General features: G+C 69.0%; 44 protein-coding genes and 9 pseudogenes. 26 read left to right on the top strand and 27 right to left on the bottom strand.

Going from position 1 to position 50229, the window contains the following annotated elements:
- The first annotated feature begins 203 nt into the window (after positions 1-203).
- A complete protein-coding gene (locus IE263_RS46370) occupies positions 204-563 on the top strand; it encodes a UBP-type zinc finger domain-containing protein (protein ID WP_189944188.1) in 360 nt (119 codons plus the stop codon).
- Positions 564-609: 46 nt separating this feature from the next.
- Here the strand turns inward: IE263_RS46370 and IE263_RS46365 are convergent, their stop codons facing one another.
- Positions 610-1545, bottom strand: a complete 936-nt coding sequence (locus tag IE263_RS46365; RefSeq protein ID WP_189944184.1) for a DUF5996 family protein — start codon at positions 1543-1545, stop codon at positions 610-612.
- A 489-nt stretch (positions 1546-2034) separates the two neighbouring features.
- Between IE263_RS46365 and IE263_RS46360 the strand changes: the two genes are divergently transcribed.
- From IE263_RS46360 to IE263_RS46350, 3 genes are all read left to right on the top strand, one after another.
- Positions 2035-2673, top strand: a complete 639-nt coding sequence (locus tag IE263_RS46360) for an NADPH-dependent F420 reductase (RefSeq protein WP_189944183.1) — start codon at positions 2035-2037, stop codon at positions 2671-2673.
- A 572-nt stretch (positions 2674-3245) separates the two neighbouring features.
- Entirely contained in the window at positions 3246-4025 is a 780-nt protein-coding gene (locus tag IE263_RS46355; protein ID WP_189944182.1) for a hypothetical protein, read from the top strand.
- Positions 4026-4223: 198 nt separating this feature from the next.
- A complete protein-coding gene (locus IE263_RS46350) occupies positions 4224-4721 on the top strand; it encodes an NUDIX domain-containing protein (RefSeq protein WP_189944187.1) in 498 nt (165 codons plus the stop codon).
- A gap of 18 nt (positions 4722-4739) precedes the next feature.
- Here IE263_RS46350 and IE263_RS49295 read toward each other — a convergent pair whose 3' ends face one another.
- The 5 genes from IE263_RS49295 to IE263_RS46330 form a co-directional block, all read right to left on the bottom strand.
- Entirely contained in the window at positions 4740-5117 is a 378-nt protein-coding gene (locus IE263_RS49295; protein WP_229911543.1) for a hypothetical protein, read from the bottom strand.
- Positions 5118-5216: 99 nt separating this feature from the next.
- Positions 5217-5789, bottom strand: coding sequence for a site-specific integrase (locus tag IE263_RS49290; protein ID WP_229911542.1), 573 nt, complete (start codon positions 5787-5789; stop codon positions 5217-5219).
- 1183 nt (positions 5790-6972) lie between these two features.
- The gene (locus tag IE263_RS46340; RefSeq protein ID WP_189944181.1) at positions 6973-7713 is read right to left on the bottom strand and encodes a tyrosine-type recombinase/integrase; all 741 of its coding nucleotides are present in this window, start codon (positions 7711-7713) and stop codon (positions 6973-6975) included.
- Between the two features lie 69 nt (positions 7714-7782).
- A complete protein-coding gene (locus tag IE263_RS46335; RefSeq protein WP_189944180.1) occupies positions 7783-8016 on the bottom strand; it encodes a site-specific integrase in 234 nt (77 codons plus the stop codon).
- A 28-nt stretch (positions 8017-8044) separates the two neighbouring features.
- Complete coding sequence (locus IE263_RS46330) at positions 8045-8581, bottom strand: dihydrofolate reductase family protein (RefSeq protein WP_189944179.1); 537 nt, start codon at positions 8579-8581, stop codon at positions 8045-8047.
- Positions 8582-8627: 46 nt separating this feature from the next.
- On the opposite strand from IE263_RS46330, the gene IE263_RS46325 reads away from it, so the two are divergent.
- The 3 genes and pseudogenes from IE263_RS46325 to IE263_RS46315 all read left to right on the top strand — a co-directional run bounded on the left by IE263_RS46325 (position 8628) and on the right by IE263_RS46315 (position 10093).
- Entirely contained in the window at positions 8628-9125 is a 498-nt protein-coding gene (locus IE263_RS46325; protein ID WP_126395006.1) for a hypothetical protein, read from the top strand.
- A gap of 166 nt (positions 9126-9291) precedes the next feature.
- Positions 9292-9378, top strand: a pseudogene (locus IE263_RS50260) (IS5 family transposase); the annotation flags it as partial.
- A 517-nt stretch (positions 9379-9895) separates the two neighbouring features.
- The gene (locus tag IE263_RS46315; RefSeq protein WP_189944178.1) at positions 9896-10093 is read left to right on the top strand and encodes a hypothetical protein; all 198 of its coding nucleotides are present in this window, start codon (positions 9896-9898) and stop codon (positions 10091-10093) included.
- Positions 10094-10182: 89 nt separating this feature from the next.
- Here IE263_RS46315 and IE263_RS46310 read toward each other — a convergent pair whose 3' ends face one another.
- The 3 genes from IE263_RS46310 to IE263_RS46300 all read right to left on the bottom strand — a co-directional run bounded on the left by IE263_RS46310 (position 10183) and on the right by IE263_RS46300 (position 13027).
- On the bottom strand, positions 10183-10968 hold the full coding sequence (locus tag IE263_RS46310; protein WP_189944177.1) for a DUF5995 family protein: 786 nt from the start codon (positions 10966-10968) through the stop codon (positions 10183-10185).
- A gap of 593 nt (positions 10969-11561) precedes the next feature.
- The gene (locus tag IE263_RS46305; protein ID WP_189944176.1) at positions 11562-12404 is read right to left on the bottom strand and encodes an alpha/beta fold hydrolase; all 843 of its coding nucleotides are present in this window, start codon (positions 12402-12404) and stop codon (positions 11562-11564) included.
- Positions 12405-12409: 5 nt separating this feature from the next.
- Positions 12410-13027, bottom strand: coding sequence for a dihydrofolate reductase family protein (locus tag IE263_RS46300; protein ID WP_189944175.1), 618 nt, complete (start codon positions 13025-13027; stop codon positions 12410-12412).
- Between the two features lie 139 nt (positions 13028-13166).
- Here IE263_RS46300 and IE263_RS46295 point away from each other — a divergent pair, with 139 nt between their 5' ends.
- Positions 13167-14375, top strand: a complete 1209-nt coding sequence (locus IE263_RS46295; RefSeq protein ID WP_229911545.1) for an IS701 family transposase — start codon at positions 13167-13169, stop codon at positions 14373-14375.
- A 470-nt stretch (positions 14376-14845) separates the two neighbouring features.
- On the opposite strand, the pseudogene IE263_RS49285 reads toward IE263_RS46295, so the two are convergent.
- Positions 14846-15139: pseudogene (locus IE263_RS49285) on the bottom strand (NF041680 family putative transposase); the annotation flags it as partial.
- Between the two features lie 288 nt (positions 15140-15427).
- Here IE263_RS49285 and IE263_RS46290 point away from each other — a divergent pair.
- Both IE263_RS46290 and IE263_RS46285 read left to right on the top strand, forming a co-directional pair.
- A complete protein-coding gene (locus IE263_RS46290; RefSeq protein WP_189944174.1) occupies positions 15428-16129 on the top strand; it encodes a hypothetical protein in 702 nt (233 codons plus the stop codon).
- Positions 16130-16951: 822 nt separating this feature from the next.
- On the top strand, positions 16952-17155 hold the full coding sequence (locus IE263_RS46285) for a cold-shock protein (RefSeq protein ID WP_037751662.1): 204 nt from the start codon (positions 16952-16954) through the stop codon (positions 17153-17155).
- Positions 17156-17479: 324 nt separating this feature from the next.
- Here the strand turns inward: IE263_RS46285 and IE263_RS46280 are convergent, their stop codons facing one another.
- Positions 17480-18451 carry a tectonin domain-containing protein gene (locus IE263_RS46280; RefSeq protein ID WP_229911541.1) on the bottom strand — a complete coding sequence of 324 codons (972 nt, stop codon included), beginning with the start codon at positions 18449-18451 and terminating at the stop codon, positions 17480-17482.
- Between the two features lie 298 nt (positions 18452-18749).
- Here IE263_RS46280 and IE263_RS46275 point away from each other — a divergent pair.
- Positions 18750-19085: pseudogene (locus IE263_RS46275) on the top strand (transposase); the annotation flags it as partial.
- 33 nt (positions 19086-19118) lie between these two features.
- Here the strand turns inward: IE263_RS46275 and IE263_RS46270 are convergent.
- On the bottom strand, positions 19119-19952 hold the full coding sequence (locus IE263_RS46270) for a helix-turn-helix transcriptional regulator (RefSeq protein ID WP_189944172.1): 834 nt from the start codon (positions 19950-19952) through the stop codon (positions 19119-19121).
- A 141-nt stretch (positions 19953-20093) separates the two neighbouring features.
- Between IE263_RS46270 and IE263_RS46265 the strand changes: the two genes are divergently transcribed.
- Both IE263_RS46265 and IE263_RS46260 read left to right on the top strand, forming a co-directional pair.
- Positions 20094-20360 (top strand): Atu4866 domain-containing protein, encoded by a 267-nt coding sequence (locus IE263_RS46265; protein ID WP_189944171.1) that lies wholly within the window; start codon positions 20094-20096, stop codon positions 20358-20360.
- Entirely contained in the window at positions 20357-21091 is a 735-nt protein-coding gene (locus IE263_RS46260) for an SDR family oxidoreductase (protein WP_189944170.1), read from the top strand. The genes IE263_RS46265 and IE263_RS46260 overlap by 4 nt, the downstream gene beginning before the upstream one ends.
- Before the next feature lie 172 nt (positions 21092-21263).
- Here the strand turns inward: IE263_RS46260 and IE263_RS46255 are convergent, their stop codons facing one another.
- The 4 genes and pseudogenes from IE263_RS46255 to IE263_RS46240 form a co-directional block, all read right to left on the bottom strand.
- On the bottom strand, positions 21264-22253 hold the full coding sequence (locus IE263_RS46255; RefSeq protein WP_189944169.1) for an aldo/keto reductase: 990 nt from the start codon (positions 22251-22253) through the stop codon (positions 21264-21266).
- Positions 22254-22804: 551 nt separating this feature from the next.
- Positions 22805-23106 (bottom strand): annotated as a pseudogene (locus IE263_RS46250) (DUF6596 domain-containing protein); the annotation flags it as partial.
- A 351-nt stretch (positions 23107-23457) separates the two neighbouring features.
- Positions 23458-23919 carry a hypothetical protein gene (locus tag IE263_RS46245; RefSeq protein WP_189944168.1) on the bottom strand — a complete coding sequence of 154 codons (462 nt, stop codon included), beginning with the start codon at positions 23917-23919 and terminating at the stop codon, positions 23458-23460.
- 349 nt (positions 23920-24268) lie between these two features.
- Positions 24269-24856: an SMI1/KNR4 family protein gene (locus IE263_RS46240; RefSeq protein ID WP_189944167.1), complete on the bottom strand. Its 588-nt coding sequence runs from the start codon at positions 24854-24856 to the stop codon at positions 24269-24271.
- A gap of 850 nt (positions 24857-25706) precedes the next feature.
- On the opposite strand from IE263_RS46240, the gene IE263_RS46235 reads away from it, so the two are divergent.
- Complete coding sequence (locus IE263_RS46235) at positions 25707-27365, top strand: alpha/beta hydrolase (RefSeq protein ID WP_189944166.1); 1659 nt, start codon at positions 25707-25709, stop codon at positions 27363-27365.
- Between the two features lie 211 nt (positions 27366-27576).
- Here the strand turns inward: IE263_RS46235 and IE263_RS46230 are convergent.
- From IE263_RS46230 to IE263_RS50385, 3 pseudogenes are all read right to left on the bottom strand, one after another.
- A pseudogene (locus IE263_RS46230) lies at positions 27577-28103 on the bottom strand (transposase); the annotation flags it as partial.
- Between the two features lie 888 nt (positions 28104-28991).
- A pseudogene (locus tag IE263_RS46220) lies at positions 28992-29863 on the bottom strand (ATP-binding cassette domain-containing protein); the annotation flags it as partial.
- A gap of 21 nt (positions 29864-29884) precedes the next feature.
- Positions 29885-30187 (bottom strand): annotated as a pseudogene (locus tag IE263_RS50385) (helix-turn-helix domain-containing protein); the annotation flags it as partial.
- 135 nt (positions 30188-30322) lie between these two features.
- Between IE263_RS50385 and IE263_RS46215 the strand changes: the two are divergent.
- Both IE263_RS46215 and IE263_RS46210 read left to right on the top strand, forming a co-directional pair.
- Entirely contained in the window at positions 30323-30874 is a 552-nt protein-coding gene (locus tag IE263_RS46215) for a GNAT family N-acetyltransferase (RefSeq protein ID WP_189944164.1), read from the top strand.
- An 88-nt stretch (positions 30875-30962) separates the two neighbouring features.
- A pseudogene (locus IE263_RS46210) lies at positions 30963-32181 on the top strand (IS701 family transposase).
- Here IE263_RS46210 and IE263_RS46205 read toward each other — a convergent pair.
- Positions 32127-32909, bottom strand: a complete 783-nt coding sequence (locus tag IE263_RS46205) for a hypothetical protein (RefSeq protein ID WP_189944163.1) — start codon at positions 32907-32909, stop codon at positions 32127-32129. The pseudogene IE263_RS46210 and the gene IE263_RS46205 sit on opposite strands and share 55 nt — an antisense overlap.
- A complete protein-coding gene (locus tag IE263_RS46200) occupies positions 32906-34555 on the bottom strand; it encodes a serine/threonine-protein kinase (protein WP_189944162.1) in 1650 nt (549 codons plus the stop codon). Before IE263_RS46200 ends, IE263_RS46205 begins: the two co-directional genes overlap by 4 nt.
- On the opposite strand from IE263_RS46200, the gene IE263_RS46195 reads away from it, so the two are divergent.
- Both IE263_RS46195 and IE263_RS50410 read left to right on the top strand, forming a co-directional pair.
- Positions 34546-35847 (top strand): IS110 family transposase, encoded by a 1302-nt coding sequence (locus IE263_RS46195; RefSeq protein WP_506005115.1) that lies wholly within the window; start codon positions 34546-34548, stop codon positions 35845-35847. The two genes, IE263_RS46200 and IE263_RS46195, sit on opposite strands and share 10 nt — an antisense overlap.
- Positions 35745-36020 carry a transposase gene (locus IE263_RS50410; protein ID WP_506005114.1) on the top strand — a complete coding sequence of 92 codons (276 nt, stop codon included), beginning with the start codon at positions 35745-35747 and terminating at the stop codon, positions 36018-36020. The genes IE263_RS46195 and IE263_RS50410 overlap by 103 nt, the downstream gene beginning before the upstream one ends.
- On the opposite strand, the gene IE263_RS46190 is transcribed toward IE263_RS50410, so the two are convergent.
- On the bottom strand, positions 36017-36871 hold the full coding sequence (locus IE263_RS46190; RefSeq protein ID WP_189944161.1) for an alpha/beta hydrolase: 855 nt from the start codon (positions 36869-36871) through the stop codon (positions 36017-36019). The genes IE263_RS50410 and IE263_RS46190 overlap by 4 nt on opposite strands.
- A 222-nt stretch (positions 36872-37093) precedes the next feature.
- Here IE263_RS46190 and IE263_RS46185 point away from each other — a divergent pair, with 222 nt between their 5' ends.
- The 4 genes and pseudogenes from IE263_RS46185 (at position 37094) to IE263_RS46165 (ending at position 40418) form a co-directional block, all read left to right on the top strand.
- A complete protein-coding gene (locus IE263_RS46185) occupies positions 37094-38167 on the top strand; it encodes an MFS transporter (protein ID WP_189944160.1) in 1074 nt (357 codons plus the stop codon).
- A gap of 245 nt (positions 38168-38412) precedes the next feature.
- Positions 38413-38738: pseudogene (locus IE263_RS46180) on the top strand (transposase); the annotation flags it as partial.
- A 388-nt stretch (positions 38739-39126) separates the two neighbouring features.
- A complete protein-coding gene (locus tag IE263_RS49280) occupies positions 39127-39381 on the top strand; it encodes a hypothetical protein (RefSeq protein WP_229911540.1) in 255 nt (84 codons plus the stop codon).
- 194 nt (positions 39382-39575) lie between these two features.
- Positions 39576-40418, top strand: coding sequence for a phosphotransferase (locus IE263_RS46165; RefSeq protein WP_189944159.1), 843 nt, complete (start codon positions 39576-39578; stop codon positions 40416-40418).
- A 173-nt stretch (positions 40419-40591) separates the two neighbouring features.
- Here IE263_RS46165 and IE263_RS46160 read toward each other — a convergent pair whose 3' ends face one another.
- Complete coding sequence (locus IE263_RS46160; protein WP_189944158.1) at positions 40592-41140, bottom strand: GNAT family N-acetyltransferase; 549 nt, start codon at positions 41138-41140, stop codon at positions 40592-40594.
- A gap of 388 nt (positions 41141-41528) precedes the next feature.
- Here IE263_RS46160 and IE263_RS46155 point away from each other — a divergent pair, with 388 nt between their 5' ends.
- Positions 41529-42071 (top strand): site-specific integrase, encoded by a 543-nt coding sequence (locus IE263_RS46155; protein ID WP_189944157.1) that lies wholly within the window; start codon positions 41529-41531, stop codon positions 42069-42071.
- Positions 42072-42616: 545 nt separating this feature from the next.
- Here the strand turns inward: IE263_RS46155 and IE263_RS46150 are convergent.
- From IE263_RS46150 to IE263_RS46140, 3 genes are all read right to left on the bottom strand, one after another.
- Positions 42617-43000, bottom strand: coding sequence for a GntR family transcriptional regulator (locus IE263_RS46150; RefSeq protein WP_189944156.1), 384 nt, complete (start codon positions 42998-43000; stop codon positions 42617-42619).
- A complete protein-coding gene (locus IE263_RS46145) occupies positions 42993-43751 on the bottom strand; it encodes a hypothetical protein (RefSeq protein ID WP_189944155.1) in 759 nt (252 codons plus the stop codon). The genes IE263_RS46150 and IE263_RS46145 overlap by 8 nt, the downstream gene beginning before the upstream one ends.
- A gap of 724 nt (positions 43752-44475) precedes the next feature.
- Positions 44476-44928: an Lrp/AsnC family transcriptional regulator gene (locus tag IE263_RS46140; protein WP_189944154.1), complete on the bottom strand. Its 453-nt coding sequence runs from the start codon at positions 44926-44928 to the stop codon at positions 44476-44478.
- Positions 44929-45076: 148 nt separating this feature from the next.
- On the opposite strand from IE263_RS46140, the gene IE263_RS46135 reads away from it, so the two are divergent.
- Both IE263_RS46135 and IE263_RS49275 read left to right on the top strand, forming a co-directional pair.
- Complete coding sequence (locus tag IE263_RS46135) at positions 45077-46102, top strand: DMT family transporter (protein ID WP_268256147.1); 1026 nt, start codon at positions 45077-45079, stop codon at positions 46100-46102.
- Between the two features lie 248 nt (positions 46103-46350).
- On the top strand, positions 46351-46629 hold the full coding sequence (locus IE263_RS49275) for a hypothetical protein (protein WP_229911539.1): 279 nt from the start codon (positions 46351-46353) through the stop codon (positions 46627-46629).
- A 45-nt stretch (positions 46630-46674) separates the two neighbouring features.
- On the opposite strand, the gene IE263_RS46125 is transcribed toward IE263_RS49275, so the two are convergent.
- On the bottom strand, positions 46675-47025 hold the full coding sequence (locus tag IE263_RS46125; RefSeq protein WP_189944153.1) for a hypothetical protein: 351 nt from the start codon (positions 47023-47025) through the stop codon (positions 46675-46677).
- A gap of 73 nt (positions 47026-47098) precedes the next feature.
- Here IE263_RS46125 and IE263_RS46120 point away from each other — a divergent pair.
- On the top strand, positions 47099-50229 hold a 3131-nt coding region (locus IE263_RS46120; protein WP_189944152.1), incomplete at its 3' end, for an ATP-binding protein.

Below are 50229 nucleotides of genomic sequence, written 5' to 3'. Positions count from 1 at the left end.
CCGCGACGATCACACATCGTCAGCCCTCAACGACATCACGCCGCAAAGGTCAGTAGCGGATCAGCGGCTGGCTCTGCAGCAGATCTCTTGCGGGCGGGGTGGTGCAAGCTCCCCAGTCCGCTCCGCGGCCGTTCAGTCGCCGTCTCCTCCCTCCAGTAAAAGTTCACAAACGTGCCCAAACGGTATGGGCGGGTTCATGTCCGATAGCACGTCAGAGCGCATCCCCGGAATCGACCGACCCCACCGCGTGGCCGAGCGGGGACGGGTGTGTGGAGTGCTTGGCGGGCGACGGCCCCGGATGGTGGTTGCACTTGCGGCGCTGTGCCGCCTGCGGGCATATCGGGTGCTGCGATTCCTCACCCTCCCGGCACGGCACGAAGCACGCGCGTGTGGCCGGGCACTCCGTCTTGACCAGCTTCGAACCCGGAGAGAGCTGGTTCTGGGACGTCGAGACTGAGACGTTTTTCGAGGGGCCGCAACTGTCGCCACCCACCTCCCGCCCGGAATCGCAGCCTGGCCCCAAAGACAAAGTGCCTACTGACCGGCGACGGCACCTGCACTGAGAGCCCCATGGGCGAACGGGAACGGCAGGACTGGACCAGCCACGGGTTACGGCCGGGCCGAGTGCTGGTCCGTAATCCCTCCAGGGCAGGCCAGCCCGGCCACGTCCCAGTCGGCACGCCCCGCTCCGGCCTGGTAGGCGCTGTCGTAGAAGGCGAGCACGGCGCCGCGCGGGTCTGCTTCGGCACGGGCATCGTCGTAGCGGAGCACGGCCAGATGACTGCCGTTGCGCGCCACCCACCGGGCGGATTCTGGTGCGAGCGGCTCCTCCGCCAGCCCTGGTGGCTCTGGAGCGGTGTAGGAGTAGAAGGCGGGTTCGGGGAACGTGTCGTCCCCGAACCAGAAGCCGAAGCTGATCACCTCACGGGAGTACGCCTCACGGGTGACCGGGTCGGCCTCCGCCGGCTGCTCGGCCTGCCGTCCGGAGAACCTGCTGTAGGCGATGTCAAAGGTGTGCCAGAAGTGGTGCACGGGGCTGGCCTTCCCCGAGAATCCAGCCGCGGACTCCTCCAGCACCAGCGCCACTTGGCTGAGGACGCGCCAGTATCGGTTGACCTGAACGGGATCGTAGGCCGCGTGTTCGGTGTCCTCGGCGAAGGGCCGGGATGCGTCCGGCAAGTCGAACGGGTGGGGGGCTGGGATGTCCACTCGGACACCCAGCACGGCGAGAGCGTCCAGGGTCGCGCGGTGGAAGGACGCCACGGACCGGCCGTAGAGCGGGAAGGACACCTCTGTGCCGTCCAGCGAAGCGGCCACCAGCTGGTGCCCGACGAAGTCGAAGTCGATGGTGAACGGATTGCCTTCGGCCTGTCCCATCGGACGGGTGGTGATGCCGCGTCCCGTGAGGTGGAAGGGCACATTCCACCAGTGGTTGCGCCGAACGCTGGAGGCGAGCCGGATCTTGCCGACGACCTGCGCGAACCGGTGCAGCGTCTCCTTGCAGTCCCGCCATTCGGCGAGCGGAATCGGCGGGAAGAGCTCCATGAGCCTTCCTTCCTGTTCACAGCGGCCGGCTGAGCATGGATATCGGCGGACCCCACCCCTCCATGATGGCCGACCCCGCCGCGTGCGGCATGCCGCTCAAGTGCGGACCACGGCTTACGGCATGGCGCCGCGGACTGCACCGCGACCCCGCATCAGGTGGCTAGTTCGCTGCATCGATGGAGCTACAGGCAAGCTCTGGCGGGCTCGGGCTGTGGGCGCTCAACAAGACGGTGATGAAAGCACGGGGCAAGGCGTGAGGCGCGGTGTTCCATGGTCACCCACGATGTCAGCATCCCGACTCGCGCCCGGCATCCGGGTGACAGTGGCCGGCCTTCGCGCACAGCTGTCGGGCCTCGGGACAGGGATGCACCTGCGTCCCTCGGCTCCACACCATGACGCGGCCCTTCGCTCCGGGACAGCCCTGCCCATGGGCAGCGCCGATGGACCCGACGGCGTCGTACGGCTCCGTCCGACCGGAAGGCAGCAGCCGTGAAGATCAACATTGTGGGCCCCGGCAACATGGGCCGCGCCATCGCCACCCGTGCCCTTGCCGGCGGCCATGGCGTGTGCGTGGTCCACCCCGACGCTGCCCCTGCCCGGGCGCTGGCCGAGGAGCTCAAGCAGCGGTTCCCGGACGGCGAGAGTGACTGGGCCGCCTCGGCGGGCCCAGCCGACGTCACCGTGCTCGCACTGTGGTACGACGCGGCACTGCAGGTCGCGAGATCCTTCGGGGCTGCACTGGCCGGGCAGGTCCTCGTGGACATCTGCAACCCCATCGACGTCTCGACCATGGATGGGCGGGTGACACCCCCGGACAGCTCGGCTGCCGAGGAGATCCAGCAGATCGTCGGCACGGACGTGAAGGTCGTCAAAGCGTTCAACACCACCTTCGCCGGCCCGCTGACAACAGGCGAGGGCCATGACTTCCCGCTCGACGTCCTGATCGCCGGAGACGACTCCGCAGCCAAGGACAAGATCGCGGAGTTTGTCCGCTCCGGCGCGATGCGCCCGTTCGACGTAGGACCCCTGCGCAGAGCCCGGGAGCTGGAGGCGATGGGCTTCCTGCACATCTCCCTCCAGCAGCCACTCCAGCTGAACTGGCAGAGCTCGATCAAGATCTTTCCCTGACCGTCCTGGATGCGCGTGCCGTGATGCCGACGCCGTCCCCGGGTGGCAGGCCCTCCACCCGGTACCAGCGAGTTCAAGGGGCGGACCAGCGGAACACCGGCCCTGGCGTGATAGCTCTACGCGAAAAGAACCGCCTCGTGGCTCGCGCTCACCTGTAGCAGCCAAGGGGGCCCCTGGCACTCACCGGGCGGCCCGGCGGGGATGACGCGCGCTCCTGCGGCGGCGGACGATGACCGCCAGGTCCACCGCTGCGATCACAGCGAGTGCGGCGCACACTCCCGCCAACACCGCCAGTTGTGAAGAGGTCGGGCTGCTGCCCGGCCGGGAGTGCGTTGACCACACGGCGCACAGCACCGATGCGGCGATGAAGAGCGGCGTGTAGCCGGACGTGGGACGCAGGTGCCACGGTACGAGGGCGTGCGGGAGATGGCCAATCATCGGCCCGGCCGTCGAGATGTGCCCGTCAGGCCGTTGACCGGGTGCCGCTTCGACGGAGGATGGAGGAAGAGAGCGGGTCTGCGTGGTGAAGTGTGGGCCTCTGACAACTCCGACAGCAGGGAGCGTTTCTTCCGATGACCGCACAGCCCGCACGCCCTGAGCGCACCGGTACCCAGACCGCCTCGGTCATGGATGTCTCGCCGTTCAAACCTTCTCTCGTTAAAGCGGTGTTCAGGGACGTGACCCCGATGCACGTCTCTCGGTCGGCCGCGTGGGCCGCCGCGTCGGTGACGCGGACAGTGCTGACGGAGATCATCGACGGCGCGAGGAGAGCGGCGGCGGAGGAGGCCCGGAAGAAGTTGATCCCCGGGGACCTTCTCTCGGCGATCGACCGGAACGTCGAGCTCGAGGTGGGGGCCAAGTGGTACGACCACAGCCCGACGTTTCGAGGCTTGACCGGTGTCCTGTACGACGCCGAGGGTGTCATCGTGCCTTCTCGTAAGCGCAGCAGGTCGCGCAAACCGAGTGCTGTGGTCGGCGCCCACAGGTTCGAGGCTGGGGTCAAGAAGCTGCTGCGGAGCCAGGGGGTGACGGCCGTCCCGGCGATGGTCCGCGACCTGGACGGAATCGCGAGCGTGTTCCTGACGGACCTCGCCCGGGACGCGGCCATGGTCGTCCGCGAGGGCGGGGTCAAACGTTTCGGTACGGTCACCCTAGGGATGTCGGGCGAACCGGCCCCACCCCCGTTCCTCAAGGATCCCCTCCAGGCCCTGTCCACCCGCAGGGGGGACGGGCGGACCATCGGCAGGGATGACATCCTGGCCGCCACCACGATTCAGTTGTTCGGCGGCAACCTCAGGCAGCGAGCCCTCACCGAAGCACGCGAGGCGACACAGAACACTTCGGCCGGCTGAGCGGGTGCGACCAACATCGCCGCCTGCACCCTCATCTGCTACCGCAGACTCGCCAAATGAGATGGCCTCGAATTGAGAATCGAGACAGGGTCGTGACCTTTCGTCGCGTAAGTGGGGGTTGGAGCTGGAGACTTGGCAGTCCGGCATCGAGGGCTGCTGTCAGTGGGCTCTGCGATCGTGTGCGTCGTGGTTGAAGTCGTGGAACGTGTCGATGCACAGGACCGTGTGCTGGGGCCAGTGAGTCGGAGAGACGCCGTCCGGGAGGGCTGGCTGCACCGGATTGCCGTGGTCGTGTGTCACGACCGGCAGGGTCGGATCCTCGTCCATCGGCGTGCTGAGCAGGTGCCCCGATTCCCGGGGCATTACGAGGTCGGAGTCGGTGGAGCCCTGGGAGTCGGGGAGTCTTATGAGCAGGCAGCTTCCCGTGAGTTGGACGAGGAGTTGGGGGTGTCGGCGGCAGTGCGCTTTCGGTTCAAGTTCCTTAACCGAAGCGGGCTGAGCCCTCACTGGCTTGGGGTGTGCGATGCCGTCGTTCCGCGGGCTGGCATGCCGAACTCGAATGAGGTCGCCTGGCACGGCTGGCTGAGTGAGTCTGACCTGCCGCGGATCCTTCGGGAGTGGACTTTCACCCCCGATAGTCCGGAGATTCTGGATCGGTATTTCGCTCGTCGTGCTGATGGGACGTCTGCGCAGTGACTGTGCTCTTGAGCTGGGTCAGAGGGATGAGGTGTCGGTTGTTCCGAGTTCTCGCGGGGTCGGACCGGCTGGCGTTGGTGTGTCCGCGAGTCGTGCAGCGAGGGCGGTGACCGCCTCGGGGTCGCCCTCAAGGGCTTCTCGCTCGTCGTCGGTCAGGTTGAGCTGTTCGAGCATTGCGTCGATGCCGTCCCTAACGGCCAGGAGTTGGCCGCGACTTGAGGTCTTGGGGACGTAGAACGGGCAGCGTGCGCAGGCCAGCCGGTGGGGGCACTTGGCGAAGAAGTCGTAGGAGCAGTAGCCCTCGCCCAGGTCGTAGTACTTCCAGGGCTGCTCGCCGTCGGCGGCAGCGCCCGTGAGGATGGATTCACGGTCGATGAGGACCTGGATGGTGCGCACGTTCCGGGCGAAGTAGTCGGCGCGCTTGTAGGCCGCTGACAGAGTCCGTTGGAGGATCTTGGCGTAGTGGCGGGTGCTGGATGGGTGCTTGTGTCCTAGTCATTGCTGCAGGTCAGCCAGGGACAGAGGGTCCTTTGCGTTCAGTAGTTGGGTGGCGATCGTGGCGCGAGCCCGGTGGCTGGTGAGTGCGCCGCGGGAGTCGGACTCGGGGATGCCGGCCTTCGCGCAGAGAATCGGGATGAGCTTGTCGTTGAGGTAGGCGGAGCCGATGAGCTGAGCTCGGTAGCAGAACAGGTGCTGGCGTCGCTGTGCGGTCTTGCGGTCGGTGATGTCCGGCTGGGCAGGGCGAACGTCCTTCCAGGCATCGATGAGCTCACCGACGATGGGGTCGACCGGCTTGGAGAACGCCGCCGTCGTCTTGTTCGCCGGGATGTGCAGCAGGCAGACGCGGTAGGTCTCGCCGCTGTCGCGGTCGGTGGCCTGGTCCCAGCGGACGCATTCAAGTTCGAGACGGCGTATCTCGTCCATCCGGAGCCCGCCGAACAGCCACACCCCGACCAGGGCGCGGATCATTTCGATCGGGTAGTAGTTCGCGTGCCATCCAGCAGCCTTCGCCCGTGGTGTCCCGTAGGCGCGCAGGTCGTCGGCGGTCAGCGTCAGTCCGGCGGCCATGAGCTTGGCCCAGGCGGCATCGTCGATGATCCGGGGGTCCGGGTCGCGCCCGGCCCGGACCGACAGCGGCAGAGCCAGCCAGGACGCGGCGGGGAGCGAACCTGCGGGTGATCCATTCCCATTGGATCAGGTCGCAGAAGAAGCTGCGTATCGAGTCGACCCGTCCAGTCTTCCCGCCGACGTTCAAGGGCTCGCCCCAGCCGGTGCGGTTGCGGTTGTGGCCGGCCCATTGGCCGCGAACCGCGATCATGGTGTCCGCGATGTACTCAGCGGCGATGTCACGCGTCCAGGCTTGCGGGCTCGTCGCCTCCGGGTGCCGTTCGGCCGCCCATCGCCCGGCCACCAGCAGCAAGGGGAACTTGGTGCGGACGGTGCCGGGCTCGTTGGTGCTGAACTTCCGCCAGCGCAGGACCATCTCCAACCACTCCGGCGGGACCGAGGCCACGGTCTCCGGACGCGTTCCGCGCTGCTGGTGCCCGTTGACCAGCGGCTCGGGATTGAAGCCGTTGGCCGCCAGGACCCGGGACATCTTGAAGAACCCGCGGCGTCGCGCACTGGATGCGGGATGGTCGGCGACCAGGTCCTGCAGCAGTTCCAGAGTCACGTCCTTCAGGTGCGGGCTGCCGACGCTGAGCAGGGCATCGAGCACGGAGGAACGGACCAACTCCGGCTGCGATTTCGGCGAGGTCTCCCAGCGTTCCAGCAGCGTGCAGACCTGCTCCAGCGCGGGATCGACGGCCCCGTGGCCGAAGACGAAGTCGCCAGCGGGCGCAGTTTGGGCATCTGGACCCGGTGGTGGAGTCGTCGGTGTCCGCCGAAGAGGTAGCCCCAGGCCACCAGGTGGGCCCGGCGCCGGTGACGGATCTCGCCCGTGACGGAGGCGACAAATGCTGTCCAGGTCTGCTCGTCCCAGGCCCAGTAGGCCAGGGAGCGTCGGCCGACTTCCATCAGGAGCATGTTGCGGGCCGAGTCGGTCAGCGCGTTGCCCCACCGCGCCGAGACCGCCTCCAGCGGATCGATCAGCCAGGCCAGAGCGACACGGTTTCGCTCGTGGATCACCTGATGATCCAGCCCGGCCAGGCGGCCGAGGGCCGCCCGTTCTTCTGCAGTCAGAACTGGGCGATGAGCAGCGGTTTTGGCGCGTACTGCGCAAGCGAGGCAGGTGCTGGCCGTTCGGTCGCGCTCACCGGACTGCCGCCAGTGCTGCCAGCAGGTTCTCCCTGTCCTGCTGGATCGATGCGGACGCGCGGTGCAGCCGAGCGGCAGGCTCCCGGCCGGACAGATGGATGTAACGCATGGTGGTTGCCAAGTCTCGGTGGCCGGCGTACTGGGCGATCTGGTCGATGGTCCAGTCGGCGCGGGCCAGATCGGTCAGCCGTAAGTGCCGGAAGGTGTGAGTGGACAGCCGTGCGGCACCGGCCCTGCGGGCGATGCCTTCGACGGTCTTTGACCAGGTGGAAGGCCCCAGCGGCTTGCCGTAGTTGCGGCTGGAGGCGGATCGGAAGAGCGGTCCGTCGATACGGCCGAACATGCCGCGTCGTTCGTTGAGGTAGGCCAAGAACAGCCGAGACGAGGTGACGTCGAAGGCGACTTCCCTGGCCCGCTGGAACTTGGTCGTCTCTGCCCGCAGATGGATCAGGCGGTGCGCGTGCTCGAAGTCCCCGACATCGAGTTGGACCAACTCCTCTCGGCACAAGGCACCGTCATAGGCGAGCGTGACCATGAGCCGGTTGCGTAACGACTCCTCGGCGCACGCAAAGAGGATCCGCTGCCAGACGTCCTCGTTGGGGATCCAAGGCGCCTGCTCGAAGCGCCGCACGAGCCCCTGCCGAGGACGACGGCCACGGCGGCTCGACTGCCCCCGACGTACCAGGTTCCGTTCACGCAACCCGTCTTCCACCAGGTACTCGTAGAAGGACCGCACGGCCACCACACGTTGCTGGACGGTCGCGTTCGCCAGTCCCGTCTCCGGATGCAGCGGCGCCTTCGCTGATCACTGGCGGGGACGGTCGAGCATGTCCCCGATCCAGGCGGCAACCGTGTCCGCACCGGCCAGTACGGGATCTGTGCCTTCAACTGCACAGAACCGCAGGTGGTCCTCGACCGCCCGCCCGTACGCGTCGATCGTGTTGGAAGCTCGACCGATGTTCGCCATGAACTGCAGCCACCGTCGGGCCAGTTGATGTTCAGCGAGAGTGGGGAACTTGCCCCACGGGATGGGGGCCATGACAGCAGGCTAGTAGTTGCGACCGTGCCTACTTGCGCACGTGGAAGCGCAGCATGGTGACCCCGCCCGACTGGACGTTGCTGAACGGTTCCAGGTCGATCCGGTCGAGGCCCGGCGGCGCGAAGCGGACGCCGTCGCCGAGCAGCACCGGCAGCACGTACACAAGGATCTCGTCGACGAGGCCGCGCTGCAGGCACTGGGCGGCCACGTCGGCGCCGAGGATCTCCAGGTTCTTGTCACCGGCGGCGCGGCGTGCCGTGGCCACGGCTTCCTCGATGCCGCAGGTGAGGAAGGTGACGTTGGGGTCCGGCTCGTCGGGCGGGCGGTGGGTGAGGACGAACTGCGCCCCGCCGTCGTAGTCGGTCTTCTCGTCGGACATGCGCTTGCCGACCTCGTACGTGCCCCGGCCGATGAGCATGGCGCCCGTGGCCGCCATGACCTCCGGGAACGTCGCCGACGTCATGTGCTCGAAGATCCAGTCCATCGTGTGGCCGGGACCGGCGATGAACCCATCGAGGGACATCACCCTGTTCACGACCACTTTGCCGGTGCTCGCATCCGTCATGCGTCTTCTCCAAGCAGGTGGAGGGCCGGGATCGCATCATAGGTCAGTGAGCAACATCTTCTCCGGCGGTAGCCACGACCTGGACCTGTCCAATGGCGCCACCGCGGTGTTCATCGACGTGCTGATGCTGGCCGTGTCCGATCTCGCCTCCGAGGACTGGGACTTCCGCTTCGCGGCGCTGCTGACCCTGCAGGACCAGAACGTCATGGGGCGCGGTGCCGTCGGGTTCGACCTGGCGGAGTTCGACTGGGGTGCGACGGAGCGGGAACGCGCCCGCGCGAAGGACTTCGTGCTGCGTGCCACAGCACTCGCGGCGAGCGGACATCGCTGGAGCGAGCTGGGCTACCACCCGCCCCGCGTGCATGACTACCTGCACCGCTTCACGACCATGGTGGAGTCCTGCACGCCGCCCGCCGACAGCAGTGCCGCACGCGGCTTCCCCGGCCCGGACGAGGCCGCGATGGCCTCGTGCGTGCGCCACCGCGTCCTCAGCGCGCTCCCGCTCTGGGACGGCTGCTTCCTCTGCAATCGGCCGCACTACTAGCCCGGCTCGATTCCACATAAGGCGGGCCCTGCCCGCCGACTTCCCGCCCTGGCGCACGGTCTGGGGGTTCATGGCCCGCTGGGCGGTGGCCGGGATCATCGGACAGATCCGCGACCATCTGGCGGGCCAGATCCGCCGCGACCTGGGCAAAGGCCCCCGGGCCGTGGCCACCGTGATCGACTCCCAGAGCGTGAAAGCCGCGGAAACCGTCTCCAAGGCCACCCGCGGCTACGACGCGGGCAAGAAAATCAACTGTGAAACGCAGTCGTGACCGCCGGCGGCGACGTTGGACGGCTCGGTGCACAGCCGTGCGGGTTGCGCATCTGCGTGGGCAGCAGTGCCAAGTCCTTCGTAGGCGTGTTCGGGAAGCGACGTCGTACGGTCTTGTCGCGGGCGGCGGTCCGCCAGTCCCGACCGGTCCTGTCGCACCAGCGCAGATACAACGACACGCCCTCCGCGTACGCCTTCGTCGTCGCCGCCCGCCCCCGCGCCAGCCGCATCTCCCTCAGAAAGCGATCAGGAGCCTCAACCACCCGCACCGCGTCGTCCACCACAGTCCAATACCGGACACCTGACGGCATCCGGACAGGAAAAGCACGCACTTGCACCCCTGCTCCACGAGTCGACCGCACCGATCCACCGCAGAGCCACACCCCCTGAGAACCGCCGCCGCACCCCCACCGAGGGCACGATGTACGACGTCACACCACGATCAGAGAACCCCCAGAGAATGCCCGCTCCCGGACACGACCCCCGGGAACGCTGGCGCCATGTCCGTGCCGCGCCGTGAGCGCAGCACCACCCGTCCCGCGTCCACGGAGAACAAGGCCCGGAAACCGCCCCACCTGGGCTCGCCGGGCCACCACGGCAGCAGAACAGGATCACGCACGGGGATGGCCGGCATCGGCTCCGACAGCGTCCACGTCACGCACCATGCCTTCCAGCCCGACCATCCGCCGCCCGGGTGACCGCCACGGCCTCCCTCCGCCTGGTGAGCCGAGCCGAGTCCCTTTTGCACCGGCTCCAGCGGGATGCCGGACGGTCGATCCGCCGGACCTCACCCCGTCCCCTGCCGGGCGGAGGGTCGCTCCATGGCGTTGTCCAGATGAGTGATGACGGCCGGCACATCATCACTCTCGGTGCTCCGGATCAGCTGCAGGGCCGGCCGGACGAGGCCGCCCGGTCGCGCCAGCAACCGTGCGAGCACAGCGGCCCGGATGTCGAGCCGCTCGATGGTGGCCTCGCGCTCCTCTTCGTTCTGGCCGGCGAGCAGGACGGCGTTGTACCACGCCTCCTCGCGGGACTGACGGACGCTGAAGTCGAGGATCCGCTCGTCGGTGCGGGCTCCGACCTGGTCCAGCAGCGACATGAGTGGCGACAGGGCGCCGACCGAGTCCTGGACCTCCAGTACCACCCGCCCAAGGATGTCGTTGATCAGCAGAAAGTCGCGCCGTAACGCGTGGATGGCCTCACCTGGGCTGGTCCGCGCGGCGGCGATGGCCAGGTCGAGGTTGATGTGCGCGTTCACGCCGAGTAGCAGGTGCTGGACGATGACGGTGTCGGCGTCGTCGAGCAGCCCGAACGTTTCGCGCCAACAACGCGGCCCGCTCTGGTCACGACGCCAGGCGTCGTACGCGTCGAAGTAGCGGTTGCCGAAGAGCGTGTCGAAACGGTCCATTCGGGCGCCGTCGTCGAACAGCCCACCGTGAATGGCCGTGCGGACCTCAACGGTCACCTGCCGGTACAGCGCCGCGAAGTACCCGACCCGGTCACCGGCGCGGCCGGCCTCCCGCACGATCCCGGCAAGCCCGTCCACGACATCGTCGATGTTCTCTGCCGCCATGCCCAACTCCCCTCTCGCGGTCCCCTCGTTCGGCCCGCACTCTGGCTGCTGTCCGCAGTGCCGATCACAGCCCCGTCCTACCACCGCACACCGGGGAGGATCCCCGCCCTACAGGAACCGGGACGGGAGCCCCGCTCGTCTCCCCACCACGGCCACGGCCACGGCGCACACCGGGGAACGGGACTGTGCGTGGGGCCCTGAGTGCTGCCCGTGCCTGATCCAGGCATCCCAAGAAGGGGCAAGACAACCGATGTGACTACCGGCTCCGACGCAGATGATTCCGGCCAAGGAAGCCCAACTGCAAGTCAGTTGGCACAAACTCAGAAGATTCCTCCTGAGGCGTCATCGCAACCGTCACGGTGACGTCTCCGCGAACGCCGACCGCCGTCTACGCCATGCCCGCGTACGCCACCGCGGCGAGCAGTACACCGCGTCCGCACGGTGTCCCGTCCCGGCCGCCCAGGACACCCCGCACCCCGGGCACACCGTCTTCCCGCCCTCGCCATGAAGGGCGGCGACCCGAGCCCGCGTACGGCGGACCAACCGCCTCCACTGCTGCGTGGAGGCCAGACCCGCACGGCACCCGCCGTCCTCTATCCGAGCGTGAGCATCGCCTCGGTGACCTCGCCGACCGCCGCATCGGGGATCGCAGTGGCGGCCTCCTTGAGGACGAGCAGCCGTGCCCCGGGGATCTCGCGCGCGATCGCCTCGCCGTTGCCGACGGGGAAGAACCGGTTGCGGCGGCCGTGGACGACGAGCGTGGGGACCTCGATCTCGGGCAGGCGCTCGCGCCAGCGGGGTCTGCAGTCGAGCCTGGAAAACACCATGCCCATCTGGTTGGCCATCTGGATCGGGGGTGCGGTGCCGGGCGTGCGGTCCCAGATGCGCGCAGCGATTGCGCGCGCGGCGACGGGGTCGTCGCCGAGGATCTCCGCGCCGGCGGCGGCGAACTCCGCAACCGCCTCGCGGTCGGTCCAATCGGGCATCGGACGCGCGAACAGCCGGCTCATCGTCGCCTGGTCATGGTCGGGGAGGTCATCGTCGGGCGGGCCAGGGGCAACCGCGCGAGTGCCGACCAGGGTGAGCGCCGAGAACGCGCCCGGATGGTCGAGCACGGCCACCTGGGCGACCATCCCGCCGACGCCGATCCCCGCGAGGTACGCAGGCCCCCCGCCGAGCGCGTCAGCAAGGGCCGCCGCGTCGGCGGCGAGGCCGCGCAGGGTGTAGGCGGGCGCCTCCGGATCCGCAGTCGTCGACTCCCCGCTGTCGCGCAGGTCGTAGCGCACCACACGGCGCCCGCCGGCGGCGAGGCGCTCGCACAGCGCGTCGGGCCAGGAGAGCATCGTCGTACCGCCCGCGAGCAGGACGAGTGGCGCGTCGTCGTCACCGAACGACTCGATGCCCAGGGCGATCTCATTGGCGTTGACAGTGGTCATCGGGATCACCGAAAGACGTCGTAGGTCAGGTGCGTCGCGGTCGATGTCGAGATCACGCTCCGCTGCACCAGCGTGCGCGGCGCTTCGCCGGTGAACAGTGGTGTCCCGGCGCCCAGGACGATAGGCGCGAGGTGCAGCGTCAGCGCGTCGACCAGCCCGGCGTCGAGCGCCGAGCCGACCGTGGCGCCGCCGCCCATGAGGATGACGTCGAGGTCCTTGCCGCTGTCCGACGACGCCGCCTCGGCTCGCTCGCGCGCGGCGGTGACGGCGTCGGGCAGACCGGTGGTGACGAACGTCCAGTCGAGGTTGGCTGTCCGCACCGACTCCGGCGGCGAACTCGTCACGACGACGAACGCGGGCTTGCCGACCTCGCCGGCGCCGTAGCCGGTGGTGTCGTCCCAGCCTTTCGGCCCGTCGACAATGTCGAAGAGGTGGCGGCCGAGGACGACGGCGCCCGAGCGGGCGGTCCCCTCGCGCAGGACCCGGCGGTCGTCGGGGTCGTCGGAAAACGCCCACGTGTGCAGGGCCTCGCCGCCGGTGCCCAGACCGTTGTCCGGGCTGGGGTCGGGCCCGGTGACGAAGCCGTCGAGAGAGACCGAGATGTCAGCGATAATTCGAGTCATGCCAGGGCAGACCCGATCCGCCGCCCAAACTCATCGCTCACGCATGAAGCGTGTGGCGGATGCGAACTCGATGGCACGACGCGCGAGGCGGCACGTCTGACGTACAGCGGACGATCGCCCCCGAGTACCTCAGAGGCGCATATGCACAGGTCAAACGGTATGGCCTCTTTGGTGCTCGGAATGGCCAGACCTTCCGCGCAAGAACTGCTGGTCGATCGCCGAGTGGGCCGGGGAGACGAGTCCGGACGGCATGCAGCACCTGCTCGGCCGGGCCAGGTGGGATGCCGACCCCGTGCGTGATGACGTGCGCGCGTACGTGCTGGAGCATCTGCGCGACGAGGACGCGGTGCTGGTGGTCGACGAGACCGGCGACGTGAAGAAGGGCACGCACACCGTCGCCGTCCAGCGCCGGTACACCGGCACCGCTGGCAGGATCGAAAACGCGCAGGTCGCGGTCTACCTCGTCGACGCGGGAGGGGGCGGGCACGCGGCGGTGGACCGGGAGCTGTACATCCCGCGCTCGTGGACGTGCGACCCGGACCGCTGCCGGGCCGCGGGCCTGGGCGAGGACACCGTCTTCGCGCCCGAGCCGGAACTGGCCGCCCGCATGATCGGCCGGTTCCTCGACGCCGCGCACCGCGTGGACTGGGTCGCAGGCGACGAGGTCTACGGCGGCAACCCGAAACTGCGGTCCGCACGGGAAGAGCGCGGGGCCGACTACGTGCTCGCGGTCGCCTGTTCAGCCGAAGTCACCACCGGTGCGGGGAAGTTCCGCGCCGATGCCCTGGCCGCGAAGGTGCCCAGGCGGGCCTGGCCAAAGCTGCCGGCCGGGGCCGGCGCCAAGGGGCACCGCTTCTACGATCGGCCCGTCATCGACCCGGCCGAGCCCCGGCCAGGCAGTCACGGGCTGCTGGTCCGCCGCAACCGCACCACCGGTGAACTCGCCTACTACCGCTGCTTCTCGCCCGCCCCGGCGCCCCTGGCCACACTGGTCCGCGTCGCCGGGTCGAGATGGCGGGTGGAGGGGACCTTCCAGGGCGGAAAGGGCCTGGCCGGACTCGACGAGCACCAACTCCGCCGCTTCACCTCGTGGTCTCGCTGGGTCACCCTGGCCATGCTCGCCCACGCCTTCCTCGCCGTCGTCCGCGCCGATGAACACACCCGCCATCCCGCCCCGGACGCGCTGATCCCGCTCACCTGCAACGAGATCCAGCGCCTGTTCACGATGCTTGTCGTCCAGCCCGTGCACGACGTGGCCCACCGGCGATGCTGGTCCGCCTGGCGACGTCGCCACGAGGCCCGAGCCCAGGCCAGCCATTACCGGAGGCAAGCCGCGAGTCAGACATGAAGATCACGATCTACGGCTGGAGTATTAGCTTGTCGTTTAACCTCGTCTCCGTTGGGGGGTGAGGATGGAGCAGGCGGTTTTCGAATCCGTCAGGTACTCCGCTGCATGCCAGGACTGCGGTGCGGAGCTGGAGTGCTGGGGGGTTCAGGCCTTGGTGGACGGCCGGTTGCGGTGGGACGTTGAGTCAACGTGTTCTGCCTGTGGATTTGCGGTAGCCGTGTGCGGCGGCGCCGTGCCGGCCGAACAGCGGGATCAGATGCTCTCCGAGCATGGACCCGCGAGGCTGCAAGTGAGCGGTCCGTCGGCGGAGTGGGTCGCCATCATGCGGGTGCTGCGGGCTGAGCTTGGCATTGACCTGACGAGCGCCAAGACTGTGGTGCGCCGTGTACTGAGCGGTGATTACTCAGGAACGCTTCCCGAGATGGAACACCTGGCCCGCAAGTTGCGGGAGTCCGGCGTCGCTGCTGTAGCTACTCGCCCTTAGGTGTCTTGTCTGGCAGCTCCGTGACGGTCCGCCTGGGCTTGGTGGCCTTCTTGTGGTGGGCAGGGCGGCTGTAGGCCGCGCCGGTGGCAAGGACGCGTCCCACGTCATGCCGGGTGGCCGGGCGGCGGTTCTTCGAGCCAGGCGGTCGACCGGGGCCGGGCGTGGACGGTTTCGGTGAACCGGCCGGAGAACCGGTCTGCGTGCGCAGGTTCCGGAACCCCCTGCGGACGCGGGCAGGCGTGAGCTTGTTCGGCGGAGCCGGTCTCTCCCAGGGCCTCCGCGGCTGCCTCCGGGCGTCGCCGAAGACGAATTCGCCGCCGTGTTTGGGCGGTCGGCCGCCCTTGGGGTCGTAGACCCTCGGCGGTGTCGGCAAGAAGTTTGACGAACAGGAAGGGGGGCTGAGTTTTTCGCGTTGTGGCCGGTTTGATTACGTGATGCCGTGGCGGATGTTGTATTCGATACCCCACGGCCCGGTGGCACGCCCTGTGCCGGAGGGAACCGCCGTCCTGGGCAGGCTCGTCTCCTGGTGTGGGTGGAAGGGAAACCGGGCGAGGTTCGCGGGGGAATCATGCAGATCATCGAGGTGACCGGGTATGCCGTCCGATCTGCCGTGATCACCATGAGGCGGACAGGGAATCCACTTGAATTCGTGATCTTTCCGATGCTGCATGTGGCTTCGCCGACGTTCTACTCTCAGGTCCGCATCAGGCTCAAGGAATGCGACCTCATAGTCATGGAGGGAATCCGGGGGAAGGCGGTCGGAGTGAGTGCCCTCACGCTTGCTTACCGGTTCACCCCACGGCGTCGGCGCAACGGCCTGCAGGAGCAGCGCGACGAGCTGCTGCTTCCCGAGTCCGTGCCGGTCATCAACCCGGATGTGACCGCGGCGGAGGCGATCGCGGACCTCAAGACACTGCCGCGGTGGACGTACCTGCTGCTCATGGTCGCGGCTCCCGTGATGGGCCTGGTCTTCGCGCTGCGCGGTCCGCGCGCTTTCCTCGATGAGGACCTGGTGGTCGACGATCTGCCGTCGACGCTGCGGGCGGAGATGATGGCCGACGATCCTGTGGAGCATGCGTTGACCGGTCGGCGCGACAAACGGTTACTCGACGCGCTCGGCGAGATCCATGCGGAGCGCGCCGACGAGCAGATCCGGGTGGCCATCGTCTACGGAGCCGGCCACGTCCCGGCGATCGTGACGGGTCTGATGGGTCGTTACGGGTACCGGGCACGTGAAGCGGAATGGCTTACCGTCCTTGTCCCGGCCTAGATCGCCGGGCGAAACCGGATCAGGTGATACCGAGGGTGGTTGGCCGGATGGTGTCGCGGGAGTGTCTGCGCAGTCCGGCGGCGATGTTGTCGCAGCCGGACAGGCGAAGGGCGCTGATGGCCAGGTGGCGCAGGGATACCACGGCGCGTGGGGCGGTGCCGGTGCGTACCCGGGAGGTTTCTTCGGCGTACGTGTGTCCCTGACGTGTGGATCTTGTTCTCGTTGCCCCATGCCGTGCGCAGTGGCCCGGGTCTTGCCCAGGAGTGGCACCTCCCGCCATGGCAGGGCCTTCAACCACGATGCAGGGTGGGTTGTTGCCCTTGATCAGCGCGATGTAACGGGTGTGGCCCTCCTCGACGAGGAGGCGTGCGCGCCCGGTCTGCGAGGTCGAGCTGAGCGGCACATGGGCTGCTGGCGGCGGCTTTTCGACGTGCGGCTTTGCAGTGCAGGCACGAATGCCGCGTACGGTGGCAAGGTTGCGGAGCGGGTGAGGGCCGGGGCCGGTGCGGGCCGGGCGTCTGGCGGAGGTGCGCTGTACCAGGCCGGCGTCTCGTGGAGGCGCGCCGTACCAGCTTGGTTGCATGCCTTCCACGCCGTGGTGGGGCCAGGTCCATGCCGAGGTGGCTGAACACCGGTGCGTCTGACGGTCCTTACCCACTGGTGATGGGCGCATCCGCCCTGTAGCGTCGAGCCGTAGATGTCGTGGTTCGCAGTTCCTGCCCGCGCCGAGGTGCGGGCGTTTTGCTGTGCAGTGCCGAGGACCAGGACGACAACCTCCGGGTCCGCGTGGTGCGGACTCGTCATCAGATGAAAGGCATCAGCATGGCCAGCGGAACCGTCAAGTGGTTCAACGCCGAAAAGGGCTTCGGCTTCATCGCGCAGGACGGCGGCGGCCCCGACGTCTTCGCTCACTACTCCAACATCAACGCCAGTGGCTTCCGTGAGCTCCAGGAAGGCCAGGCCGTGACGTTCGACATCACCCAGGGCCAGAAGGGTCCGCAGGCGGAGAACATCACTCCGGCCTGACCTTGCACCAAGGCCGGCACGGTGCCCGGGGTCGGGGCTTGCTCCCGGGGGCGCCGTGCCGGCGCGGCGGACCGCGACCGTTCCTTGCGCGGGGCGCTGTCACGGCACTGCCCTCGCCGGGCTCGTCCGCACCCGCCTCAAACGGATGCAGTACCGCCCCGACCTGCTCGACGGGTTCATCGCCGAGACCGGACTGATCACGACGCCGCCATGACGTCACCCCGAACCGAAAACCTCAGTAGCGCCGTGGAGGGCCGTGCCTACAGGAAGCACGTGGGCCGGGGACAGGCCCACGCGCCGCCTCAGGGAGAGACCGCGCCTGCCTCAGGCAGAGACCCAGAGGGCGGCTGCGATCGAGTCCGCGGGACCGCCGATCCTGGTCCACGAGGTTCCTTCGCCGTCATAGCGGTACACGCCGCCTCCGACCGGATTGGTGCTCAGCCCGAAGACCGTCTCGTAACTGACGGAGAAATCAAAGCCTGGACCGCCGATTTGCCTCCATGTCGGAGGTTCATCCGGGTTGTCATCCGGACTGTGGTACTGGTAGCCGAACAGCGCCCCGGTACTGGGGTCGGTGGCTATGAGTCCCCAAAGACCGCCCCAGATGCGGCCCGCGGCGGTGCCGATCTTGCTCCAGGAAGTTCCTTGACCGTCGTAGCGGTACACGGCATCACGGCTGGGAGTCAGGCCGTAGACGGAATCTCCGGTGACGGCGAATGACGCGCCGGCACCGCCGATTTGTGCCCAGCTTCCGTTGTTGTACCGGAACAGGGCACCGGTGTTGGGATCGGTGGCAACCAATCCCCACGGGCCGCCGTATATCTCACCGGCGGCGCCTCCGATCCTGGTCCAAGAGGTCCCCACGCCGTCGTAGCTGTAAACGGCTTTACGATCCGGGGTGAGGCCGTACACCGAGAACCGGGTGATGGCGAACGAGGCACCAGGGCCACCGATCTGCTGCCAGTGATCGGGTTCGTTTTGGTAACGGAAGACGTTGGCCGTGGTCGGACTGATGGCCAACAGGTTCCCTTCCCCGCCGTACAGTTTGGCTGCCGGACCTCCGACCTTGATCCAGGTGCCGTCGTGGTAGTGCCAGACACCACCCTTGTCCGGGCTCAAGGCGAAGACGCTGTGTTCCGTGCGAATCATGTCGATGATCCCTCGGCCGTAGTCGGCGTGTCCTGCCGTGGAAGATTCATCGCTGCGCAGTGATGGGGCTTCGTGTCGCGCATCACTTGCCGTGCGGCAGTGAAAAACGCGGGCGCTGCACGAGTGAGCACTGAAGCCGAAGAACACCAGTCTCTATTACGGATGCTCGCTCTGCATCTCGAACCCGTTGTGCCCCCTTTCCCCGAACGCTGCCCGGCACTCCCGCTGGCTCTTCCCCGGCCGCCGGGCCGGGCCAGCCGTCCCGCCCCGACCACCTGTCCGCTCGCCTGAACGAAGTCGGGATCCCGACCGCAGATGCCCGCGGCTCCTCCATCCGCCAGCAGCTACTCGAACTGCCGGCCCCCATCGTCGCGGACGCTCCTGGCTACCACGACAAGACCACCACCAGGCTCCGCAACGAGACCGGCGGACCGCTGACCTGCCTGGCGGTGGCCGGCGTCGGCACGGCGACCGGGAAGTGCTGGCCGCGATCGTCTTCGTAGCGACTTCGGGCTGCACGTGGCTGCAGTTGCCGACCGCGTCGTTCGGGCCGTCCGGCGCGACGGCCCACCGACGATTCACCGAGTGGACGAAGGCCCGCGTGTGGGCCGAACTCCACCGCCTGATCCTCGACGAGCTGGGATCCCGCGGCGAGCTGGACTGGTCCCGGTGCGCGGTCGACTCGGTCAACAAGCGGGCCTTGAAAAGGGAGCTGACAGGCCCGAATCCTGTGGACAGAGGCAAGTACGGGTCACATGCGGCCGTTGTAGTCGGCGGTAGGGCGTCCAGGCCCATGCAGCGGACGATCCGCTGTCTACCCGGTGGCCTGGTTCGAGGTGGCGTGGAGGGAGCCGAGCAGGCCCAGGGCCTGGGCGCTGGGGCTGGCGGATTCTGCCTGGTAGATGACGAGTTGCTGGCCCGGAGCGTCGCGTACGTCGAAAGCCTGGTAGGTGAGGGTCAGGGGGCCGACGTCCGGGTGGAGGAAGTGCTTGGCGTCCTGGGTCTTGCCACGCACGGCGTGGGTGTTCCACAGGCGGGTGAAGTCCGCGCTGTGCTCGGTGAGGGCGCGGACGAGTTCCCGCAGCCGCGGGTTGTCCGGGTCGAGGCCGGCCGCCTGGCGCAGATGGCCCACGGTTGCCTGAGCCGTGCTGCTCCACCGGGTGTAGAACTGTCGGCCTGCCGGATCGAGGAAGGTCATGCGCGCCAGATTGTCCGCCTGTTGGAAGGGTGAGTGCAGCGCCTCGGCCAGGGCGTTGGTCGCCAGGACGTCCAAGGTCCGGTTGATGACGAACGCTGGGGCGCCCGGGTAGCCGTCCATCAGCTGGCGAAGGGCGGGACTGACCCGGTCCGTGGTGTGGGTGAACTGGTTACTCGGCGCTGTCCCGGCCAATTGGTGCAGGTGCGCGTGGGCGTCGGGTCCCAGTCGCAGGGCGTGGCCGAGCGCGTCGAGTACCTGGGCCGAGGGGTGGCGTTCGCGCCCCTGCTCCAGGCGGGTGTAGTAATCCGCGTTCACCCCGGCCAGGACGGCGACCTCCTCACGGCGCAGTCCGATGACTCTGCGCACGCCGTAGCTCGCCATGCCGACGTCCTGCGGCCGCAGGGCCGCCCTGCGCGCGCGTAGGAACTCTCCCAGGTGGTTGTCGCCCATGCACTCAGGCTAGGCCGCCGGGGCGGTGTGTTGCCTGGGTGCGGTGCACCCAGGCAACACACGTCCTGGCTGGCGGCCTTCGGCCTGTCCAGACTCGGTCGGGCAGGACAGATCCGCACCCATCGACGAAGGGAGTCCGTCATGACAGGGAACACGCAGGAGGGCCATGCCGGCGTGGTCGGCATGTGGGTAACCGCGGACGGTCACATCCGCCAGGAGTTGCGGGCGGACGGCCGATACGACGAGGCCCGCGGCAACCGGCGCAGCGCGTACACGGGCCGCTACAAGGTGACCGGCAGCCACATCGATTACCTCGACGACTCCGGTTTCACCGCGACGGGCGACATCCGCGATGGCGTGCTCTACCACGAGCACCTCGTGCTCTACCGAGAGGAAAAGCAGGCATGACATTCGCAGCCAAGGTCGTGGCGGTCACCGGAGCGAGCAGCGGGATCGGAGAGGCGACCGCCCGCCGGCTTGCCACCCACGGCCACCGTCTGTTCCTCGGAGCGCGGCGCACCGATCGTCTGGAGGTGCTCACCAAGGAGATCACCGCTGCGGGTGGTACTGCGGCGTTCCAGCGGCTGGATGTCACGGATGCCGCCGATGTCCGGGCCTTCGTGTCAGCTGCCCGCGAGCTCTACGGCCGGGTGGACGTGGTGGTCAACAACGCCGGAGTGATGCCGCTCTCGCCGCTGGAGGCGCTGAAGGTCGACGAGTGGGACCGGATGATCGACGTGAACGTGCGGGGAGTCCTGCACGGTATCGCCGCCGCCCTGCCCGCGATGCGTGCTCAGGGCGGCGGGCACTTCGTGACCATCGCCTCCGTCGGCGCGTACGAGGTCTCTCCCACCGCCGCCGTCTACTGTGCCACCAAGTTCGCCGTCCGCGCGATCTCCGAAGGACTACGCCAGGAGTCCACCGGGGACATCCGGGTCACCCTTGTCTCCCCGGGCGTGACCGAGTCCGAACTCGCCGACAGCATCTCCGACCCTGCCGCCCGGGAGGCCATGAAGACCTACCGCGCCGTAGCCCTGCCCGCCTCTGCCATCGCGGAGGCCATTGCCTTCGCCGTTTCCCAGCCTTCGCAGGTCGACGTCAACGAAATCGTCGTCCGTCCCGTTGCGAGCGCCCAATGACCCGCGGTAGTGCCAAAGCTGTTGCGCGGTAGCGTCGGCCACACCGACGCTGAGCTGCACAGAGTGATATCCACTCGCCTTGCGCCACACTGGCACACCCGGAGAATCGGCTGTGCCAGTGGTGCATGGCACCGGTGACGGCAGAACCCGGCAGCTGACTTCCGCGCCCCGGCTAGCGATTGACGGCTCGCATCCCTGCCTCGTCATACCGCTCACCCGCAGCCTCGGGCAGCTCCGCGTCGATGCGGGCCAGGTCGTCCTCGGTCAGCGTGATGTCGACCGCGGCGGCGTTCTGTTCCAGGTAGGTGCGGCGCTTGGTGCCCGGGATCGGCACCAGGTTCTCGCCTTGGGCCAGCACCCAGGCGATGGCCAGCTGGGCCGGGGTCACCTCCTTCTCGGCGGCGATCTCCTTCACCTTCGCCGCCAGCCGCAGGTTCGCCTCCAGGTTGGCGTCCTTGAAGCGCGGGTTCTCACGGCGCCAGTCGTTCGCGTCCAGCTCGTCCGGCGAGGTGAACCGCCCGGCAAGGAAGCCGCGGCCGAGCGGCGAGTACGGCACGAAGCCGATGCCCAGCTCCCGGCAGATGGGCAGCACCTCGGCCTCCACGTCCCGTGACCACAGCGAGTACTCGCTCTGCACTGCGGTGATCGGGTGCACGGCGTGGGCGCGCCGGATGGTCTCCGCGCTCGCCTCGCTCAGCCCGATGTGCCGCGCCTTGCCCTCGGCGACCAGCTCGCCCAGCGCGCCGACCGTCTCCTCGATGGGCACGCTCGGGTCGACGCGGTGCTGGTAATACAGGTCGATGTGATCGGTCCCCAGACGCTTCAGGGAGCCGTGGACCGAGCTCCGGACGTGCTCGGCCGAACCGTCCTGCGGGCCTACCGTGCTGATGTCGCCGGGTACGGCGTTGTCCATCCGGTAGTTGAACTTCGTCGCGATCACGTACTCGTCGCGATGCCCCCGGATCGCCTCGCCCACGAGCGACTCGTTGGTGAGCGGCCCGTACATCTGCGCGGTGTCGAGGAAGTTCACCCCGAGGTCGAGGGCGCGCCGGATGGTCGCGATCCCCTCCTCCTGATCGGCGGATCCGTAGAAAGCGGACATGCCCATGCACCCCAGGCCGATGGCCGATACCTGGAGGTCCCGCAGACTGCGCTTCTGCATGCCGAGTCCCAGCCTTTCCCTGCACACTCGTTCGTCGTTCGGACGGCGCCAAGCCCCTCATCCATCTAGCGACGGATTCCACCGTCCGGCATCCCGTGGGGGGACCGGGCGGCACGGGCTTCGTACGCCGCGCTGTCTGCGACGCTACGACCTGGAGCGCACTCCAGCGCAAGTCAACCGTTCAGGCGGACCGGCAACTCGAACAGGTCGTTCTGTGTGACCACCGGCTGATTGTGCAGCTCCGACGCGGGCGCTCGAGATGTTGATGACTCTGTGCCGTAACCCTGTGCTGCCATCTTTGTCCCAGTGCGGTGGTGAGGCAGTATGCCGTGCGCGCGTCGCTGTCGATGACCGCGTCGAACAGCGCCTGATCATGGCCGTGGGCGCGAAGGGGCAGGTTCCGGCATTGTCCACGAGCACGTCGACCGGTCTGCGCTCCTGTATGGCGGCGAGCAGGACATTAACCCCTGCGGGCTTGCTGAGGTCTGCGATGGCGGCGCCGCTGTTCCGCCTGCCGCCTCGACTGCGCCGCGAGCGCCGCCAGGCGGGCACGCGGTCCGGGCGGCGCGCTGGGCATGGTGGAGCAGCCTGAGGGCGAGCAATGCCGCCACCTCGGGGTGGTCGACCTGGGCCGCGGGCTGCCGGGGGGGGGAGCCGGACGGCCTTGGCAGCAAGGTCGACGTCGCAGCCGTAGCCCTCGTTGAAGACCAGGCAGAGGACGCGCAGCACGGAGGCGACGTCCCCGGGCTGGTCGAACCTCACGCCGGAGACGGTGCGCTTGGCCCGGCTGATGCTCCCCCGGAGGGGGCACCCCCAGCGCCATGGTCGCCTCCGGCACCAGGTAGGCGCGGGCGCTGACGACAACATCCGAGCCAGCCTCACATCATCTACCGACGGCAGTCGTTCACGGCACCGCGCTGAAGATTGGGCCCAGTCTGCTGGCCAAGGGTGAGACCGTCACATTCTCAGTTCGACCTGCTGATCGCGCCCACGAGGACTCGGCCGCTGCGCGGCATGGACGGTGCTGGGAGGGCGATGTGGTGGGGCGGGTGGAGTGTGGTGGCCGAGTTGTTCGGGTTCTGCTCATCAACAGGGCGTGGCTCGGGGCGGTGATCTCGGGTTGACCACCGGGATGGGCGCCTCGGCAACTGCGAGCACCCTTCTGGCTGGCAGCGGTCGGTGCCGGGCAGTCGCGGAACTCGCATCAGGCATTCCTGGCGCGCTGCAGGATCGCGCGCACGTCCTCCTCGAACCGCAGGCGCCGGACGAGCAAGCGCCGGTACTTGATCGGAAACGAGAACGTGGATCTGGCTCCCGTGCGGTGTTCGACATCGACCATCACCGCTGTGTCCAGCCTGGGCAGCTGCCCGACCAGGAGCGGGAGGGCCCAACCCCACGTGCGCGAGTCGATCGCGCTCCCATAGACCAGAGCGGCGCACTGGTTCGTTCCCAGCTTTTCCCGCAGGGCGCCGGCGAAGGAGCGGGCGGACCGTGGACCGTCCCAGTCGACGTGCTTGCTCAGCTCGCCCGAGTCGACCTGCACCACGACGTCATCGTCGCCGTCATGGAGTGTGATCCACTGCAGCCGGACGCCCCTGCGACGGGTCCATGCCCTGGGGGCGACCCGTACGACCGTCTCGAGGATGCGGATGTAGTCCGCGCGCACGTGAGCTGGAAGAGAGCTAAGTTCCGCCAGGATTGCCTCGCCCTGCGCTGTCATGCACGCCCCCCGACGTGGTGTGATCTTGGCTGGCTGCAGGGTAACGCAGCCCGGCCCCGGCAGTGCACCGTAAGGAATCACCTCGGCGCCGCTCTCGGTCCTGCCACCGGTCCTGACCCACGGCGACTTCCGGCTGGGCGGCGGCGGAGATGGGACTGGTCAGCAGGGTCGTCGTCGCCGGCCGACTGGCCGAGGATGCCGAGGCCACCGCGGACCAGCGTTCCAACCCTCGGTGTGCTCTGGTACCTCCCAATGTGGGGTTCTGGCTCAACTTCCGTGGAGTGGTCACTGGTAGTCAGATCTTCGAAGCGAGACGGTGCCGATTTGGATGAACCTGGAGTCGCGGTGAGGTGAGTTCCAGGGCTCGGTTGTCCAGTCCGGCGGCCATGTGGTCGAGCCATCGTTCGTACCAGGCGAGAAAGTCCGGGGCTGAGGAGACGTTCGGGCCCCAGAAGCCGTCGGCGTTGCCGAGCAGCATGCGCCCGGTGAGAGGGCCGGTTACGCCTATGAGGACGAGATCGCTGCAGCCACGTTCGATGATGTGCAGGAAGAGGTGACCGTCGCGTGTGGGGCGGTAGGCCCGGCTGAATCCTCTTGAACCGGTGCCGGCGCCACCGGGGTTCATCGTGAAGAGGGCGCAGCCCTCCAGCGGGATCAGCCCGTAGTACGGGGCCGCACCGCTGCCGCCCGTGTTCGTGAGGAAGTCTCGATAAGGCTGTGGGAGTTCCACGTCATGCTCGGCTTCAAAGGCGTCTGCCCGAGCTTTGGGCAGGCGGGGGCCGAGACGAAATTCGTGCCGCTCCTCGCCGAAGGAGTGGCTTCGGTTGGGCGCGTAGGGGATGTGTGCCAGCTTGCGTCGCAGCCGCGGGATGCGGGAGTCCATGCGGGCTCTTCTCTCGTATCGCCCGTAATCTATCGCGCGGCGCAAGAGACCATCCTGCGAGTAGGACTCGCTTCCGCAGTAGTTGGAAGCCGGCCCGGCAGCAGTGCTGTGTCCGGCAGGGCGTACGGCTGGCTCCTCCATCTGCCAGGCAGGGCGGGGGCGCGACCCTCACCGAGCTCGCCGCGGCCGCGCGGGAGGGACGAGGCGTGCTGCCCGACGCCTGCTGATCGAGGCCGGCGGCAGCGTGCGCACGACGCAGCAGACACTCCGGCTGCGCTCCGCAGCGCGGGCCGCCGAGCGGCAGCAGCTCGCGCTGTCCCTGCGGCCACGGTACGAGTCCGGCGCCACGGTCCCCGAGCTTGCCCAGGAGTGCAGCTACTCCGTCGCCACCCAGGCGCAGGTCAAGACGGGTCGTTGCCGTGGTGAGAGGCCTCCGGGTCGAATCCGGGTCGGATCCGCGTTCGTTCATCACGAACGCGCACTTCCTGGCCCACTACAGCGGTGTGCGGCGCCCGAACTTCTGCAGCAGGCCGTGGCCGGTGCGGTCGCGGACGAAGTGCTGGAGCGCTTCGGAGACGCGCTGTGGGCGCCCGCCCGGCGGTGGAGCAGGATCCCGGTGGCATCCCCCTCACTATGACCACCGTGGTCCAGGACGTCGCCCGCCGACGCGTTGCCTTCGGCGTCTACGGCCGCTGCCTTTGGCGGAGTTGGCGGCCGAGTTCGAGATGTCCGCTGCCCGCCTCGTCGAACCTCTCCGGCCTTTTTCCCCTCTACTCAGCTAGACATTCTTCGACCCCACCTTGATCCAGTGGGCTCTCGGGGATTCGACCGCTCAGGGGGAAACACACCCATGACCACGTATCACCACATACCTAGACGTCCCAGGCGTCTCAGACTCGTCGGTGCCGCGGTGACCGCGCTCGTCCTCGCGGCGACGGGGACCGCGACACAGGCGATGGCCGCGCAGGACACGGCGCGGAAGCCACAGTCGGCCAAGACACCGCCGCCGCCCGTGCCGACGCTCACCTGGTCCGACTGCCAGGGCGGCTTCGAGTGCGCCAACGCCGATGTTCCACTGGACTACCGGGAACCGAAGGGCCGCACGATCACGCTCGCGGTGGTCCGCAAGAAGGCGGCCGACCCGGCGAAGCGCAAGGGCACGCTCTTCATGCAGCCCGGCGGACCCGGCAACTCCGGGGTGGACTTCGTCCGCAACAACTACGAGGACCTGCCGGCCGCGCTGCGCGACTCGTTCGACGTCTTCGGCTACGACGTCCGTGGTGTCGGCCGCAGTTCGGCGCTCACCTGCTTCGACGACGCCCGCTACACCAAGGCCGTCACCGACGCGAAGGGTGTTCCCGGCCCCGACGCCTTCGGCCCGGCGGTGCGCGAGGCTGCCGAGTTCAACCAGGCCTGCCTCGACAACTCTGGCCAGCTGCTGCCGTACGTCGGCACCGAGTACGTCGCCCGTGACATCGACCTGCTCCGGCAGGCGCTCGGCGAGGAACAACTGACCTATTACGGGCGGTCGTTCGGCTCGTACATCGGCACCGTCTACGCGGCGATGTTCCCGAAGCGGGTGCGGGCGCTGTCGCTCGACGGGGCGTACGACCCGTACAAGTACGCCAACCGTCCCTACGACTACGACCGGGCCCAGTACCTGGCGCTGGACGGCGCGATGAGCCGCTTCCTCGACTGGTGCGCCGCCGACCAGGTCACCTGCGGCTTCGGCGACGGCGACCCGCGCCGGGCGTTCGAGAAGCTGAAGAGCGACCTCGACGCGAACCCGGTGCCGACCGCGAACGGCGGGCAGGCCAACGGTTACACCCTCGTCTACCGGCTGATGTTCAACATCAACGAGGGCAAGGTCATCTGGCCCTCGCTCGGCGCGGCGTTGAAGAAGGCGCAGCTGCGGGACAACACCTCGTTCCTGCTGCGGCCGCCGTCCCCGGCCTCCTTCGACTTCCTCGGCCCGAACGTGGTCGTCGAGTGCGTCGACAAGGACTACCCGAAGAGCCTGCGCAAGCTGCAGCGGAACGTGACGGCCAACGCGAAGGACGCGCCGCTGCTGGGCCCGGCCATGGCGTACGGTCCGCCGACGTACGACCACCAGCACGCCACCGCCTGCGTGCAGTGGCCCGCCGAGAAGGTCAGCCGCTACGACGGCTCCTTCCGGGCGAGGGGTTCGGCGCCCATCCTGGTCATCGGCACCACCGGTGACCCGGATACCCCGTACCAGGACGCGGTCGCCCTCAGCCGGCAGCTGGACAACGCCTCGCTGCTGACCTTCCAGGCCGAGGGGCACACCGCCTTCGGCCGCAGCGCCTGCGCGACGGACGCGGTCGTCGGCTACCTGGTCGACCTGAAGGTGCCGGCCTCCGGCACGACCTGCGCCGACGAGACCCAGCCGCCGTCCACCACACCGAAGACGGCCCCGCCCGGCACGACCCTGGGCGAACTCCGCAACGGCGTCAACGAGCGCGTGGAGCGCATCGGCGACGTGAGCTGACCGTTTCCATGCACTGACCGGTTCGGTGAACTGACCGGTTCGGTGAGCTGATCGGTTCCGTGCATGATCGGTCGGCACGAACTCCGGGGCGCCCGCCCCCACACGGCGAGCGCCCCGGAGTTTCGCACGTCCGCAGCACGTCGGACGGCACGGAAAGCGCGGTTCCTGTACATGGCATGAGTGGGGGGGGAGCCAGGCCGGTGGCGCTGCGGAGTTGCGGATTGTCGGCGGCCTTGCGGATGCCTCGTCGGCGGGCCGGATCGGCAGGGCGACGAAACGCGAGTACCCGCGCTTGAAGCCGCTTCGGCTCGTGCCTGGCCGGGATCCCTCCCGCCAGGACACCGGCCGAGCGGTTGTCCGGCCGACCGCGATGGCGAGTTCTTTCATGGTCGGCGGCGGGTCGGGGTACTGCATTTTCGGCGGTCGGCCGGTGCCCGGGTAGTCGGGTTGGACGGGCCGGGCGTCGCCAGGATGAGCGCTGTGGCGGCCGGAGATGCCGACCGCGTAGGGCAGCTTGCGTTCCTCCAGGCCGCTGCGGAAGGCGGCGGCGTCGCCGTATCCGGCATCCGCGACGACCAGAGGGACGTTGACGTCCCATGACCGTGCCTCGTCGATCATGTCCAGGGCCGGCTGCCACTTCTCCACGTGTCCCGCTTGGGCGGGAACGCCGCAGCGGCCGCGGCGGGCGACCTTGGCCGCATCCGCCTCGGACGAAGCCGGGTCCCAGTCGGCCGGCACGCACCCACCTCCAAGGCCGGCGTTCCCGCGAGAACCTCCCGGACCGCTGACTGCGGTGTCGGCTGCAGTTGCTCCGTGCCGACCTGGTCGTAGTCGACGTCGTCGACCGGCCGTACGTGATCGGGGGCGCGCACCCGTACCCGGTACTCCGTCGCCTCAACACCGCCGTCCAACTGGTAGAGAGGCAGTATTCGGAGAGTGCGCTGTGACGTGCGTTCGCGTTCTGCCACTCGAGGAGCAAGCGAGAGCGTCCGCTCGTTGCACTGGTGAAGAGGTCGCTGCCCCACGTGGCCGATGACCGCATACACCAGAGCACGTAGACAACGCATTCTTGTCACAGGCACGTAAACTGCCGCATCCGACAGGCCGGACTGGGCAGGTGGTACTCCGTGATCGCCTGTGCCTGCGCTGACGTGCCCGGTATCGCCCGGTCCACCGTGGCTTTCGGAGTCGTGATGCCGGTGGTGCTCCTGCTGCTCACGGGGGCCATTCTCTGCGCCATTGCGGTGGTGGCCTGGGCCGGGCAGCGCCTGTTGGGTCCCCGCCCCCACAGCAAGGCATACGAACACGACATGGGCCGGGGCGACACGGCCGGACACTCTGTACCGACGGAGCCTGGATACGGCGGCCTGGACACGTTCACGTGGACTGAGCAACCACCGGGGGAACGGCGCTGACGCCCGGCTGGCGGCCACTGTAGTCGTCTCGACTCTCGTGATGGGCGAGCTCGCATGTTCCTCGCGTATTCGACGGTCACGTCCGCGGGGCGTAACCGCGAGGGCGTGGCCGCCCCTGTGGCAGGCCCATAGCCGACGGGATGGCAGGGGCACATCGTGGTCCGGGCGATATCGAGCCTCCTCCGCGGCGTGCCGGACTCGTCGAGCGTGGGTCGGGACGCGCCAGAGCGATGTTCTCGGCAACGGTGCCGGAGAAGAGGAAGCCTTCCTGGGAGACCATGACCACGCCGTGGCGCAGCTCGGCCGTCGCGAGCGACCGCAGATCGACACCGTCGAGGAGGACGCGGCCGCCGGTCGGATCGTGGAACCGCGCCAGCAGTTTGGCCAGCGTGGACTTCTCCGCCGCCCGAGGGGCCGATCAGCGCGACCGTCTGCCCGGCCGGGCCGGGATGTCGAGCATTAAGCCGCGCAGTACCTCAGGCCCGTTGCCGTAGGCGAAGGAGACGTCCTCGTAGCGCAGTTGACGTCCGGCGGAGTGTCCGCAGAGCGCGGGGAGGGGAAGGGGACGGGCAGGTTCGACGACGGTCGGCTTGATGGCCAGCAGCACTGCGAGTTTGCCCAGTGACGCCGCCGCTGCCTGGTAGACGCCGAGGACGCCGCCGAGTCTGAGTGGTTTGTCGTACAGATTCCGCAGGTACAGCACGGCGCCGGCGTACGCGCCCAACTCCAGCGTGTCGCCACACGGTACCCGCCCCACAGCGCCAGCCCCGCCACGGCGATGTTGGCCACGAGGCGTGAGGAGGTCACGTAACGTGCCATTTCCAGTTCGGCCTGTCGGTTCTCCTTCCGATGCCGCCCGTTGAGCCGGGTGAACCGGCGCCCGTTGACGTCTTCGCGGCCGAAAGCCTGGACGGTGCGGATGCCCGCGAAGGTCTCGCTCATGTCGCCGGCCGCCGCGCCGGCGGCTGTCGAGCGCCGGTGATACACCTGGAGCGAGCGCGCGCGGAAGGACCGCATGGTCCAGCAGATCGGTGCCATCGCGGCCAGCGCAGCGGCGCCGAGCCGCCAGTCGAGTACCAGCAGGACTGCATCCCGCTGCGCCAGCAGGGGCCGCACCTCGCCGATTGAGCGCGTAACGGTGGACCGGTCCACGCCGAACCGACAGGCCAGCACGTCATGCGTGGTGCCATGGCGCAGACTCACCAGCGTGGCCAGCAGCCGGTCGATGAAGACGAACTCGTGCTTCGCCCCGGCTCCCACCCGCCGCCGCGGCCGAGCCGTCAGGCGTGCCTGATGCCGTTCGTGCCACAACGGCCCTACCTCGGCGACGAGTTCAGCGACTACCCTCGGCGACAGCCCGGTGATCCGGTACTCCGCCACGATCAACTCGCGCGCCCCAGCCTCCATCATCCCCAGTTCAACGAGCTACCTGGGCGCCGAGCCACGGCTAATACTCCAGTCGAAGATCGTTATGTGCCCTGGTCTTGGAGCTGTCTGTCAAAACCAGGTGGCCTCAGCGGACGATCTGGGTAAGGTCGGGCAATGCCCAAGCTGAAGCCGCTGCATGCTGGCCATGCCCCGGCGGTCCTGGCCTTCGAGCTGGCGAACCGCGCCTACTTCGCTGCCTCGGTCCCGGACCGCGGCGACGACTTCTTCGACCAGTTCGCCGACCGGTACAACGCCTTGCTGACTGAGCAGGAGGCCGGAATCTGCGCCTTCTACGTGCTCGTCGCCGAGGACGGCTCGGTACTCGGCAGGTTCAATCTGGTCGACATCGAGGACCACACTGCGGAACTCGGCTACCGGGTCGCGCAGCACATCGCCGGCCGCGGCGTCGCGACCGCGACCGTCCGGGAGCTGTGCGAGCTGGCGGCGGCCCAGCACGGGCTGCGCACGCTGCGGGCAGCCACGGCCCGCCAGAATGCCGCGTCTCAGAAGGTGCTGGCCAAAGCCGGGTTCGTCCCTGTCGGCCCGGCCGACCCGGCCCACCTCGGCGGTGAGCCAGGCACCTGGTATCAGCGCGACCTGGTGCTCCAGCCGTACAGCGCGATCTTGCCTGAGGACCGGCTTCAGGAAGACCGCGGCCACCGCTGATCATCGGTGCGTGAAGACTAACGATCTTGCGGTGGCCGCTGGTCACAGCGTAGGCCCTGCCTGCTGGCAGGAGGCGTTCGAGGGCCTGATGGGCCGGACAGCGGGCCGGTTCTCGCGGGTCGAGCCCCGGCGCCGGGTGAAGGACTTCGTGCTCGGGCTGCTGTCGGACCTGCCGCGCAAAAACTGCTGGGCGATCGCGGAGTGGGCTCGGGGAGACCAGCCCGGACGGCATGCAGCACCTGATCGGCCGGACCACATGGGACGCCGACGCCGTGCGCGATGATGTGCGGGTGTATGTGGTGGAGCACCTGCACGACGACGACGCAGTCCTGGTGGTCGACGAAACCGGAGACCTGAAGAAGGGCACCCGCACCGTCGGGGTCCAGCGTCAGTACACCGCCACGGCGGGCAGAATCGAGAACTCCCAGGTCGCGGTCTACCTCGTCTACGCGGGCTGACGCGGGCACGCGGCGGTGGACCGCGAGATGTACGTACCGCGCTCGTGGACCACCGACCCGGACCGCTGCCGGGCCGCCGGACTCGGCGACCAGACCGTCTTCGCCACCGAACCGGAGCGGGTCGTCCGCATGATCGGTCGGTTCCTGGACGCCGGGCACCGCGTGAGCTGGGTCGCAGGCGACGAGGTCTACGGCGGCAACCCGAAGCTGCGACCGCGCTGGAAGCGCGCGGGGTCGGCTACGTGCTCGCCGTCGCCTGTTCCCATGAAGTCGCCACCAGCGCGGGGAAGTTGCGCGCGGACGCCCTGGCCGCGTAGGTCCCCAAGCGGGCCTGGCAGAAGCTGTCGGCCGGAGCCGGCGCCAAGGGGCACCGTTTCTACGAATGGGCCGTCATCGACCTGGCCGAACCCCGATCCGGCAGCCACCAGCTGCTGATCCGCCGCAACCGCACCACCGGTGAACTGGCCTACTACCGCTGCTGGTCGCCGGCCCCGGTGCCGCTGGCCACGCTGGTGCGCGTCGCCGGGTCGAGATGGCGGGTGGAGGAGACTTTCCAGGCAGGAAAGGGCCTGGCCGGACTGGACGAACACCAAGTCCGCCGCTTCACCTCGTGGTCTCGCTGGGTCACCCTGGCCATGCTCGCTCACGCCTTCCTCGCTGTCGTCCGTGCTGACGAACACGCCCGCCATCCCGCCCCGGGCAGTCCCCGCCTCGTCCAGGAGGTCGCCGCCCTTACCCGGTCGCATCAGGCGGATGTGGCAGCCCGGTGGCGGAAGGCGGTGGCTGCCGCGCCATCAGCTTCGGTTGAGGGCTTGGAGGTTCGCTTTGGGGCAGTCGTACGTGAAGTGAGCGGTGACCGTGCGGTGGGTTGGGGAGAGGATGCGCAGTTCGGCCTGTGCCGAGTGGTGGCCCTCGCCCTGGAAAGTCCACTGTAGGTGAAGACGCGCCTGTCTCTGGTTCCGGACCACCACTTCACGCAGGACGCCCGAGGTGGTGCCGTCGCTTCGGATCCAGCGGTAGGAGAGCGTGCCCGGACGGCCGTTCGTCCTGACGAGGCCGACGATGTCCGCGGTGTCGTCGCACCCTAGAACCGTCGGCCGGGCCGTGACCGCCACCGTGCTCACCGCAACGGACGGACAGAGGCGCTGCCAGGCGAGGAACGCGAGGACGCAGAGCACCACCAGCGTGGGCAAAGCATGTCTGCGCAGCCGTCGATGCGGAGGCGTGAGGGGCGGCGGCACGGCGGGCAGCGTCCGGTGGGTGCGGTGCGCGACGGCGGCGGTCACGCCGGGGCCGAAACGCAGCACGGTGCCTTCGATGCGATCGGGCGGCGTCGGCCCTGTCTCCGGTGAGGGCTGTTCGACGAGAGTGTCGCCCGACGTGGGTCTCTGGATCCAGTGGCTGGCCAGCACGGTGGCGCTGTACTCGGCCTCGGCGCGGACGGGTTCACCGCTCGGGGTGCGGCCGTCGGTGGGGCTGAGGTGGAGCGTGGAGGTGTGCTCGTCGGCGGGTGCCAGCACCTGGGTCGGCTCGCCGTCTTCGCCGGGCTCGGCAGTTCGGTTGTTCTGAGCGGTCATCGGATCTCACACTGCCTGGTCAGAAGCTGCTGCGAGGCGCCACCGTCGGCGGCGGCCGGGGTGGTCGTGGCCTGAACCGCCCAGTAGCAGCCGACGCTTCGGAAGGTGTGGTCGACGGTGATTGTGTACTGAGTGGCGCCGCTGCGCTCGAAGGTCTGGGACGCACCGTCCGGGGCACCGAGCTGTCCCCCGGTATTGCCCGTGAACCACGAGACGGTGATGGAGACCGGCCCGGTGCCGTCCGTGGTGACGGCGATGGTTGCCGTGGCGGTCGTGGGACCCGTCTGCCGGAAGGCTGGCACCGAGACGTCCTTGACGGCGGGAGCGGCAGGCGAGGCGGGGGAAGCGGTCGTCGGTGTCGCCGTGATGGTCGCCCCGCCGGGCGTCGTTGTCTCCTGAGGGCCGGCCGAGGTGGCGGAGGCCGAGGGTCCCGCCGTACCGGTGGCCGCCGGGCTCGAGGGCGACAGGCCGGGTGACGCCGAGAGGTCGGCTGACGCGGTGGGCGTCGGGGACGAGGAGGCCGACGCGGTCGCAGTGGTGGGCGCCGCCGACTTCGCGCCGGGTTGGGCACTGGTGGTGGCCAGGGCCTGCGCCACCCGCTGCGGAGCAGGTGCCGGGGCGTACTGGATTCCGTAGGCCAGGACAACGCCCAGGAGCACGGCGGCACCTGACACGAGTATCCCGGGCCGGCCGGGCAGCCATGACCGCGCCCCGCCGTGACCCGGCTCCCGGCCCAGGACCGTGCGCGCGGTGTCCGTGGTGGTCCGGGGTGAGCTACGGGCCGAGGGCAGCAGCAGCGGCAGCAGTGCCACCAGCGCGGCGAGCCGGCCGCGACCGCGTTCCTCCCAGTCGGGCCCATAGGCGCCGACGGCAGCCGCCTCCAGTTCCGTGACGAACGCCTCGGCCTGTGCGGGCCGTTCCTCCGGGTCCTTGGCCAGACCACGCCGCACCAGGTCCCGTATCGGCTCGGGGACCTCGTCCACGGGGACGGGCGCGTCGACGTGCTGCAGGGCGAGCTCGGCGAGATTGTCACCCGCGTACGGCTTGTGGCCCGTCAGGCACTCGAAGAACGTGGCTGTGGCCGCGTACACGTCGGCGGCGGGAGAGGCAGGCGCGCCGGTCCACTGCTCCGGGGCCATGTAGGACGGGGTTCCCGCCACACCGGCGCTGGTGCCCGAGTCCACCGCGATCCCGAAGTCGACGAGCTTGGATGATCCGTCCGGTACGACCAGGACGTTCTCCGGCTTGTAGTCGCGGTGGACGACGCCGATGCGGTGCGCGTCGGCCAGACCGAGCAGCGATCCCTTGAGGATGACGAGCGCAGCCTCGGGCTCGAGCGGCCCCTGACGGGTCAGCAGAGTCCGCAATGAGAGGCCGTCCACCAGCTCCATCACGATGGCGGCACCGTGCGGGCTCTCCACGTACTCGTACAAGCCGGTGACGTACGGGCTCTGCAGTCCGCCGAGCAGTCGTGCCTCTGCCCGGAACTCGTGGACGAAGCCCGGCCGGGTGCGCAGTGACTCGTTGAGGTACTTCACCGCGACCGGAACGCCGGTCTCCTCATGCACGGCCAGTACGACCCGCCCGCTTGCCCCGGACCCGAGCTCCAGTGACTCGGTGTATCCGGGCACTGCCCATGTGTTCATTCCGTCCCCCCCAAGGCCGCCGTGCCGCCGGAGCCTCACCCGCTCCCGAGCGATCGGGCCACGCGCGAAGAGAGACACATTTTCGGCCACTGCGGTTGCGGTGCGGCTTCCGTGGTTCCCCGCTCCGGGCATCGGCCGCCGCAGTAGGCGCTGGGGAGCACGGACCGACGGCGCTGCGGGACCTGTGCGGCTCGACAGTACGCCGTGGCCGGAAGTGTCCGGGAGGCGTGCCTGGACCCCAAGTCCGTGGCACGAACCGCAGGCACGACCGTCTGGAGCGCCATGAGCCGGATCTGGGCCGGAATCGACAGCGGCAAGACCAACCACTGCCTGGTACTCAACAAAGCGGCGAAACCCTGCTGTCCCGCCGCGTCGCCAACGACGAGCCGGAGCTCCTCAAGCTCCTTGCCTCTGTACTCGCCCTCGGCGACCAGGTGACCTGGGCCGTGGACATGGCCGGCGGCGAACCCACTCTCTTACTCGCCCTGCTCGTCAACCACGGGCAGGAAGTGCTCTGCATACCCGGCCGCGTGGTCAACCGGGCCAGCGACGGCTACCTAGGCGAGGGCAAGACCGACGCCCGCGATGCGCTCGTCGTCGCTGACCAGGCCCGGATCCGCCGCGATCTCCAGCAATTTAGGCCCACCGATGAGGCCACCATCGAACTTCGGCTCCTGACGAACCGCCGCACCGACCTCGTTCGCGACCGCACCCGGTCCATCAACCGGCTGCGCTCCGCCCTGACCGGCATGTTCCCTGCGCTGGAACGCGCGCTCGTCCTGACCAGCGCCGGACCACTCGCCCTGCTGGCCGGCCATCAGACGCCGGCAGCCCTCCGGCGCCTCGGGACCGCGCGGCTCACCCGATGGCTGCGCACGCGTGGCGTCCGCAGCCCAGAGGGGGTTGCGAAGAAGGCCGTGGAGGCCGCAGAGCGGCAGCACACCTCCGTTCCCGGCGAGGGGGTGATCGCCCAGCTCGTCCGGACGCCCGCCCAGGAGGTCGAGGCCCTGAACGAGAAGGTCGCCGAGGTCGACCGGCTCATCGAGGCCAGGTTCTGCACGCACGACCTCGCCGAGATCGTGGCCAGCATGCCCGGCATCGGTCCGCTCCTGGGTGCCGAGTTCCTCGCCGCGATCGGCAACGAGCTGGCGGCTTCACCAGTCCGGACGGGCTCGCGGCGTTCGCCGGTCTGGCTCCGGCACCGCACCATTCCGGGAAGCGGAACGGCAACCTGCACCGGCCGCGCCACTACCACCGGGGGCTCCAGCGCGTCTTCCACATGTCCGCCCTGACGAGCGTGCGCTACGACCCGAACTCCCGGGCGTTTTACGACCGCAAGCGCGCCGAGGGTAAACGCCATACCCAGGCCGTGATCGCCCTTGCCCGCCGCAGAGTCAACGTCCTGTGGGCCCTGATCCGGGACGGCCGCTTCTACGAAGTCGCTCCACCCAAGCCCATTGGCTAGTTCGGGCGATCATCAGACCGCCACAACCAGCGCAAGGCATCGGGGAGCAGGACACCACCGTGGTTGGGGCTGTGGCCGCCATCACCCAGGACGAGGCGGAAGTCGTAGCCGGCTTCTGCGAGCGCTGCCGCGACACGCAAGTTGTCGGCGAGCCAGTTCGCCTCGGGCTCGTTCCAGCGCAGGTCACGATGGCCCGCCTGCAGGAAAATCCGCAGCGGCTTGCGGGGAACGCGGGGAATGACTTCGGGGTACGGGTTGCCGTCCGGCATCTGCGCGAAGCTGGACAGATACCCGATGACGCGGCGGAACTTGTCCGGGCGCAGCCACGCCGCGGTAAAGGCGCAGTTGCCGCCGCTGCTGCCACCGCAGATGCCCCACCGATCGGGGTCCTCGGCGATCGAGTAGTGCTTCCTGACCTCGGGGATGATCTCGTTCAGGAGGAAGCTGACATACGAACCGTCGTATGCGTCGTACTCGGTGTTGCGGTTCTTCGGATCCTCAGCGTCGGGGAAGACGCCAGGGTCGACGAACACGCCGATGGTGACCGGGATGTCCCCGCGGTGGACGAGGTTGTCCAGGACTATCGCGCCGCGGACCTCCCCTCCGGGATCCAGGTACCACCATCCGTCCTGGAACACCATCAGCGACGCCGGCTCGGCGGGGTCGTACTGCGCGGGCACATGGACCCAGAACTTCCGTGACGTGCCCGGGTAGATCGCGCTGTCGTTCCAGTCGAACTCGATCGTCTCCCCGACGGGCACGTCCGGCTGTAGAGCCGAGTCGGGGCCGTGGGCGTAGCGAACGTCCGACTGGTCAACCGGAATTGGCTGGTAGGGCACCTCGATCGTCACGCGGGCCAACCTAGGAGAGATCGTGAACCGTCTCAAAGGGGTTTGGCTGACGCCGCACCCGCTTGGCGTGAACCAGCCATCTTCTTGTTGCGAACCTGCCATCGCGGCTGGCGGGTGTTCCGGCGCACCTACGCTCAGTTCCATCCGCGTGATCCACGCAGGTGTGCCACGGCGCCGGGCCGATCGTGGCTCGACCAAGAGCGGGCCGGGATGGAGCTGACAATGACCGGTACCCATCCGGACCGAGCCGGCGGCCGGGACCCGGGAATCATCGCGGTACTCGGTGCGTTCGTTCTCAACGGCGCGCTGCTTGGCTCGTGGGCCCCTCGGGTGCCGGCGCTGGCCGCGCAGATCGGTGCGGACGAGGGTGCGCTGGGGCTGTCCCTGCTCGGTGCCAGCGTAGGTATGATCGCCGCTTCGAGTCTCGCCGGTCGGCTGTGCGCGGCGTTCGGCGCTCGCGTCGTGATGACGGTGTCCGGCGTTGCCGGGGCCGCAATGCTTCCGGCTCTGGGACTGGCGAGGTCGCCCGCGACGCTCGGCCTGCTGCTGATCGTACTCGGCGGAATGGTCGTCGTGATGGACGTGGCGATGAACGTGTCCGGCGTGACAGCGATCCGGCGGACTGGCCGGGCGATCATGCCGCTGTTCCACGCGGTCTTCAGTTTCGGCACGCTGGCCGGTTCGGTCGGCGCTGCGGTCGCGGCCGGACAAGGGTTGGCACCGAGCCGTCATTTTGTCATCGTCGCGGTGATCTGCGGCGTCGTCACCGTCGGCATCGCCCGCTGGATTTCCGTCGAGGAACTACTGAGGGTGCCCGCAGAGAGAGGGCGCGCCGGGCGGGCACCGTTCAGACGACCGGCGCTGTGGCTGCTCGGCGGCATGGCACTGTGTGCCTCGACAGCCGAAGGAGCGACCGCGGACTGGTCGACGCTGTTCGGTATCCAGGAGCGCGGTCTCAGCGAAGCCACCGGCGCCCTGATCTACTCGTGCTTCTCGATCACCATGGCATGCACCCGCTTGTGCGGTGAGGCGATTCAGCGTCGTTGGGGCGCACCGCGGATGCTCATCGACTGTGCGGCGATCGGTGGGCTGGGGCTGGTCACCGCGGTCATGGCGCCGTCGCCGGCGTTCACCTTCGCCGGCTTCGCTGTCGAGCGACGACAACGCAGGGAGGCCGTCCGGGAGGAGCGGCGCCGTCGCCGCGAGGCGGCGGTCACCCGCCGGCCTGCGCCGCCGCCACTGCTGGGCGACCGACGACTCACCCGCGAATCCACCCCGACCTGGCGCGACACCTGAACCTCGAACCAAACACTTCTGCCGGGACAAAACGCTCTTTCAGAGGGCGTTCGGTTGTTATATGGGTAGTCGGCTGGGGTGTGACAGTTGTGCTCGGATGAGCCCTCAGCGACGAGCGAATCGGATGGCGATTCGCGAAGGACCGTTTCGATCCTTTCGCTCCTGTCTGATCCCAAAGCGCCCCCGCTCACCCCCCCTTTTTTTGCGCCCTGTGGCTGGGTGGCAGCCGGCGGTACTACCGAAACATGCGCCAACGACAGCGGCCATATCCGAGCGACCTGTCCGATGCCGATGGGAACTGCTGGCGCCCACTTTGTTGGCCTGGCGGGTCGAGCGGAGAGGGAAGGGCCCGGACATCGGGCGGCCACCGGAGCATGACCTGCGCCGGATCATGGACGCGATCCTCTACGTCGACCGCACGGGGATCCCCTGGCGATATCTGCCGCACGAATTCGCGCCGTGGGAGACGGTCTACGGGCACTTCGCCGCCTGGCAGAAAGACGGCGTGTTCGACCAGCTCAACGGCCTCCTCCGCCGGCTCGTGGGAGAGGCGGAAGGTCGGGACGCCGAGCTTTTACGCTACGAACGGCACCACGGCTCAGACAGCACCATCGAAGAGCGCCCGTGGATCATGCACTGGTACACCCGGGACCACTTCGAGAAGCTGGCCACGACCGCCGGCCTGGCCGTGACCGCGGTCACCGGTCCACACGGCAAGCCAGCCTCTCCTGATGCCACCGACCTGCTGCACTTCCGACTCCAAACCGCCTGACCGCCTCGCCTCTGAGAAGGCCCGGGATCACCCTCCGCGACCGCTCCCCAAGATCTGTGCCAGAACCCAAAAGTCACTGACATTGATCTTGCCCGACGCCGCGGACCGACTCCCCAAGCCGCCTCGGAATGACTCCTTTGAAAGGAACACAGCCACCGAGGACATTGTCAAGCACTACCAGGAGTTCTTGAACAACCGTCGAGCCCTGCGTCCCGAGGGCGAGTACGTCGACGTCACACCCGAGGAGTGGGCGGAGTTCGAGGAGCACTTCGACAAGCGCAAGGTCGAACTCGGCAACTGTGCTCGCCTCTACGGATCACCCTGCCAGCACGAGCACGCCTGCATTCGATGCCCCATGCTCCAGGTCAGCCCAAAGATGTTGCCCAGGCTTGCCGAGTTGGAGAAGGATCTCTTGCTGAGGCGCAAGAGGGCCCAGGAGTAGCTTTGGCTCGGCGAAATCGAAGGAATCGACATGACACTCGCCTTCCTCCGGCCCAAGCAGGCAGATGCCGCGCGACTCACACGCCGGGTCCCCGTCGACCTGGGAATCCCACGGCCATGTCACTAGGAGAACCGTAACCAAACCGCTCAGTTGCCCCCAGACGCGTATGTGTACTCACAATAAGGGAGGACAGCGTGGAGCCACTGGAACTCCGTCGCGCAGTTGAGGCAGGACTGGCGACGGCTTCGGAGCTGGGCCTTCAGGTCGACGATGTGGTCGTCATCCACAACTCGGACCGCGTTGCGCTGCGCCTGGTCCCTTGCGATGTTCTGGCTCGGGTCGCGCCTTCGGGGCATCTGGCTGATTCCGAGTTCGAAGTAGAGGTTGCTCACCATCTCGCCGACGTCGACGCTCCGGTGGCTGAGCTCGACCCTCGGGTCGCCCCTCGAGTCTATGTGCGTGATGCCTTCGCCATCTCGCTCTGGACCTACTACGAACCTGTGGGATCAGAGATCGCGCCGGCCGACTACGCAGACGCGTTCATACGGCACCATGCCGCCCTGCGCCAGATCGATCTGGACGCACCACATTTCACCGATCGAGTCACCGTGGCACTGAGGGAGGTGAATGACCGGGAGCGGTCCCCCGACCTGCCCGATTCTGACCGGGAGTTCCTCAGCGACACACTCAGTGGTCTGAGCGCCGCGATCAGCATCGACAAAGGCGGCGACCAGCTGTTGCACGGCGAGCCGCATCCGGGCAACCTCCTCAGCACAAGGAAAGGGCCGCTTTTCGTAGACCTCGCCACCTGCTGCCGTGGGCCGATCGAGTTCGACCTCGCCCATTCGCCCGAAGAAGTGGGAAAGCACTATGCGGGGGCTGACCACGACCTGATTCACCGGTGCCGCGCCCTGAATTGGGCGATGTTCTCGGCCTGGCGCTGGCGCCGAGACGACCAAATGCCTGACCGGGACCACTGGAGAGTGGAGGGGCTCAATCGGGTTCGTGCTGCACTTGATCGCTGCGGACTGGGCTGAACTCGAGACAGAGGGGCTGCTGGGCCGGTCCCGATCCGCTGCGCCGTATGCGGAATCCCGACACGGTGCGGCGGTCGAACTCGGCCAGCCTCAGAGGGCATCCATCCTCTCGCCCCGTGCCCACAGCAGCGACCCTGACACGGCGTCACATGATCGGCCGGACAGGTCCTAGCTCAACCAGACGGCGTGACCGAAGACCACACGCCGAACCACTGCTCGGCGCCGTACTCCTCGAACCGCTCCACCTCGGTGAACCCCAGCTTGGCCGCGAGGCGCATCGAGCGGTCGTTGGCGGTCTGAGTGCAGAGCACCACCGGCTCGCTGGGGAGAGCGTCGGCAAACCAGTTGAGTGCCGCTGCGCACGCCTCGGCAGCGTACCCGCATCCCCACGCTTCTGGCAGGAACATGTAGCCGAGTTCGGCCTCTCCGGCATCCGGACGGACGTGACCCGGACGCTCTGCGTCGCGCCGATCGAGTGTGATCGTGCCGATCATCGCTCCGTCGAGATCGATCACGAAAAGGCCAGGACGCCGCCCGGGTACCTCAGGCATCGCACGTTCGAGCTCATCACGCGGTCGAGGGCCACCGAGGAAGGTGCGCACCTCTGGCGATCCGAACAGCTCGATAAACGCCGCACGGTCACGGGCCTCGGACTCCCGGAGCACGAGCCGTTCGGTCCGTATCGGGGCAGGTGGCCAGGCGACGGGTCCTAACTCAGTCATGGCGGGCAACCTATCGCACGCCCGTGAGAGTGATCCGAAAGGGAAGGCCTGGCGGATGCCTTGACGTGGTGCAGAGAAGCAGCATCCGGTTCAAGGGCTGGGTCCTCGACCACTGGGCGGCTGCAGAGTTCGGCACCACGTCCTACCGCCGCGTCATCGGCTACCACTACGACGAGATGCGCCGCGCCGAGAAGACCAGCAAGATCCAGTGCGAGCACAACACCAAGGCCGGGCGCACTATCTGCGAGCCGCACTACCCGCTGATCCTGGCCCGCATGGACCGGGCCGCCGTCGAGGCCTACGTCTACGAACAGCTCGGCGAGAAGATCAAAAAGTCCTACTGCTCACAGTGCCTTATGTGGAATCGAACGGGGCTAGCTTTCAGTTCATGGCCCCGATCCCGTGGGGCAAGTTCCCCACTGTTGCAGAGCACCAACTGGCTCGCCAGCGGCTGCAGTTCATGGCGAATATCGGTCGAGCATCCAACACGATCGACGCGTACGGGCGGGCGGTCCAAGACCACCTGCGCTTCTGTGCGGCCGAGGGTACGGACCCTCTGCTGGCCCGGGCCGACACGGTCGCATTCTGGATCAAAAGCATGCTGGACCGGCCCATCCGTCGGCCATCGAGGGCACCCTGGCGGGCCGGAACGGGGTTGGCGAATGCGACGATCCAGCAGCGGCTGGTGGCCGTTCGGTCGTTCTACGAGTACCTGGTGGAAGACGGTCTGCGTGAGCAGAACCCGGTCCGCCGAGGCCAGTTGGGCCGTGGTGGCCGCAGGCCACTTCGCCGAGTCGAGCAGGCGCCCTGGGTCGCAGCCGACATCGACGTCGCCCGGGACAGCGCGGCCGGCGGCGCCACCTTGCACGCGGGCACCGTGCCCGCCCCGACCTCTCCCCCGCCGACGTCGTCCCGGGCCGCCGCTGACTGACGGCGGCCCGGGCGCGGCTCCGTCGTGGCGCGAGGAACCCAGCGGGCGCCCAAAGCCCCAGGGCGCCCACGTCCCGCCCGCTAGGTCACTGCCACGCGGAGCAGCCCGGCCCGGACCGCGCCGGCGGCCGGGCGCGGCTCGCGCATGCGCGCCGCGACGAGTGCCGGCCCGCCGAGGGGGCGGGCCGCACGAGCCGCGGCCGCGGTGGACGACGTGGCCCCGCATCGAGAACGACACAGTCCGCACGCCGGACAGTGAACTCACCACCCTGGCCGTAGTGTTGAAGGACGCGCCGACGGTCAGGCCGCCAAGGACACGATCGACGACCTGCGCGACGCAGTGAACCCGATGGGCGCTGAACAGGGCGGCCGCGAAGGCGCAGCAGCGTGCCGGGAGCCGGCCGAAGTGCGCGAGCTGCCGGACGAACGTTCTGACGTGGCCCTTGATCCCGTGCATGGTGAGGGAGAGGGGACTGGAGGGGTGGCGGTTGCGGTTCCCGCAGTCTCCGCAGCACGGACACGAAAGCCCACTCCGGCCCCGCGCCCCTACGCCTGCCGCTCCAGCGCCTCCCGTACGGCGGTCAGGATGGCCTCGGTGCCGGCGCCGAGGGCACGGGCGGCGGAGGAGAAGTCCCGGGCCAGGGTGGCCAGTTGGCCGGGATCGAAGCGAACCGGCTCCGCGGGGAGGGCGGCAACCCGGGTGCCGGCACCGCGGCGGGTGCGGATCAGCTCGGCGGCCTCCAGCTCGCGGTAGGCGCGGGCCACGGTGCCAGGTGCCAGGCCGAGGTCGGCGGCGAGCTGGCGGACGGTCGGCAGGCGTTCGCCCTCGGTCAGCCGGCCGGTGAGGATCAGCGCGGCGAGCTGGGCGCGGATCTGCTCGTACGGCGGGGCCTGGCTGGTCGTGTCGACTCGGACGGCGGGGTCATTCATGGTCCACGGCCCGGGGAACGACGATGGTGAGCAGGCACCAGCCCACGGTGAACAGGCTCAGCAGGCCCAGCGGGTAGATCACCAGGGCGGTGATATTGCCCAGCATTCCGGCGCACTTCGAGTAGAACAGCACTCTGCCGATCATGCCCAGGACGAGCAGCAGCTGGCTGGAGACCAGCAGTCCCCAGGCCGCGGTGATCGCCCAACTGCGGTCGTGGCGCTGCTGGTTCTCGCCGGGACGGTGGGCGATGCGGCGCAGGGCCCAGAAACAGGCGGTGCTGCCGAGGGTGAGGGAGACGAGGACGGGGGTGGCGTAGTAGAGGCCGGGCCAGGGGCCGAGGTGCCGGGTGAAACCGACGGCGCAGGTGACGGCGAGGGCCCGGCCGGTCCGGCCCGCGCCGTCGGGATCGGCCACGGCGACGCCGATGGCCAGCAGGACGGCCAGACAGGCCGTCTGGAAGACGAGCAGCGGGGCCATCCGCGGCGGTACGTGGTCGCGGACCCGGCGCGGGGCGAGACCGGCGGTGCGGACCGCTTCCTGCGGGGCGGGGGTGAGCGAGTCGCCGAGCAGCACCCCGCCCACTGCGCACAGCCCGAAGGCGGTGACGGCCGAGACGAAGGGCATGGACATGTCCTCGCTGTCCATGGTGGCCAACGCCTGGGCGACCACGGCACCCAGGGCCAGTCCGGCCCAGCGGGCGCAGAGGTCGGCACGGGCCAGGAGTCTGTCGGGCGGGACGGTGTCAAGCATGGGGCCCCCAGGTCGATACTTGTATCAAGTGGTGGGTACAAGATGCCGGTGGGCGGGTTCTTGTGTCAAACACTTGGTACAAGAGTCCCGAGGCAAGCGGCTGGTGCAAGCGGCTGAGCGGCTTGACGCAAGGGGCTGATATGCAAGGGGCTTGATGCAAGGAGCTTTGCAAGGGGCTGATGAAGCGGCTGGACAGCGCCTACGAGCCGTCTGCGAAAGGCTGGTTTGAAGTGAGCGGTGGTTACGTGCCGCGGCTCCGGGCGAGGCGCACCGAGTTCGACCACATGGTGCGACCGGATGGATCAAGGCCGCGTCCCCCGCTGGGTGCAACCGTCCAACCGACGGTTCAGCCCTCTGTCGGTGCAACCCTCTCCCTGAACAGGGCGGGGTGCGGCAGGCGCGGCGCGGGCCAGGCCGGATCCCACCGCCAGCCGGCCTATGCGTCGGCGTCCACGGCCCGGGAGCGGACCCGCGAGGCCTTCCTCGGACTCGGCTGGGATGTGCTGCCCAGTGAGACCAACTTCCTGTGGCTGCCGACGGGCGATGCCTCGGGGTCGGTGGCTCAGGAGGGGGAGCGGCGCGGTCTGCCGGTCCGGGCCTTCCCGGGCAGCGGCCTGCGGGTGACCGTGGGCAGCCCCGAGGCGAACGACCTGTTGACTCGCGGCGGCCGAGGAGACCGCACCACCGGCCCGGTGACCCACCGCGAGCGGGGTCCGCGCCGGTGTCACGCCGGACCGATGACCTTCTTGCGCATGTGGCCGAAGACCACCGACGTCCGTACGTCGGCGAGTTCCGGGCGTTTCGTCAGCTTGTCCAGGACCACTGCGTGCAGATGATCGGTGTCCCGGACCGCGACGTGCACGAGGAAGTCGTCGTTCCCGGTGAGGACGAAGATCGAGACGACCTCTGGCATCCCCTCCAGGAAGGTCTGGAAGGCCTCGATCACCGCACGTGTCGGCGGGCGGACCCGTACGGCGATCACCGCCTGCAGCCCGCGGCCGATCGCCGCGAGGTCTGCCTCCGCGTGAAATCCCGTCAGGATGCCGCTCCTGCGCAGCGACCGGATGCGCTCCAGACACGTGGACGGGGCGATACCGAGTTCCTGGGCCATGTCCCGGTTGGTGCGCCGACCGTCCTCCTGGAGCATCCGCACCAACGCCGAATCTAGTTCGTCCATGCTTGCCTCACCCCGCCGGATTCCGAAGGTAATTCGGACTCATCGCATCACCTTCGACGATCTTGTTAGCCTCCAGCCTAATTGACTGACGTTCGTTCGGTCATCGTGTGGTCGGCGGGCAACGGGTAGTGGAGAGGGGCGACTTGCTGTGCGTGAAAGAGGACCCACCGTGTGGGCGGTCTGTGCGGTCATGGCGGCCGCGCTGTTCTGGAGCAGTTCGTACGCGGTGACCAAGCAGGTGCTGGAGGACGTCGGCCCGCTCAGTATCGGCGCCATCAGGTTCACCCTCGCGGCGTTACTCCTGGGCGTGATGGTACGGCTGAGCCGGCACCGCCCGGCCCGGCCGGACCCGCGGCAGCGGCGGCAGCTCTACCTGAGCGGGGTCCTCGGCATCACCGTGTACTTCATCCTGGAGAACGTCGGCGTCGACCTGTCCACGGCATCCGACGCGTCGCTGATCGTGGCCACGTACCCACTGATGACGATGCTGGTGGAACTGGTCGTCTTCCGCACCCGGATGCCGCTGCTGAGGGTGACGGGCGTGCTGCTGGCCACCGTCGGCGCCTTCCTCGTCGTACGCAACGGGGCGGAGGTCGGCGGCAGTTCGCGCTGGCTGGGGGACATCCTGCTGCTGCTCGGCGGGCTGGCCTGGGCCGGCTACAACGTGCTCGGCAAGCGCGCGAGCGCCGGCCAGGACGCCGCGAGCGTCACCTACTACCAGACCCTGGCGGGCGCGGCCGGCTTCCTGCTCGCGTCCCTGCTGGAGGCCGACGACTGGCAGCTGCCGGGCGCGACCGCCTCATCACTGCTGGTCTACCTGGCCGTTGCGTGCTCGGTCGGCGGCTTCCTGCTCTACAACTACGGCCTGCACAGGATGTCGTCGAGCGTCGCGGTCAACATCCTCAACCTGGTCCCGGTCTTCGGCGTCCTCGGCGCCGTGGTGATCAACGGGGAGTCGATCCGGCTCGCCCAGGTAACGGGCGGCGTGATCATCATCGTCGGGGTGGCGCTGGGCATGATCGAGCGGGGTCAGGGAGCCACGGCGAAGGACGCGGGGGGAAGCGAGCCTTCCGGGACTGCGACTGCTCGGACTGCGGCGGAGTCGGGGCCCGTGCCGGACGAGTCCGAAGCGGCTGTACCGACCGCACACGAAGTGATCGACGGGTCCCGGTAGCCGCAAGGGGGTGTCGGCGGGCTTCCTCCCCCAGGCCAGATGGCGGCGCCGTCCCGCTGCGGAGCGGGTGGTGCCGGCGCGGCCGTGGACCGCACCCGAGACCGCCGTCTTTCGCCGCGATCTCGCCGGTACCGACCGGCGTGTTCACACCGAACTGGTGGGCGAGGACCGGCGCTTGGCATCCCACACCAGGCCTACGGGCGGTGGCCCGGTTCCCCGCCTGCGGCCCGGCACCACACGCCTGACCCGTGCAGCGCGACAGTGAGCGTGCGGTCGCCTGGTCCGAGCCAGTCCGCTGCACCGCCCAGCCCGTCGCGGCCCCGCCCGGGGTCGCCCACCACCGGCTGTCGGCCGATGAGCACCGATGGACCTTTGAGGAGCTGATCCCGCCGACGGTGCTGGCAGACGTCGTGCCCCGGGACGATCCGCGCGCCGTGTACGTGATCGGACGGCCCGGGGCGGGCAAGACCGAGGCAACCCGGATGGTGCGCCGCGCCGCCAGGAGCGGTTCCACTCACGGTCGATGATCACCCGGGAGACGGCTTCGGTGACGAGGGCTCCGATGCTGTCCGTCAGCCGACCCTCGCACCGCAGTTGCTGTTCTTTCCGGTGCCACGAGGATCGCGAGCGGCGGCCTCCCTTCGGTCCCATCCTGCGGTCGAGGCCATGGAAAAAGTCTCGGCCCGCGCCCGTTCCGACGCGAAGGACGGCGTGAGTTCCTGCAGTTGCTTGCGGTTGCCGAAAGGGAGACGCGCAGTGACGGTGATGGTCTCGCCGATCACCTGCTGCGGCTGCTGGAGCTGCGCGATCCGTCCGCGCGCCGCAATGGCGTCAAGACGCTGGACTTCCGCAGTGCCGGGAGGCGGCCGGAACGGTCGGCGCGACTGCGCCCGTCGCCCGGGCGACGGGCGCGCGTTGAGCAAAGGCCGTCCGCGCAGCGGGAGTTCGGCCCGAGGCGGGAGTTCCGGCGGCCGACGCCTTGGCTAATCTGCACGGATGAGCATCGACCTGACCCTGCTGCCGCGTGTCGCCTATCGCGGACAGGAGGTCACCGCGCCCCGGCTCCGCGGCCTCCTCGCGCTGCTCGCGGGCGACTTGCGCACGGGCTGCAGCACCGAGCGGCTTGTGGAAGGGCTGTGGCCGGACGAGTTGCCGGAGCGGCCGGGAAAGGCGGTGCAGGTCATCGTGTCCAGGGCGCGGGCGCAACTGGGCGCCGACGTCCTCGCCAGCACGCCGACCGGATACCGGCTCACCCTCGCCGAGGATCAGGTCGACAGCTCCGCCCTGCTGCTGTACGCCGCCGCAAGCGCGGACCGGGCCAGGGCCGGGGACCACGCGGGATCGCTGGCTGCCGCGGAAGCCGGGCTCGCGCTGTGGGAGGGCACCCCTGACGGGGCCGGCGACACCGACGACCCCGTAGCCGCGTTGCGCACCGAGCGCGCCCCCGTCCGCCGCGCGCTCGTACGCGCGCAGGCGCTCGCGCTCGCCCGGCTGGGACGGCACGCGGAGGCGGCCGGGCCGCTGGCCGTGGCCGCCGCGGAGCATCCGCGCGACGAGGAGGTGCTCGCCGAGCTGCTGCGCGGCGAGGCTGCGACGGCGGGCCCGTCCGCCGCACTGACGCGGTACGAGGCGTACCGCCGTGAGCTGCGCGACGAGCTCGGCACGGACCCGGGCGCCGGGCTCAAGGCCGTACAGCGGGACCTGCTGCGCGGCGAGGCGCCCGTGGTCAGGCACGGCGTGCCGCACGAGCCGAACCCACTGCTGGGACGGGACGAGGACATCGCCGCGGTGGAGCGGCTGCTGCGCGCCTCCCGCGCCGTCACCGTCATCGGCCCCGGCGGCCTCGGCAAGACCCGGCTCGCGCACGCCGTCAGCCGCCGGGCTGAGCAGCGCGTGGTGCATTTCGTGCCGCTCGCCGGCGTCACCGCGGACGAGGACGTGGCCGCGGAGGTGGCCTCCGCGCTCGGCGCGGGCGAGGGGCGGCACGGCGCCATGAACGGCCACGCCCCGGCCGACCCGGTGTCCGGCATCCTCGGCGTGCTCGGCTCCGGGCCCGTCCTGCTGGTGTTGGACAACTGCGAGCAGGTCATCCAGGGCGCCGCCGACCTCGTACAGGCCCTGGTCTCGTCCTCGAAGGACCTGCGGGTGCTCGCCACCAGCCGGGCCCCGCTGGGCCTCACGTCGGAGGCGGTGTACGCGCTGCCCGAGCTCGGTCTCGACACCTCGGTCGAGCTGTTCACGCAGCGGGCCAGGGCCGCCCGGCCCGGCGTGGAGCTGCCGCCGGACGCGGTGGCCGGGCTGTGCCGCCACCTCGACGGGCTGCCGCTCGCCGTGGAGTTGGCCGCGGCGCGGGTGCGGGTCCTTTCGGTTCCGGAGATCGCCCGCCGTCTCGGCGACCGGTTCGCGCTGCTGCGCGGCGGGGCGCGGGACGTGCCAGAGCGCCACCGCACGCTGCACGCGGTCGTGGAGTGGAGCTGGAACCTCCTCGACAAGGAGGCCAGGGCCGCGCTCCGCCTGCTGTCCGTCTTCCCCGGCGGCTTCTCGGGCAAGGCGGCGGAGCAGGTGTTGGGCGAGGACGCGCTGTTCCTGCTGGAGCAGTTGGCCGATCAGTCGTTGCTCACCGTCGCCGAGACCCCGGCCGGCGTGCGGTTCCGGATGCTGGAGACCGTACGGGAGTTCAGCGCGGCCCGGCGCGCGGAGGCGGGCGAGGACGAGGAGGCCATCGGCCGGTTTCTCGCCTGGGCGCGGGGCTTCGGGGTCGCGAACCACGACTGGCTCTTCCGCTCGGAACCGCTGACCGACTTGGAGCGGATCAGGGCCGAGCAGGACAACCTCGTGCTGGCCCTGCGGCACGCCCTGGCCCGTACGGACGGCCCCTCCACCGCCGCCCTCACCGCCGTCCTCGCCGCCCTGTGGTCCATCGGCTCCAACTACCCCCGCCTCACCACCCTCGCCGCGGACACCGGCCCGCCGCTGTCGCACTACCACCCCGAGCCCGAGTACGTCGAAGTCGCCCGCTCCGCCGCGGTGTTGTGCACGACGAGCCTGTTCATGGGCTACGGCCCGGTCGCCATACGCCAGCTCATCACCCTCCGGCGGCTGCCCCCGGCCCCGCCGGACACGCTGCTGCGCGCCATCGCGGTGGTGCTGAGCGCGGTCCCCGAGATGCTGCCGCCCGACTACGAAGTGCTGCGCGAGCTCTGCGAGAGCGAGCAGCCGCTGCTCGCCGGCATCGCGGAGTGCGTCGCCACCTATGTCTGGGAGTCGGAGCACGACATCGACCGCGCGCTCGCCTCGGCTCGGCGGATCATCGCCGCACTGGCGCCGGCCGGCAACCCGTTCCTGCAGCTCATGGGCCACTCCCGGCTGAGCGAGCTGTGCTTGCAGATGGAGCGGGGCGAGGAAGCGTACGGACACCTCAAGCAGGCGCTCGAGGCGCTGCCGCGGCTCGGCGACGAGCACGACCTCATCGGCGTCCGCTGGGGCCTCGTCCTCGCCTGCCTCCAGCGGGGGGACCCCGACGAGGCCGAGTACTGGCTGCGGCAGGCGGAGGGCGCCGACACCACGAAGCAGGAGGCCTACAGCATGGACCTCCTCGGGCGCGCCGAGATCGCGCTCGCCCGCGGACTGACGGAGGTCGGGCTCGGCTTGTGGCGCAGCGCCGTGCAGCCGCTGCCCGAGGCCGACTCGATCCACGGCGGCGACCCCTTCTTCGACCGGTGGGTGCTGCAGATCCTGGCGGTGGCGGTGACGGCACACGCGCACGCCGGCCGTCTTGAGCTCGTCGAGGAGCCGGTCGACCGGCTCCGGCAGGGACTGCGGACCCTGCTCTCCGGTCCGTCCGGCTCGCCCCTGGAGCTCCCCGTGTTCGGGACGGTGGTGCACGCCCTTGGCATGGCGGGGCTCGCGTCCGGCGACGCCGGTGCCGTACGGATGATCGCGCTCGCCGAACGGCTGCGGGCGCTGCGCGATTTCCAGCCGACGATGTCGGCGGCCCGCGCGCGGAAGGCGGCCGAGGACGCCGACAGGGCGGCGTACGCCGACGCGGTGTCGGAGTACGCCGCCCTCGGGCGGGACGAGTTGCGGGAGGCGGCCCGCGCTGTCATGGCGGTTACTTCGGGTCGCGG

The sequence above is a fragment of the Streptomyces aurantiogriseus genome, from assembly GCF_014649375.1.
In the GTDB taxonomy this organism is placed as follows: Bacteria; Actinomycetota; Actinomycetes; order Streptomycetales; family Streptomycetaceae; genus Streptomyces; species Streptomyces aurantiogriseus.
The sequence above is the reverse complement of the archived record's forward strand: the minus strand, read 5'-3'. Positions and strand labels throughout refer to the sequence as shown.

Bases quoted from the DNA above. Each gene is read 5' to 3' on its own strand.
- IE263_RS46365 (WP_189944184.1), bottom strand. From the start codon at position 1,545: ATGGAGCTCTTCCCGCCGATTCCGCTCGCCGAATGGCGGGACTGCAAG.
- IE263_RS46355 (WP_189944182.1), top strand. From the start codon at position 3,246: ATGACCGCACAGCCCGCACGCCCTGAGCGCACCGGTACCCAGACCGCC.
- IE263_RS49290 (WP_229911542.1), bottom strand. From the start codon at position 5,789: ATGGCCGCCGGACTGACGCTGACCGCCGACGACCTGCGCGCCTACGGG.
- IE263_RS46335 (WP_189944180.1), bottom strand. From the start codon at position 8,016: ATGGCCCCCATCCCGTGGGGCAAGTTCCCCACTCTCGCTGAACATCAA.
- IE263_RS46330 (WP_189944179.1), bottom strand. From the start codon at position 8,581: ATGACGGATGCGAGCACCGGCAAAGTGGTCGTGAACAGGGTGATGTCC.
- IE263_RS46315 (WP_189944178.1), top strand. From the start codon at position 9,896: ATGTCCGTGCCGCGCCGTGAGCGCAGCACCACCCGTCCCGCGTCCACG.
- IE263_RS46310 (WP_189944177.1), bottom strand. From the start codon at position 10,968: ATGGCGGCAGAGAACATCGACGATGTCGTGGACGGGCTTGCCGGGATC.
- IE263_RS46305 (WP_189944176.1), bottom strand. From the start codon at position 12,404: ATGACCACTGTCAACGCCAATGAGATCGCCCTGGGCATCGAGTCGTTC.
- IE263_RS46300 (WP_189944175.1), bottom strand. From the start codon at position 13,027: ATGACTCGAATTATCGCTGACATCTCGGTCTCTCTCGACGGCTTCGTC.
- IE263_RS46290 (WP_189944174.1), top strand. From the start codon at position 15,428: ATGCAGATCATCGAGGTGACCGGGTATGCCGTCCGATCTGCCGTGATC.
- IE263_RS46285 (WP_037751662.1), top strand. From the start codon at position 16,952: ATGGCCAGCGGAACCGTCAAGTGGTTCAACGCCGAAAAGGGCTTCGGC.
- IE263_RS46270 (WP_189944172.1), bottom strand. From the start codon at position 19,952: ATGGGCGACAACCACCTGGGAGAGTTCCTACGCGCGCGCAGGGCGGCC.
- IE263_RS46265 (WP_189944171.1), top strand. From the start codon at position 20,094: ATGACAGGGAACACGCAGGAGGGCCATGCCGGCGTGGTCGGCATGTGG.
- IE263_RS46260 (WP_189944170.1), top strand. From the start codon at position 20,357: ATGACATTCGCAGCCAAGGTCGTGGCGGTCACCGGAGCGAGCAGCGGG.
- IE263_RS46255 (WP_189944169.1), bottom strand. From the start codon at position 22,253: ATGCAGAAGCGCAGTCTGCGGGACCTCCAGGTATCGGCCATCGGCCTG.
- IE263_RS46240 (WP_189944167.1), bottom strand. From the start codon at position 24,856: ATGGACTCCCGCATCCCGCGGCTGCGACGCAAGCTGGCACACATCCCC.
- IE263_RS46235 (WP_189944166.1), top strand. From the start codon at position 25,707: ATGACCACGTATCACCACATACCTAGACGTCCCAGGCGTCTCAGACTC.
- IE263_RS46215 (WP_189944164.1), top strand. From the start codon at position 30,323: ATGCCCAAGCTGAAGCCGCTGCATGCTGGCCATGCCCCGGCGGTCCTG.
- IE263_RS46205 (WP_189944163.1), bottom strand. From the start codon at position 32,909: ATGACCGCTCAGAACAACCGAACTGCCGAGCCCGGCGAAGACGGCGAG.
- IE263_RS46195 (WP_506005115.1), top strand. From the start codon at position 34,546: ATGTGTTCATTCCGTCCCCCCCAAGGCCGCCGTGCCGCCGGAGCCTCA.
- IE263_RS46200 (WP_189944162.1), bottom strand. From the start codon at position 34,555: ATGAACACATGGGCAGTGCCCGGATACACCGAGTCACTGGAGCTCGGG.
- IE263_RS46185 (WP_189944160.1), top strand. From the start codon at position 37,094: ATGACCGGTACCCATCCGGACCGAGCCGGCGGCCGGGACCCGGGAATC.
- IE263_RS46160 (WP_189944158.1), bottom strand. From the start codon at position 41,140: ATGACTGAGTTAGGACCCGTCGCCTGGCCACCTGCCCCGATACGGACC.
- IE263_RS46155 (WP_189944157.1), top strand. From the start codon at position 41,529: ATGGCCCCGATCCCGTGGGGCAAGTTCCCCACTGTTGCAGAGCACCAA.
- IE263_RS46150 (WP_189944156.1), bottom strand. From the start codon at position 43,000: ATGAATGACCCCGCCGTCCGAGTCGACACGACCAGCCAGGCCCCGCCG.
- IE263_RS46145 (WP_189944155.1), bottom strand. From the start codon at position 43,751: ATGCTTGACACCGTCCCGCCCGACAGACTCCTGGCCCGTGCCGACCTC.
- IE263_RS46140 (WP_189944154.1), bottom strand. From the start codon at position 44,928: ATGGACGAACTAGATTCGGCGTTGGTGCGGATGCTCCAGGAGGACGGT.